Here is a 56205-nt window from a genome sequence, read left to right on the forward strand (position 1 = left end):
GCTCGCGATCGCCGCGGTCGTGCTGTTCAACGCGTTCGCCCCGACCCGGTCGGCGTTCGGCGCGAAGATCACGAACGACACGGACACCGCCGGGACCGCGCCGTACTTCACGTGCTCCGCAGCCGTCGGTGCCGACACCGCGAACGCCGTGTTCGCCTACCGCCTCGGCGAGGCATCGGGGTCATCGGTGGCGACCGACTGGTCCGGCAAGGGACAGAACGGCACCTACCAGGGGTCGATGGCGGCGGTCGCTCCGAGCCCGAACGCCTGCCCGCGGGACGCCGGGACGGCCTACCAGCTGAACGGTTCCACGAGCTTCGTCTCGACGCCGACGCGGTACACGAACCCCACCACCTTCAGTACCGAGGTCTGGTTCCGCATCACCGTCGCCGGCGGGATGCTCGTCGGCTTCGGCAGCAACCAGGTCACGACGTCCGGACAGCACGACCGCCAGGTGTACCTCAACACCGCAGGGCAGCTCGTCTTCGGTTCGTACAACGGCACCACGCAGGTCGTCACCTCGCCGAAGGCCTACACCGACGGCGCGTGGCACCACGTCGTCGCGACGATGTCCGCGTCCACGGGGATGAAGCTCTACGCCGACGGCGCGCTCGTCGCGTCGAACGCCGCCTACACGACGCCCGAGAACTACGCCGGGTACTGGCGCATCGGCTACGACACCGTCTCCGGGTGGCCCGGTCAGCCGTCGAACTTCTTCTTCACCGGGCAGATGCGGTACGCGGCCGTCTACAGCACCGTGCTCTCCGCGACGCAGGTCGCGAACCACGCCACCGCCGGACGCTGACGGGCGGGTCGCGTCGACGACGTGACCCAGCGCCGGCCGGGAGGCACGGTGCGGGCCCGCACCGCGCCTCACGTCCACCGGTGGTCGCTGCGCGGACCGGTGCCTTCGGTCAGGCGGCGACGACGTCCAGCGCGCGCCGAGCCGCCCGCACGACCTCGGCATCGGTGACGAAGTGGGCCGACCCGTCGTCGGAGCCACCCATCGGGACGCCGGCGTGGGCGCTGCCGACGGCCGGGCGCTTCGCGGAGAGGTGCACGGCGGCCACCCCCACCGACACGAGTGCGGCGACGTCCGCCGGGGTCACGCCGGCGCCGGCCATGACCTGCACGCCACCGGCGGCCTCGACCACACGGGCGATCGTCGAGGCACCGGCTGCAGCGGTCGGCGCGCCACCGGACGTCAGCACCCGGGTGAAGCCGAGCTCGGCGAGCGACGCCGCGGCGGCGACGGGGTCCGCCGCGTGGTCGATCGCGCGGTGCAGGGTGACCTCGGCAGTGGCGCTCACCGATCGTGCGGCGGCGACGAACCGGCGCAGGGCGTCGGTGTCGAGTGTCCGGTCGGGGCGCAGGGCACCGACGACGACACCGGCCGCACCGGAGCGGAGGACCGTGCGGACCTCGCGCTCCATGAGGTCGAGCTCGTCACGGTCGTGCACGAACCCGCCCGGCCGGCACCGCACGAGTGCGTGTGCCGGGATGCCGGTCTCGTGCACGGTCTCGACGAGGGCCTGCGACGGGGTGAGCCCGCCGAGTTCGAGGCCGACGCAGAGCTCGACGCGATCCGCGCCGTGGTCGCGGGCGACGAGAGCTCCCGCGGGCGAGGTGACCGCGATCTCGAGGGCGACGGGGGCGGTGGTCACGCGACGGCTCCGAGCGGTTCGTTCGACGACGGGATGATCCGGGCGCCGAGGTCGGGCGCCGACGGGAACTCCCGATCGTAGGGGAACATCGGGCGCTGGATCCTGTGGTGCCCGAGCCGCTCGAGGTCCTGGTCGACACCGCCGGGGGTGAGGGCGAGCATCCAGTCGGCGGCCATGTCGAAGAGCTCGGGTTCGAGGTACCCGATCTTGACGATGACGACGTCGGCGTCGCGCGGCGCGAGGTCGAGGTCGGTGAAGTCGTGCTCGTGGTGGTACGGCTTCCGGAGCTTCGTGAGGATCGCGAACACCGACCCGACCTGGAGCACGACCTCGGTCTCGGCGTCGCGGTCTCCGTGCTTGACCGCGTGCACCCGACCGGTCATGGTGATCGGTCCCGCGTGCACCGCGTCGACCGCAGCCCCGGCGGTGACGGTCACGGTCGCACCGACCCCGGCCTCCACGGCGGTCGCGACGGCCTCGGGGCCGGGGACGCTCGCGTAGATGACGGTCGGGCCGTCGGGCGAGGAGAACGCCGGGTTCGCGAGCACCTGCGTGAGTCCCCACGTCATGTCGCCGGAGCCGCCGGCGGTCGGGTTGTCGCCCGAGTCCGAGACGAAGTACGGTCGCGCGGCACCCGGCGCGAGCGCAGCGGCGAGGCACTCGTCGAACGAGCCGGTCGGCGCGACGAACACGAAGTCCTCGCGGACGTCCCAGAACGCGCGGGCGAGCCGCTCGGCACCGGCGGCGACGGTCTCGCGGTCCCAACCGGTGACCACCGTGACGGCGCGGTCGCGGGGCTGGTCCGCCCAGGCGTAGCCGACCCAGATCGCGGCGTCGAGGACACCCGGGGTGGCCTCGACCTCCGGCACCTGCGCGTACAGCGAGGCCGCTGGTTCGATGCGCGTCGAGGTCTGCTCGCCGGGGAGCAGGACGGGGATCGGTACCCAGGCCTTCACGGGACGCTGCTCGCCGACCGGCCGGGTGGTGAGCACGTCGACGAGGTTGCGGACGGCCCGCTCCTTGGTCTCGAGGGCGTCCTCGTGCGGGGCCATGCGGTAGCAGGTGACGAGGTCGACCTGGTGCGCGAGCTCCGCGGTGACGTTGCCGTGCAGGTCCATCGAGGCCGACACGACGACGTCCGGTCCGACGACCGCGCGGATGCGTCCGAGCAGGTCCGTCTCGGCGTCGTCGAGTCCCTCGACCACCATCGCGCCGTGGATGTCGTACCAGAGACCGTCCACCGGACCGATCGCGGCCAACCGGGAGGTGATCTCGGACGCGAGCGACTCGTACGAGTCGCGGTCGACCATGCCGCCGGGCAGGGCGTGACCGATCAGCGCGCCGCGGAAGTCGGCCCGTTCGGCGTACGACGCGAGGAACGGGTACCGCGCGACGACCTCGTCGCCGCGGTCCGGGTGGAACGCCGGTGCGTGCGTCCGGGTGGGGGTGAACGTCGAGGTCTCGATGGCGAGCCCCGCGATCGCGATCACCGGGCGACGGACGGCGGACGCAGCGGGCGCTGCTGGCACGGACTCAGACACGGACGTTCCTCTTCCTGACGGTGGACTGGGGGATGGGCGTCGAGAGCTCCTCGAGCGAGGCGGTGAGGCCCCGCTGCAGCGCGAACTGACCGGCCCCGACGAGCCCCGCGTCGGCGCCGAGCGACACCGGTTCGATCACGAGGTGCTGCGTCATGAGCGGGTGGCAGCTCTCGTACAGCTGGCTCCGGACGGCGGCGATGAACGGGTCGAGCGTCGACAGGATGCCGCCGAGGTAGACCGCGTCCGGGTTGAAGAAGTTGACGTTGGCCGCGAGCACCTCGCCGAGGTACCGCCCGGCGAGCCGCACGGCCCGGGTCGCCTCGGGGTGCGCGTCCGAAGCGAGCCGCACCACGTCGGCCGTGGACTCGACCGCGACCCCGGCGTTCGACAGGATGCGGACGAGCGCGGCACCGGACGCCACCGTCTCGAGGCAGCCGGTGTTCCCGCACGAGCACGGGGTGTCCCCGGCCGCGTCGATGCGCACGTGCGTGATGTCGCCCGCGGACCCGGTCGACCCGCGGTAGAGCCGACCGTCGATGACGATCCCGGCGCCGATCGCCGAGCCGGCCTTGATCGTGATGGTCTGCCGGCGGGACGGGTCCTGCACGCTCTGCTCGCCCGCGGCCATGCAGTTCGCGTCGTTGTCGACGATCGCCGGCAGTCCGAACCGTTCGGTGAGCCAGGACGCCACCGGGAAGCCGTTCCACCCCGGCATGCGGCTCGGCAGGTCGACCACGCCGGCCTCGACGTCGACCGGCCCGGGAAGGCTCAGCCCGACGCCTCGGAGGCCCGCGCGACCCTGCTCGTCGGCGAGGCGCTCGAGCATCCCGGCCAACCGCTGCAGGCCGGCGCTCGGACCGTCGGCGAGCGCGAACGGGACGTTCGCGACCGACTCGAGCGCGCCTCCCGGCCGGACCACGCCGATGCGGGCGTGACCGCCGCCGACGTCCGCGGCGACCGCGTACTCGTCGGCCCCGCCGATCCGGAGCACCTTGCGGGGGCGCCCGCCGGTCGAGACGTCGGTGCCCTCCTCGGCGAGGAGCCCGTGTGCGAGCAGCTGCGCGACCACGTGCGAGACGGTCGACGGGGCGGCCGAGAGCAGTGCCGCGATCTCGGTGCGGCTCGAGGCCTGACCCGAGGCGACGAGCTCCAGGACGCGGGCGCTGAGGTCGGCCACGACTTTCTCCAATCCGGCGGAAAGCGGTCGATGACCGCCCGTGGCACCGAGCCTAAGCGGCAGATCGACCGGTCCACCCTTTCGCCCGAACCGCAGAAACGAACTATTTACATCGGATTGTTTGTTTTTCCAACGGCTTTGGTCATTGACTGTCCCCGTGCCGACCGGCACGCGTGCTCCACACCCCGACACTTCCCACGCACCAGGAGACACACATGACCAAGCCCCGTCGCTGGGCGCTCCTCACCGGAGCCGCGATCGCCGTGAGCGCGCTGCTCGCCGGCTGCTCCGGGGGCGGCAACGCCTCGTCCGGCAGCAGCAACGCCGACGAGATCAACTACGCACTGCCGGCGAACTTCACGCCGAACTGGATCCTCCCGATCGGCACGGCCGCGCACCTCAACACGAACAACGGCTCGATCGCGCAGTCGCTGTACGAGCCGCTCGTCGCCTACGACGGGTCGACGGGCAAGATCACCTGGAACAAGGCCGGCTCCGTCGCCACCGACGCGGCGTTCGCGAAGGACGGAAAGAGCGTCACGATGACCCTCGGCGATCGCCACTGGTCGGACGGCAAGCCGATCACCAGCCGCGACGTGCAGTTCTGGTTCAACCTCATCAAGGCGAACAAGGACCAGTGGGGCTCGTACTCGAAGGGCAAGGCGCCCGACAACTGGACGTCGTTCACGGCGGACGACGACACCCACTTCACGATCACGTTCGACAAGGCGTACAACTCGGACTGGATGCTCGCGAACCAGCTGAGCCACATCATCCCGCTGCCGCAGCACGCCTGGGACAAGACGAGCGCGGGCGGCTCGGTGGGCAACGCGGACGAGACGACCGAGGGCGCGAAGCAGGTCTGGAAGTACCTCAACACCGCCGCGGGCAAGATCTCGGACTACGCGAGCGACGACCTGTGGAAGACCATCTCCGGCCCGTACGGTGTCAGCGCGTTCTCGACGGCCGGCAAGGTCACCCTGACGGCGAACAAGCAGTACGACGGTGGTGAGAAGCCCTCCATCACGACCGTGAACCTGCTCCCGTTCACGTCCGCCGACGCCGAGGTCAACGCCGTCCGTTCGGGCGGGGTCGACTACGGGTACATCAACGCCACGGACATGGACCAGAAGGCGTCGTTCGAGGCCAAGGGCTACGAGGTGCAGCCCTGGACCGGCTGGGCGATCACCTACATGCCGTACAACTTCAACAACCCGACGATGGGCGCCGTCTTCAAGCAGCTGTACGCCCGCCAGGCCGTGCAGATGTCGATCGACCAGACCTCGCTGTCGAAGGTCGTGTTCAACGGCACCGCCACCTCGACCTACGGGCCGATCCCGCAGGCGCAGGAGTCCGACTACGTGTCGAGCGTCCAGAAGGACAACCCGTACCCGTTCAGCACCTCGAAGGCCAAGGCGCTCCTGACCAGCCACGGCTGGGAGGAGCAGGGCGGCACGATGGTCTGCACCGACCCGGGCACGTCCGACAACCAGTGCGGCGAGGGTGTCGACAAGGGCACGAAGTTCACGATGAACGTGCTCTCGCAGTCCGGTTCGACCGTTACCGACAACATGATGAGCGCGATCCAGTCCTCGCTCGCGAAGACCGGCATCGGCTTCACGATCAAGACCGCGCCGGTGTCGAGCGTCCTGTCGCAGACCCCGACCTGCACGAGCGACGAGGCCAGCTGCGACTGGGACCTCTCCTTCTTCGGCACGGCGGGCAGCTGGTACTTCCCGGCCTACCCGACCGGTGAGTCGCTCTTCCAGACCGGTGGCTCGGCGAACTTCGGGTCGTACTCGAACAAGGAGGTCGACCAGCTCATCGACGCGACCACCACCTCGACCGACTCGACCGCCGTGCAGGACTACAGCGCGGCCGTCGCGAAGGACCTCCCGGTCATCTGGCTCCCGGAGCCCGACTACCAGATCTCGGTCGTCAAGAAGGGCCTGACCGGGTTCGACCAGGACTCCCTCGCGAACTTCCACCCGGCGCAGTGGAAGTGGAGCAAGTAACACCCAGGACAGCCGGGAGGCGCGGTGCGCGTCCGACGCGCACCGCGCCTCCCTCCCGGCTCACGTCTCCAATCCGACCATCGGAAGCCGCATGACCACCGCTCTCTACCTGCTCCGGCGCGTGCTGCAAGCACTCGCCGTGGTCCTCATCGTCACGATCGTCGTGTTCTGCCTGCTGCACGCCCTGCCGGGCGGACCCGCCCGCGGCGTCCTCGGCGTCTCCGCGACGCCGGCGCAGATCGCCGCCTTCAACCAGTCGCAGGGGCTCGACCAGCCGCTGCCCGTGCAGTACCTCCGGTTCCTCGGACGTCTGCTCACCGGCGACGTCGGCACGTCGTACACGCTCAACGAGCCGGTCGCGCAGCTCATCGCCGAGCGCCTGCCGAAGACCCTCGTGCTCACCGGCATGTCCGCCGTCCTCGGGCTCGTGATCGCCATCCCCGTCGGCATGTGGCAGGCCGTCCGCCGCAACGGAGCGGTCGACTACGCGGCCACCGCGCTCGCGTTCGTGTTCTACTCGACGCCCGCGTTCTTCCTCGGCCTCGTGCTCATCATCGTGTTCAGCCAGCAGCTGCCGTGGCTGCCGTCGCAGGCGCCGAGCGGCAACACCCTCGCCGAGGTCTTCCAGGACCCGGCCGGTCTCGTGCTCCCCGTCGTGACCGGCGCCCTCGCCATGATCGCCGTGTTCAGCCGGTACATGCGGGCGTCGACGCTCGAGAACCTGCAGGAGGACTACGTCCGCACCGCCCGCGCCGGGGGAGCCTCGACGGCGACGATCCTCCGGCGGCACGTGTTCCGGAACTCGCTCACCCCCGTGGTCGCGATGCTCGGCTACTACCTGCCCGTGCTGTTCGGCGGCGCACTCGTGACCGAGCAGCTGTTCAACTACCCCGGCATGGGGCTGCTGTTCTGGAACGCGGCGCAGACCTCGGACTACCCGACGCTGCTCGGCTGCGTCCTCGTCATCTCGATCGCGACCGTGGTGGGCACGTTGCTCGCCGACGTCGCGCAGACCCTCATCGACCCGCGAACGAAGGCGAGCCGCGCATGAGCGCCGTCCAACTGGCCCCGGAAGCACCGGGTGCACCCGTCGTCGTCGGCGCGACCGGCTGGCGGCTCGCGGTGCGACGCTTCCGGCGCAACACCCTCGCGGTGATCGGCCTCGTCGTCATCGTCGTGGTCGTGCTGTTCTGCTTCGTCGGCCCGTTCCTGTACCCGACCGACCAGACCCACACGCAGCTGGACCAGGTGAACCTCGCCCCGAGCGCCGCGCACCTCCTCGGCACCGACGCCGTCGGCCACGACGTCCTCGGTCGGCTCATGTTCGGCGGCAAGGTTTCGCTCACGGTCGGCATCGCCGCGGGCATCCTCGCGACGGTCGTCGGCACGCTCTGGGGCTCGGTCGCCGGGTACGTCGGCGGGTGGGTCGACGCCGTGATGATGCGCGTCGTCGACGCCGGCATCGCCATCCCCGCGCTGTTCATCCTGCTCGTCATCTCGGCGATCACGACCCCCGGTGTCTGGGGGCTCGTCGTGATCCTCGGACTCGTGTCGTGGCTCGTGCCCTCCCGGCTCATCCGCGCCGAGACGCTGACGCTGAAGAACCGCGACTACGTGCTCACCCTGCGCGCCATCGGTGGCTCGCACGCCCGGGCCATCGGGCGGCACCTGCTGCCGAACTCGGTGTCCACGATCGTCGTCGCGGCCACGTTCCAGGTCGCCGACGCGATCCTCCTCGTGGCGTACGTCTCCTACCTCGGACTCGGCGTCCAGGCGCCCGCGACCGACTGGGGTGGCATGCTCTCCGCCGGGCTGACCTCGGCCTACTCCGGACGCTGGTGGCTCATCGTGCCGCCGGGACTCGCCGTGATCCTCGTCGTCTGCGCGTTCAACGCCGTGGGCGACGGGCTCCGGGACGCCTTCGACGTGAGGGGCCGCTGATGTCCGTCCTGACCACCACCGACCTCGGGGTCACCTTCTCGACCGAGTCCGGCACCGTCGACGCCGTCCGCGATGTCACCCTGCACGTGGAAGCGGGGGAGACGCTCGCGCTCGTCGGGGAGTCCGGCTCCGGCAAGTCCACCGTGGCACTCGCCGCGATGGGGCTGCTCTCCGGCAACGCGACCGCGACCGGCAGCGCCGTCGTCGACGGGCACGAGGTCGTCGGCGCCCCGGAGTCCGCACTCCGTCCGCTCCGCGGCTCGACCGTCTCGATGGTCTTCCAGGAGCCCGCGACCGCGCTCGACCCGCTCACCCGGGTCGGCGCGCAGATCGCCGAGGTCATCCGGAACCACGAGGACGTGTCCGCCGCGGACGCCGCAGCCCGCGCGGTCGAGCTGCTCGACCGCGTCGGCATCCCGTCGCCCGCGTCCCGCGCGAAGGCGTACCCGTTCGAACTGTCCGGGGGGCAGCGGCAGCGCGTCGTCATCGCGATGGCGATCGCGAACGCACCGAAACTCCTCATCGCCGACGAACCCACGACCGCCCTCGACGTCACCGTGCAGGCCGAGATCCTCGAGCTCCTGCGCGGACTCGCCGCCGACGCCGGCACGGGCGTGCTCCTCGTGACGCACAACATGGGCGTCGTCGCGGACTTCGCGGACCGCGTCGCGGTCATGCTGCAGGGCGAGGTCGTCGAGACCGGGGGCGTCGAGGACGTCCTGCTCCGCCCGCAGCACGACTACACGAAGCGGCTGCTCGCGGCCGTGCCGCGACTCACGGTCGCCACGGGCAATCGGCCGGCGGTGTCCGACGCTGCCGTGGCGGCCGGGAGGCACGACGCACCCCCGGTGGTCGACCTGCGGGACGTCTCGGTGACGTTCGGGCGCGGGGCGCGCGCCGTGCAGGCCCTCCGTGGGATCGACGTCGCCGTCCACGCCGGCGAGACCGTCGGGCTCGTCGGCGAGTCCGGCTCGGGCAAGTCCACGGCAGCACGGGTCGCGCTGGGCCTGCAGAAGCCGACCTCGGGCAGCGTGCACCTCTTCGGCACGGACCTCGCCCGGGCCCGCGGACGCGACCGCCGCACACTCCGGTCGGGGATCGGCGTCGTGCTGCAGGACCCGGTGGCCTCGCTCGACGCGCGGATGTCCGTCGCCGAGTGCATCGCCGAGCCGCTCGCCGTGCACCGTCGCGGGATGTCCTCGGCGGACAAGCGGCGCCGCGTCGACGAGGTCCTCGACGCCGTCCGGCTGCCCCGGACCCTCGCATCCCGGGCGCCCCGGGAGCTCTCCGGCGGACAGCGCCAGCGGGTGTCCCTCGCCCGGGCCCTCGTGCTGTCGCCGCGCCTCCTCGTCGCCGACGAACCGACGAGTGCGCTCGACGTCAGCGTGCAGGAGACCGTGCTCGACGTGCTCCGGGAGCTCCAGGGCGACCTCGGCTTCGCGTGCCTGTTCGTCTCCCACGACCTCGCCGTCGTGCAGCAGTTCGCGGAGCGCGTCGTCGTGATGCGCCAGGGCGTCGTCGAGGAGCAGGGCGCGACCGGTGCCACCCTCGTGCACCCGGAGACCGACTACACCCGCCGACTCCTCGCGGCGGTCCCCGTGCCCGACCCGGTCGTGCAACGCCGGCGTCGGGCCGAACGGCTCACCGGTCTCGGTACGGTGACCGCATGAGCGCCGACGTCATCGCCGGCATCGACGTCGGCGGGACGAACACCAAGGTGCTGCTGACCACAGCGGACCTGCAGGTCGTCGACCGCGTCGACCTCCCGACACCGGCGCACGCCGGTGGGGCAGCCATCGTCGCGACCGGCGTCCGCGCCGTGACGGAGCTGCTCGACCGGCACCGGGCCTCCCTGGCGGGTGTCGGAGTCGGCGCAGCCGGCGTCGTCGACGCCGGGACCGGCACGGTCCTCGTGACCGGCAACTCGTTCACCGGCTGGGCCGGGTACGGCGTGACCGCGGCCGTGTCCGAGGCCCTCGGTGTGCCCGCGACCCTCGACAACGACGTGAACGCGTTCCTCCTCGGCGAGGTCGCGACCGGTGCCGTCGCGGGGGAGCCCGACGTGCTCGGCATGACGCTCGGCACCGGGGTCGGCGGGGCGCTCGTGCTCGGCGGGACCCTCTTCGCCGGGCCGCGCGGTGCCGCGGGCGAGATCGGGCACGTGCCGGGCTTCGGCGACGCCGTCTGCACGTGCGGACAGGTCGGACACCTGGAGACGCTCGCCGGGGCCCGCGGGATCGCCGACCGCTACGCCGAACGCTCCGGCCACCGGCTCTCTGCCCGAGAGGTCGCCGACGCCGCCCGCGCGGGTGACACCGACGCCGCCGCCGTGTTCGAGCGTGCCGGGTGGGGCCTCGCGCGTGCAGCCCTGCTCACGGCGGGGATCCTCGACGTGACGACCGTCGTGATCGGCGGGGGCATCGCCCGCTCGTGGGACCTCCTCGAACCGGCGGTCAGCGCCGCCATCGCTGCCGAACCGCCCGTGAGCGGCGCCCCGATCCGGCTCGCGCAGTCGACGCTGGGGGCCGACGCCGTGGCGCTCGGGGCGGCAGCGCAGGCGCGGGACCTCGTGCTCGGGGGTGCGCCGGTCGTCTGACCCGGCGACGGCCGACCGCGCCCGCCGCGCGGCTCCCGATGCGCGCGGCCGTCCGCACGCTGGACCGGTACCGAGCGGGGCGCGGGCATCGTGGGCGCATGAGCCAGTACGACAAGCGCGACCCGAACACCCTCTACCTCGCACCGCCGTACCCGGAGCAGGAGCAGTCGCTGCCGGGCGCCGCCTGGAAGATGGACCCGGAGCCCGACCACGGCGAGCAGAGCTACGTCGGGAAGGAGCGTCTGAAGGGGTACCGCGGCATCGTCACCGGCGCCGACTCGGGCATCGGCCGCGCCGCCGCGATCGCGCTCTCCCGCGAAGGCGCCGACCTCGTGCTCTCCTACCTGCCCGACGAGCAGGAGGACGCCGAGCAGGTGCGGGACCTCCTCGAGGGTGAGGGGCGCCGCGCAGTGCTCTTCCCCGGCGACATCTCCGACGAGCAGTACTGCCAGGACCTCGTGCGGCAGGCCGTCGACGAGTTCGGGGGCCTCGACACCCTCGTCATGGTCGCCGGTCGGATGGACAGCAACGACGACATCCTGACGCTCAGCACCGAGCACTTCGACTCGACCTTCAAGACGAACATCTACTCGCTGTTCTGGCTGACCAAGGCCGCGGTGCCGCACCTCGAGCCCGGGTCGACGATCGTCACCACCGGCTCGATCCAGGCGAGCACGCCGTCGCCGGACAAGATCGACTACGCGATCTCGAAGAGCGCCGTGAAGACCTTCACCGAGGCCGTCGCGCAGCAGCTCGCGCCGAAGGGCATCCGGGTGAACTCCGTCGCTCCCGGACCGGTCTGGACGCCCCTGCAGCCGGGGTCGGACGACGCGCAGACCGTGGCGCACTTCGGTGAGTCGTCACCGTTCGGCCGTCCCGGGCAGCCCGCCGAGCTCGGTGCCGCGTACGTGCACCTCGTCAGCCCGGAGTCGAGCTACCAGTCCGGCTCGACGATCACGGTCGCGGGCGGGACGCCCGCCTTCTAGACGCGCCGACGAGACGGACGGGAGCAGCGATGGCAGGCGTGACACACGTGGTACTGGTGACGTGGAACGGGACCGAGGGACTGGCCGCACAGGCAGATGCCCTCGCGCGGGAGCACCTGCCACGCATCGACGGCGTGGAGTCCGTGCGCTCGGGCCCGAGTGTCAGCACCGAGGGCCACGAGGGCGGCTTCGACTGGATGCTCGTCGTGCGGTTCCGCGACCGGGCGGCGCTCGACGGCTACCTGCCGCACCCGGAACACCAGCCCGTGTCCGCCCACATCCGAGCGGGCAGCGAGCGCGTCGTCGTGTTCGACGTCGAGGACTGATCGACGGGTGCCCGACGGCACCCTCACCGCTCCCGATCGCGCTCCCGTGGACGACTGACCGGGCCGAAGAAGTCGGCGTACACGGGCTCGTGCGGCAGGTTCTCCACGAGCCGCCGGTGCACGAGTGCCTCGATGTCGGCCGGGTGGAGCATGCCGCGGCGGTGCCACTCGTGGCGTTCGTCGGCAGGCTCGCCGCACACGTCTCGGTCGTCGGACGGCTCGAGTGGACCCATTCCCCTCCACCTGTACATCAGCGTTGGAACACGACACGACGCAGCCCGGTCCGTGCGCCGCGCGTCCCGTGGCCAGACCAGGCCGGTGATGGCGAGAACACGATGTGACCGACCGATCCGGTGCATGCATGCCTAGGCTGGTGGCGTGGCCGACACGACCGGAACGACCGTCCTGCTCACCGCCTTCGAACCGTTCGGCGGCGCCGCGACGAACCCCTCCTGGGACGCGGTGTCGGCGCTCGCCGAACGGTGGGACGGCCCGGCGCGGCTCGTGACCGAACAGCTCCCGGTGGTGTTCGCCGAGGTGCGGCAGCGCCTCGCGGCGGCGATCCTCGAGCACCGGCCCGCCGTGGTCATCGCGACGGGGCTGGCCGAGGGTCGGACGGCGGTCACGCCGGAGCGGGTCGCGATCAACGTGCAGGACGCCCGGATCCCCGACAACGCCGGAGCGCAGCCCGTGGACGAGCCGATCGATCCGAACGGGCGACCGGCGTACTTCACGTCGCTGCCGATCAAGCGGATCGTCGCCGAGGTCCGAGCGCTCGGTGTCCCCGCGGCGGTGTCGAACACGGCGGGGACCTTCACGTGCAACCAGGCGTTCTACGAGCTCATGTCCCTCGCCGACCGAGAGGGGCTGCGCGCCGGGTTCGTGCACGTCCCGGCCACCACGGGCTTCGGTGACGGCACGGCGCCCACCCTCCCGCTCGAGGACGTCGTCCGCGCGCTCGAGGTCGTCGTCCGCGAGGCGCTCCGTGGCGGTCCGGACCTGGTCGAGCAGGGCGGCGCGGAACACTGATCCGGGCACCGACGTCCCGGTCGCTGAACGGTCTCTGATGGATCGTCACGGGAATCGGGGGCTGGGGTGTCCCCGACCTGCGACCATGGTCGGATGACCGCCGACGCCCCGCTGCTGCGCCCTCGAGGCCGCTCGTCCGCCGACCGCGACGTCGTCGGCATCCTCGAGCCCGCCCGGTACCCGCTCGCATCGGTGCTGCTCGCCGTGGTCGCGGTCCTCGTGATCACCGGGGTCGGATTCACGCTGGGGACGGTCGACCTCGGGCTGTCGAAGGCGTTGAACACACTCCACACCGGACCCGTCGGCGCGTTCGCCGACGCCGTCTACCACGTCATCAGCCCCGCACCGGCGATCGCGATCACGTTCGTCGTGGTCGGCGTGATCTGGTGGCGGACGCGGGACCTCCGGCCGGCGCTGGCCTTCGGCGGCACGATCGCGATCACGTGGATCCCCTCGGCCGTCGTGAAGGAGATCGTGCACCGCGCGCGGCCCGACGTCGCCGTGCTGCCGCACCCGTTCCCGGTGCAGCCGGACCCGGGCTACCCGAGCGGGCACACGGTGTACATGACGGCGTTCGTGATCGCCCTCATCTGGCTGCTGCGGGAGAACCGGTGGCACCGTGTGGCGCTCGTCGCCGGGACCGTGGCCATCGTCGTGGTGTTCTTCGCGGTCTCGATCGATGCGGTGCACTACCCGACGGACGCCGCGGCCTCGATCCTCTGGTCGCTCGCGGTGGCGCCGGGCGTCCGGGTGGTGTGGGTCGACTGGCTCATGCCGCGCATCCCGTTCCTGCGCGGTCCGCGCGCCCGCTCCGCGGCCTGACGCGGCCGTCCGGCCGGTTCGGCTGCCGTGCCGGTCCGGCTGCCGCTATCGAACGACCGCACCGTCGTCGTGCGACAGCGGCCATGTCGCTGCTTGCGTGCGCGCTGTACCGCCCCGTGCAACGAGCGACGAGGCAGTTGTCGTGCGACATCCACGGTGTCGTTCCGCAACGGCGACCGGCCCCGCCCCGGGACCCGCGCGCGTCAGTCCTCGATGGGGAGCAGACGCCGGGCGCCCGCGCCGTCCGCGCCCATCGCGTCGCCGGGGTTCATCACCAGGCAGGCGTTCAGCGAGACGCACCCGCAGCCGATGCACTGCGTCATCTCCTCCTGCAGTCGCTCGAGTTCGAGCTGGCGGGCACGGAGTCGAGCGCGCCACCGCTCGTTCAGCCGCGCCCAGTCCCGCAGTGAGGGCATCCGGTCGCTCGGCAGGGTCTCGAACTGCTCGGCGACCTCGCTGAGCGGGATCCCGAGCCGCTTCGCCACCTGGATGATCGCGATCCGACGTTCGACGTGTCGCGGGTAGAGCCGCGTGCCGCCCGTCGTGCGCTCCGGGTGGATCAGGCCCTTGCGTTCGTAGAAGTGCAGTGCCGATGCCGCGACACCGGTCCGTCGGACGACCTCCCCGATCGAGAGCAGGTCGGTCGGTCTCGGGGTGAGGATCTCCACCATGGTCGAGATCGTACGCGCGGAGTGATTCGCATCGCACTTGACAGTGCATATGATACGCAATATGTTGGACATCACGAAGCCGACGCAGGGTCGGTTGGATCCCGAAGGACACGACCATGACCGTTCTCTCGCAGCAGGACATCGCCCGCCCCGTCTCCTCGAACTGGCCCGCGCCGACCGACAACCCCGTCCTCGACGCGGTGCTCTCCGGGTTCGAGCGGCTCGGTGCCGCCCTGCCCCACGCCCTCGCGGTGCCCGTGATGCTCGCCCACGAAGCGCTCTGCGCACTCGCTCAGCGCCGCTGACCGCACACCGCGCACGACGGCGTCACGGCGTCACCGGACGAGCGTGCGACCCCGGAGCCGCTCCCGGGTCAGCGCCGGCAGCGTGATCCCGGTGTCCTGCTCGAGCACGTGCGTGCCAGGTGGCACTTCGAGGTCGACCGCGTCCAGCAGGTCGTCGTCGAGCGCCACCTCCGACGCCTGGAGGAACGCGTCCAGGTGCGACGACGTCCGCGGACCGATGACCACGCTCGACACGTCCGGGTGGGTCAGCGCGAACCCGACGGAGAGCTCGAAGAGCGTCAGCCCGGCCTCGTCGGCGATCCGTCCCAGGCGGTCCACGACCGCGAGCTTGCGGCGGTTCCCCGGCGATGCGACGGCGTAGGCGCCGGGGTCGGCGGCCGCCCGCGGGGACACCGGTTGCGACGCGCCCGCCCGGTACGCCCCCGCGAGCCACCCGCCGGCCAGCGGAGCACCGGCGAACACCCCGAGTCCGAACCGCCGCGCCACGGGCAGGACCGTCCGTTCCGCGGTCCGGGCGAGCAACGAGTAGGGGACGTGCGTGGCCGTCGCGCTCTTGCTGCCGGAGCGCAGCCACTGCGCCTCGACGAGCTCCTCGGCGGGGAACCCCGGGATCCCGAACGCGCGGATCCGTCCGAGTGCCACGAGGTCCGCGAGCGCGTCGAGCGTCTCGTCGAGCGACGTCGCCGGGTCCGGACGTGCGGGCTGGTACAGGTCGATGACGTCGACGCCCAGGCGGTCCAGGCTCCGTTCCACCGCGCGGAACATCCACCGGCGTCCGTTGCCGCGGTGCGCGGGGTCCGCATCGACCGGGTCCCCGAACCGTACGGACACGAAGACGTCGTCACGCCGACCCGCGAGGGCCACCCCGACCGCCGCTTCCGCGAGACCCGCGCCGTGCGCGTCCGAGACGTCCACCGCGGTCACGCCGCGGTCGAGGGCCTCGTGCACGAGTGCGGCCGCTGCGTCGAGGTCACGCGCCGCGACCCCGGCCAGCGCCCGGGTCCCGAGCGTCAACGCGCTCACGGGAGCCCCCGTCCGCCCGGTCCGTCGCTGTTCCATGCGCGACACGATAGGTGGCCGTGCGTGCACCGCGGCCGCCGGTGACGCAGCGTTACCGCACGTCGGCCGGGAGGCCCGTGGCGGGGCCGACCCGCGCCTCCCGGCCGACAGGCGGTACCCTCGGAGGCGCAAGCAGAACACGCAGTGTGTATCTACCGGCCGTGGGCCGCCCCGCACGGGGCCCACGGACAGCGGCGGCACCCGATGGGCCCGCCCCCTGTCCGGCCGGGCCGAGAAGGCACACCCCATGCTCCAGGCACGACCCACCTCCCTGATCGGCCACGCCGGTCGCTGGTACTTCCCGATCGCGTTCATCGCGCGACTGCCCTTCGCGATGATGGTCGTCGGCGTCCTGACGCTCGTCGTCGCCGCCCGCGACTCGGTGGCGCTCGGCGGGATCAACTCCGCGTCCGTCGGCATCGGCTCCGCGATCTTCGGACCGATGGTCGGCGCCGCTGCCGACCGGTTCGGGCAGCGCCGCGTGCTCGTCCCGGTCGGCATCGTGAACGGGGTGCTCCTCGGGGCGCTGCCCTTCGTGGTGTCGAGCGCCGCGCCCGACCTCGCCGTCCTCGCGATGTCGTTCCTCATCGGCGCGTCGGCGCCGCAGGTCGCGCCGATGTCCCGGAGCCGGTTGGTGGCGATCATCCGGCAGCGGATGGCGAAGGACCGGCACGAGAAGGTCCTCAGCGGCACGATGGCGTACGAGTCCGCCGCCGACGAGACGGTGTTCATCATCGGCCCGTTCCTCGTCGGCGTCCTCGCGAGCGCGATCGCGCCGTGGGTCGCCGTCGCGGGGGCGTCGGTCCTGACCTTCGTGTTCGTGACCGCGTTCGCGCTGCACCCGACCGGCAAGCTCGTCGTCGCGGCGTCCGGCACCGTCGCGCAGGCGCCGGCGCGCGAGCTGCTGCGGCCGCGTCTCGTCGTCGTGGTGCTCGGGATCCTCGGCATCGGGCTGTTCTTCGGCGCGACGCTGACCTCGCTGACGGCGTTCATGGAGGCGCACGGCGGAGCCTCCCGCGCGGGCCTCCTCTACGGTGTGATGGGCATCGGGTCAGCCGGGCTCGCCCTCGGGTCAGCGGCGTTCCCGCGGCGGTTCGGACTCGGGTGGCGGTGGCTCGTGTTCGGCGTGGTCCTGCTCGCCGGTGCGGTGGCGTTCTCGCTGGCGGACTCCGTGCTCGGGGTGGCGATCGTGCTCGGCGTCATGGGGATCGGCATCGGCCCGACGCTCGTGACGCAGTACTCGCTCGGGTCGGACCGCTCCCCGGTCGGACGCTCGGCGACGACCATGACGATCCTGGGATCGGCCGTGATCGTCGGGCAGTCGCTCGCATCGGCGGTCACGGGCGAGGTCGCCGAGCGCGCCGGAGCTGCGGGTGCGATGGTGCTGCCCGCGGTGGCGGCGGCGGTCGTCGTGTTCGCGGCAGTGGGGAACCTCGTGCTCTCGCGGTCCGCGCGCCGGGCCTGACGGACGGGCGTCCACGGAGGTCCGCCTACTCGGTGTCGTCGTGCAGCAGCGCGTCGTGCCGGTAGTCGCCCGACCGGAGTCCGGCGCGCGCGATCATGTGCGTCGAGACGGGCACCAGCGCGAGCTGGAACACCATGATCGGCAGGACGAGCCACAGCGCCGTCCACGTCCACACCGCGACGACGACCGCCGCGAGTGCGAACGCCAGCCCGAGGACCTGCGGTTTCGCCATGGCGTGGAGCCGGACGAGCGGGTCGGGGAACCGGACGATGCCGACCGCGGCACCGAGCGACAGCACGGACCCGAGGAGCAGCAGGGCGACGGCGATCCAGGCGCGGACACCGGCGCCGTCGACGAAGGCCTCGATGAGCTCGATCACTTACGGCTCCTCCTCGATCGCGTGCTCCGGTGTGGTGACGTCGGACCCCTCGTCGGACGGGTCGGACGAGGGTGTGACCGCGCGCGCGACCGCGATCGTGGCGAACACGCTCGTCGCCGCGATGACCACGAGCACGGGGACCGCGGTGAGGTCTCGCCGGAGCACCATCGCAGCGGCGATGACCAGCAGGACGGTCGTCAGCACCATGTCCGAGCCGATCATCCGGTCGAGGATCGTCGGCCCGCGGACGATCCGACCGACCGCCAGCGCGAGGGTCACCCCGAGCAGCAGCAGGACGAGCGCGATGCACACCGCCATGACGACCACCGCGGCGCTCACCGGACCACCTCGGGCAGGGGTTCGGACAGCTCCGAGACGTCCTGCTGCGAACCGAGCGCGCGGATGACCATCGCCTCGATCCGGAGCGCGGTCCGGCGTTCGGCCTCGACCTGCTCGACCCGCTCGGTGTCGAGCACGTGCAGCAGGACCCGGCGGCGCCGGAGATCGACGTCGGCGACGTACGACCCGGGCACGAGCGAGATCGCGATGGTCGCGAGGGTGAAGGTCATCTCGGACGTCGTGTGCAGTTGGACGAGCACGATCGAGCTGCGCCGCACCCCGCGGGGTCGGAACGCAGCCCAGGCGACCCGGAACGACGCCGCGACGACGAAGCCGCTCCAGACGAGGAGGAACCAGAGCGCGGACGGGACGGAGAACCGCGCCGACAGCGGGACCGGTGGCAGCGGCAGCAGCTGGGTGACGAGGAGCGCCACCACCAGACCGCAGAGCAGCGTGAGCGGGGTCCACGACCCCCACAACAGCGCCCACAGCACGGTCAGCCCGGCGACGAGCGGGACGTCGTATCGCCACGCGACGGCGATCCGCCGCGCGTTCGTGATGCGTCGGGTGTCGCTCACCGGTCACCCCCGAGCACGGCCTGCACGTAGCGGTCCGGGGACTCGAGCGACTCCGCCGCTCGCGTCGCGTAGCCGTAGAGCGGCCCGGCGACGACGGTGAGGGCGACCGACCCGAGGACGGCGACGGTCGTCACGCCGACGAGCATGCGGGGCAGGCGCGGGTGTCCCGGCGCCTCGCCTGCGGTGGCCGTCGAGCCGGTCGCCGGCCTGGAGGCGCTGCTCACGTGCGGTGCGTCGGTGACCGTCACCGAGCCTCCAGGGTGGTACGCCTCGCCGGTCTCCTCGGACACCGTCAGGGGCGCCGGCTCCGGCGCCCGCAGGTGCGCGTGCGGTTCGGCCGTCGCAGCGTGCGGGGCAGCTGCCTCGGCGGCCGGCTTCGGCCGCCAGAAGGCGGCGTCCCAGACGCGCATGAGCGCGTACAGGGTCAGGAGGCTCGTCACGACCCCCGCAGCGATGGTGGCGTACGCGAAGGGGGAGCCGTCCTCGGCCGCGGCGCGGAACAGGCCGAGCTTGCCGATGAACCCGGAGAACGGCGGGATGCCACCGAGGTTGAACGCCGGCACGAGGTACAGGGCGGCGAGCAACGGCGCGGCCTTGAGGAGCCCGCCGAGGGACCGTGTCGAGGTCGTCCCGCCGACGCGTTCCATCAGCCCGGAGACCAGGAACAGCGTGGTCTGCACGACGATGTGGTGGACCGTGTAGAACACCGCGGCGGCCGTGCCGACGACCGACCCGAGGCCGATGCCCATCACCATGAAGCCGATGTGGCTGATGAGCGTGAAGGACAGCAGCCGCTTCACGTCCGTCTGCGACACCGCGCCGAGCACCCCGACGACCATGGTGAGGATCGCCACCACGAGGAGCACCGTGTTGAGCTGCGGTCTCGGGAAGATGATCGTCTCGAGCCGGATGATCGCGTAGATGCCGACCTTCGTGAGGAGTCCGGCGAAGACCGCGGTGACCGGCGCCGGGGCGGTCGGGTACGAGTCGGGCAGCCAGAACGCCAGCGGGAACACGGCGGCCTTGATGCCGAACCCGATGAGCAGCATGGTGTGGAGCAGGAGCTGCACGTGCTCCGGCAGTTCGGCGACGCGCTCCGAGATCTGGGCGATGTTCACCGTGCCGGTCGCGCCGTACACGAGTCCGATGGCGGCGAGGAAGATCGCGGACGCGATGAGGCTCGTCACGATGTACGTGGTACCGGCGCGGACCCGCTGCTCACTGCCGCCGACCGTGATGAGCACGTACGAGGCCACGAGCAGCATCTCGAACGCCACGTAGAGGTTGAAGAGGTCGCCGGCGATGAACGAGTCGAGCACACCCGCGGCGAGCACGAGGTACGTCGGGTAGAAGATCGTGACGGGGGCGTCCGCGTCGTCGTCCGCCAGCCCCTGCCCGATCGAGAAGAGCAGGACGAGCAGGAGCACGCTCGCGCTCACGGTGAGGAGCAGCGCGCTCAGCCGGTCGACCACGAGCGAGATGCCGTACGGGGCCTGCCACCCGCCGACCTGCACCACGATCGTGCCGTGCCGGTCGACGAGCACCATGAGCGTCGCGGCGACCACCACGGCGACCACGAGCACGCCGACCGTGATCGCCCGCTGCGTCTTCTGGTGACGGACGAGGCCGAGCGCCGCCGCCGCACCGAGCAGCGGGACGAGCACGAGGAGGGGGACGAGCCAGGTCATCGGGTGTGCTCCTCCTGCTGTGCGGCCTCGGGGTCGGTGTCGAGCTCGGGGTCGTCGTCGCCGGGGTCGCCGTCGGTGTCGTCGTCCCGCGCCCGACCGATCGCGACGTCGGCCTCGTCGACCTCGACCTCGTCCGCGCGGGACAGCTTCCACGAGCGGTGGATCAGGGCGAGGAGGAAGGCGCTCACGGCGAAGGTGATGACGATCGCGGTGAGGGCGAACGCCTGCGGGAGCGGGTCGGTGATGCCCTCGGCGGACTTCCCGATCGGCGGCTTGCCGGCCGCGCCGGACATCACGAGCAGGAGCAGGTTGAGGGCGTTGCCGAGGAGCAGGAACCCGAGCAGCATGCGCGTGAGGGAGCGCTCGAGCAGCAGGTAGACGCCGCACGAGAACAACACCGCCATGGCGATGACGAGGACCAGGGTGACGGTCACGTGGCGCTCCCTTCCGGGGTGACGGCCGCGGCGTCGCGCGCGGGGTCGGACTCCGTCGAGTCGGCGATCGGCGCGCGGGAGTCCTCGAGGCGCTGGCGGTCGACCTCGGCCCCGAGGCTGCGGAGGACGTCGAGCACGAGGCCGACGACCACGAGGTAGACGCCGATGTCGAAGAACGTCGCCGTGACGAACTCGACGTGTCCGAGGACGGGCACGGTGGCCTCGACGAACTCCGAGTACAGGGCCTCCCGCCCGAAGAACAGCGGGACGAGCGCCGTGACGGCCGCGGTCGCGACACCCAGTCCGAGCAGGCGACCCGCGCGCACCGGAGCGGCCGCCCCGAGCTCGGCCGGCCCGCCGGCGAGGTACCGGGCGGCGAGCGCGATGCCGGCGACGAGTCCGCCGGCGAACCCGCCACCGGCCGCGTTGTGCCCGGCGAACAGCAGGTACACGGACAGCACGACGAGGCCGTGGAAGAGGAGCCGGACGACCACGTCGAGGAGCGCCGAGCGGCCGGTCGGGATCGCCGCGCTCGTCGGCAGCCAGGCGCGGGGTTCGCCGTCGGGGCGGTGCTTGTCGCTCGTGATGCTCGACGGGAGGTCCCGGAGCCGCGGCAGCGTGTCCTCCCGCGAGTTCACGAAGATCAGGCTCGCGACACCCGTGGCGGCGGCGACGACGACGGTCAGCTCGCCGAGGGTGTCCCAGCCACGGAGGTCGACGAGCGCGACGTTCACCACGTTGAGGCCGTGCCCGAACGAGCTCGTCAGCGCCGGCAGGTCGGGCCACAGCGGCTCGGCCGTCCGGGACGACGCGGCGACGACGACCACGACCGCGAGGGTGAGTCCGGCCAGCCCGGCGAAGAGCGCCCGCACGATCCGGAAGCGGGAGGGGTTGGCCGTCGCGATCCGCGGGGGCAGACGACGCAGGACGAGGACGAACGCGATGAGCGTCACCGTCTCGACCACGAGCTGCGTGAGCGCGAGGTCGACCGCGCCGTGCAGCACGAACAGGACCGACATGCCGTACCCGGTGACCCCGACGAGCACCGCTGCGGCGAAACGGGTCTTCGCGGTGAGCACGGCGACCGCGGCGATGCCCATCACGACGACGACGGGGACCTGCCCCCACGAGTTCGCGAACCGGACCGAGAACGCCCACGGTCCGCCGAGGACGAGGTTCAGGATCGCCCCGGCGACGAACACCGAGAGGATGACCGTCAGGTAGTAGGGCAGGGAACCGCGCTGGAGTGCGGCGGTGAGCCCGACGGCCGCCCGGTCGAGTCCGCGCATCACCTGGCGGTACGTGCCGGCAGCGCTCGGGGCCCCGGCGAGTCGGTGCTGCAGCGCCTCGACCGGCCGGCGCCCGAGGAACAGCAGGGCACCGCCGACGAGCGTGACCGCGGAGATGCCGAGTGCCGGCTCCAACCCGTGCCAGAGTGCGAGGTGCGGCACCGGGGCGGCGCCGATCGAGGCGGCGCTCGCCGCCGGCTCGATCCCCTTCGCCACGAGCGGGGTAACGAGGCCGAGCACGAGCCCGGCGATGCCGAGGACCGAGGGCACGGCACCGAGGCCGTGCAGTCCGTGCGGCTCCGTCTGCGCCACACCGGACTTGTGGGCGAAGGCACCCCACAGGAACCGCAGCGAGTAGGCGACCGTGAGCACCGAGCCGAGCGTTACCCCGACGAGCGCGAACCACGCCCACCCCGCGTCCGTCCCGGAGTGCAGGGCCTCGACGAAGCCCGTGAGCACCCCCTCCTTCGCGACGAAGCCGACGGTCGGCGGGAGGCCGGCCATCGAGGCGAGCGCGAGGACCGTGACGACCACGAGCCAGGGCATCCGGCGCCCGAGCCCGCTCAGACGGGTGAGGTCGCGCGTACCGGCCGCGTGGTCGACGGCCCCGACGACGAGGAACAGGGTCGACTTGAACGTCGCGTGCGCCACGAGCAGCGCGACCCCACCGAGGGCGATCGCCGGCTCGCCCCACCCGACGGCGAGGACGAGGAACCCGAGCTGGGCGACGGTGCCGTACGCGAGCAGCAGCTTGAGGTCGGTCTGCCGGAGTGCGCGGTAGCCGCCGACCACCATGCCGAGGACACCGAGCACCGTGACGGTCTCGCGCCATCCGTCGACGAGCGCGAACGCCGGGGCGAGCCGTGCGACGAGGTAGATGCCGGCCTTCACCATCGCGGCGGCGTGGAGGTACGCGCTCACCGGGGTCGGTGCGGCCATGGCGGCGGGGAGCCAGAAGTGGAAGGGGACGATCGCGGACTTCGTCAGGGCGCCGAGCAGGACGAGTGCCACCGCGACCGGCACGAGCGCGCCGCCGGAGGCCGCGATCGTCGGGCCGTGAGTGACGATCGCGCTCAGCGAGGTCGTGCCGGCACGGACGGAGAGGAGCACGAGTCCCGCGAGCATCGCGAGGCCGCCCGCCGTGGTCACGATGAGCGCCTGCATCGCGGCGGCCCGGCTCGCCCGCTTCACGGCGTCGTGGCCGATGAGCAGGTAGGAGAAGACCGTCGTGGCCTCCCACAGGATGAAGAGCACGATGACGTCGTCGGCGACGACGAGCCCGTACATCGACCCGGCGAACGCGGTCAGCACGCCCGCGAAGCGCCCGAGACCGACCTCGCGCTCCTCGAAGTACGCGGCGCAGTAGACGAGCACGAGGGCGCCGACCACGGTCACGACGAGCGCGAGCACCCACGACAGGGCGTCGACCCGCAGGCCGATCGCGAGGTCGAGCTGCGGGACCCAGGTGAAGCGCTCCCGGACGCCGGCGCCGAGCGCCTCGGACGTCTGCGCGATCGTCAGGACCGCGGCGGCCGCAGGGGCCAGCGCGGCGACGAGGAACACCCGGCGGCCGAGCCGGGGTGCGAGTGCCGGGACGACGAGGGCGAGTGCCGCGAACGCGACGAGGACGGTGACCATGGGGCACCTCCTCGGGGTCGGGCTGCAGTCCGGCTCACTGGATGCTCACAGCTTACGAAGCGTCGGGTGGGCAGAACCTGTGTGCCCGGACAGCGTGCGCGGTCCCGCGCGCCGGTCACGGCTCCACTCTGCTCGCGTGCCGACCGGGTCGTCCGGTCAGCGCCCGTGCGCCCTCGCCGGGATCTGCGTCGCGAGCTTGCCCCCGGACACGTCGACGAGCGTCCCGGTGATGTACGACGCCGCGTCGCTCGCGAGGAACACGAGGAGGTCGGCCACGTCGTCCGGCGTCTCCCACCGCCGGAGCGAGAGCGTGTCGAGCAACCGGTCCTGCTGCTCGGGCGGCATCTCGGCGAACCCGTTCATGGCCGTCGGCACCATCCCCGGCGCGTACGCGTTCACGGTGATGCCCCACGGCCCGAGCTCCGACGCGAGGACCCGGGTGAACTGCACCACCGCGGCCTTCGACGCCGCGTAGGCAGCGCTCCCGACGCTCGGCACGATCGCCGCGAACGACGCGGCGTTGACGATCCGACCGCGGCCGGCGGCACGCATGACCGGCGAGACCGCCCGGCTCACGAGGAAGGTCCCGCCGACGTTCACGTCCATGCAGCGCCGCCACGCGTCCCAGTCGAGGTCGGCGACCAGTCCCTCGACGTTGATGCCCGCGTTGTTGACGAGCACGTCGATCGTCCCGTGTCGCTCCACGACGGTGTCGACGGCCGTCCGCACGGAGTCCGGGGCGGTGACGTCGCACACCACCCGGTCGACGTCGGGACCGGGGCCCGCGGCCGCGTCGAACGCGAGGTCGAGCGCGACCACGCGGCACCCCTCGGCGGCGAAGCGTGCGGCGATCACGGCACCGATGCCGCGCGCGGCTCCGGTCACGACCACCACACGGTCGGTCAGGTCGAGGTGCATCGTCGCTCCCGTCGTCGGTCCCCAATAGGCATACTATTCACCCATGACGGATGCACGGGTGCTCTGGATCACCGGCGGTGGGAGCGGCATGGGCGCCGCAGTGGCGGTGCAGGCCGCGACCGACGGGTGGACGGTGGTGCTGAGCGGTCGTCGGGCCGACCGGCTGGGCGCCGTCGCCGAGCAGGTCCGCGCAGCCGGCGGCAGCGCCGACGTCCTGCCGCTCGACACCGCCGACGCCGAGGCGGTCGCGACCGCTCGGGACGTGCTGCTCACCCGGCACGGCCGGCTCGACGGACTCGTCCTCGCCGCCGGCCTGAACGCCCCCGAGCGTCGGTGGGACGACCAGTCGATGGCCGACTTCCGGGCGATCGTCGACACGAACCTCACCGGCGTGGTCGCCGTCGTGGACGCCGCGCTCCCGTCGCTCCGGGTGGCCGGTGGCACGGTGGTCGTGGTGTCCTCGTACGCCGGGTGGTCCTTCCAACCCGGTGCGGGCGTCGCGTACTCGGCGTCGAAGACCGCGCTCGCCTCCGTCGTGCGGACGCTCAACCAGCAGGGCGCCGAGCACGGCGTCCGCGCGACGCACCTCTGCCCGGGTGACGTCGCCACGGACTTCCTCGACCGCCGGCCGGTCGTCCCCGACGCCGCCGCCCGTGCCGTCATGCTCCAGCCCGAGGACGTCGCCCGGGCGGTGTCCTTCGTGCTCGAGGCCCCGCCGCACGTCCGCGTCGACGAGCTCGTCATCAGCCCGGTCGCGCAGCGGTGATCTACGACCGGGTCCTCGACGAGCTCGGGGCGGCGGTCGTGCACGGCACCTTCGGCACCGATCCGGTGAGCATCGACGACCTCGTGGTCCGTACCGGTGCGAGCCGCAGCATCGTCCGCGAGGCCGTGCGCGTCCTCGCCGGCGTCGGCCTCCTCCGGGCGAGGCGGCGTGTCGGCGTCGTGGCGCTCCCCGCGGTCGAGTGGGACGTGCTCGACCCCCGCGTGGTCGGGTGGCGACTCAGCGGCCCGGACCGGCAGGTGGCCCTCGACGAACTCCGGGCGCTCCGCCGCGCCGTGGAACCGGCAGCGGCAGCGGCAGCGGCGTCCGCGACCGGTGACGACGACGGCCTGGAGGCACTGCTCGCCTCCGCCGACCGTCTCGCCGCCGCCACGGGTCCCGACGACGCTGCCACGTTCCTCCAGGCCGACCGCGACCTGCACCGACGCGTGCTGGACCGGTCCGGCAACGCGCTCTTCCGCCGTCTGCACGGCGTCGTCGAGCGCGCGCTCGACGAGCGCGCCGGGATCCGTCCCGACGCGCACGACGTCGGCCTGCACGGCGCGCTCGCGCGCGCCGTCGCGGACGGCGACACGACCGCGGCGCGGGCCGCGATGCAGGAGATCGTCGACCGGACCTGACCCCGCGGCCGGTGCGATGCTGGCCGTACCACCAACGCGAAGGAGCGTCATGGAGTTCACCGAGCTCGTCCCCGACCCGTCCGCCGTCGAGCGGATCGCCACCGGGAGCACCTGGGCCGAGGGGCCGTGCTGGGTCCCCGCGACCAGGACCCTGCGGTGGTCGGACATCCCCGGCGACCGCATCCTGCAGTGGCACGCGGACACCGGCGACGTCGACACGTACGCCGAGGCCGTCGAGTTCACGAACGGCCGGTTCCTCGACCGCGACGGCTCGGTCGTGCAGTGCTCCCACGGCCTCCGGCGGGTCGAGCGCGACCGTGACGGCGAGGTGACCGCGATCGCCGACGGCTGGGACGGCGGCCGGCTCAACTCCCCGAACGACGTCGTGGTCGCGTCCGACGGGGCGGTGTGGTTCACGGACCCCGCGTACGGCATCACCCAGCCGCGAGAGGGGCACCCCGGCGTCCGGGAGTACGGCGACCACTGGGTGTTCCGGTGCGGCCCGGACGGCGAGGCCCTGCGACCGGTCGTCACCGACGCCGACGAGCCGAACGGCCTCGCGTTCTCGCCGGACGAGCGGGTGCTGTACGTCGCGAGCTCCTCGGGCGAGCTGCCGGTGATCCGCGCGTACGACGTGGACGTCGACGACGTCGGCGTGCGCGTGAAGAACGGGCGCGAGTTCGCACGGCTCGGCGCGGACGAGGGCATCCCGGACGGCATCCGCGTGGACGTGCACGGGAACGTCTGGTCCTCGTCGCACCGGGGCATCGTCGTGTTCGACCCGACGGGCGAGCGGCTCGGGGCGGTCCCGGTGCCCGAGGTGGTCTCGAACCTCTGCTTCGGCGGCGACGACGGCACCGAGCTGTTCTGCACGGCGACCACGTCGGTGTACCGCATCCGCACCGGCACGCGGGACGCCGTGTCCCGATGACCGGCTCTTCCTCCCACTGAAACTGCTGTGTAGAATATCATTGCAGGTGTCAGTCGAACGAGGGAGCCAGCGTGTCGAAGCGTGTCGCGATCATCGGGACCCGCGGGTACCCGTCCTACTACGGCGGGTTCGAGACCGCCGTCCGGCACGTGGCGCCGGCCCTCGCCGACGCGGGGTGGGACGTGACCGTCTACGGCCGACCGGGCCAGGAGCGCGTCGACGACCCGACGCTCGACCCGCGCATCACCCGCCGCACCACCCGTGGGCTCGAGTCGCGGTCGCTCTCCACGCTGACCTACGGGTTGACCGCGGTGCTCGACGCGATCCGCCGACGCCCGGACGTCGTCCTCGTCATGAACTGCGCGAACGGGTACTGGTTGCCGTTGCTGAGGCTGGCCGGCATCCCCACGGTGGTGAACGTCGACGGCATCGAGTGGGAGCGCGCGAAGTGGGGGCGGCTCGCGAAGGCGGTCTTCAAGACGGGTGCCCGGATGACCGCGTGGACCGCCGACCGTCTCGTCTTCGACGCCGATGCCATCGGTGCGTACTGGCGCCGGGTGTTCGGGCGCGACGGCGTGGTGATCCCCTACGGCGGCACCGAGGCGCCCGCGCTGTCCCTGCACCCCGAGGACGCGCACCTCGCGGAGACCCCGTTCGCGCTCGTCGTCGCCCGGTTCGTGCCCGAGAACACCGTGCCCGAGTTCCTCGTCGCTGCCGAACGCATCGCCCAGCACCGCCCGGTCGTCATCGTCGGCTCCACCGGGTACGGCGGCGAGCTCGACGAGCACGCCCGTCTGCTCGCCGACGTGCACCCGAACGTGCACTGGCTCGGCCACGTCGCGGACGACGAGCGGCTCTTCGCACTCTGGCAGCACGCCGGCGCCTACTTCCACGGGCACAGCGTCGGTGGGACGAACCCGGCGCTCGTCCAGGCGATGCACCTCGCCGCCCCCACGGTGGCTCGTGACACGGTCTACAACCGCGAGGTGCTCGCCCGCACCGATGCCGTGTTCGTCGAGCCCGATCCGGATGCGATCGCGGACGCCGTCCTCGGGTTGCTCGACGATCCGGCCGAGCAAGAGCGTCTCGGATGTGCGGTGCGCGAGCGCGCGCTCGACCGGTACGACTGGCGTGACGTCTGCGAGGCGTACGAGCGGGTGCTGGCGGACCAGGTCGTCGACGCGCAGCACGGGGCGTACGCCGTATCCTGAGCCGGCCATGCAGTGCGACTACTTCGACCGCGGGGTGTGCCGATCGTGCACGCTCATGGGCCAGCCCTACGCCGACCAGGTCCTCGACAAGGAGATCCGGACGCGCGAGCTGCTCCGCGACGCGGTCGAGGCGGCGGGTGGGCCGAGCGCGGTGCAGTGGCTCCCGGCGATCACCAGCCCCGAGTCCGGCTACCGGAACAAGGCGAAGATGGTCGTGGGGGGTTCGGTGCAGCGCCCCACGGTCGGCATCCTCGACCACCGGCAGCGCGGCGTCGACCTGCGGCACTGCGGCATCTGCACGCCGGGCATCCAGCGGGCGCTGCCGATCCTCGCGCAGTTCATCGAGGACGCCCGGTTGATCCCGTACGACGTCGCCGCCCGCCGCGGTGAGCTCAAGTTCGTGCTCGTCACGGAGTCGCCCGACGGTGCGCTCATGGTCCGGTTCGTGCTGCGCTCCGAGGGGCAGCTGCCCCGGCTCCGCGAGCACCTCGGCGCGCTCCGGTCAGTGCTGCCGGAAGCCGTGGTCGTCACGGCGAACCTGCTCCCCGAGCACAAGGCCGTCACCGAGGGTGACCAGGAGATCGTGCTGACCGAGCAGGAGACCCTGCCGATGCGGATGGGCGCCGTCACCATGCACCTCCGCCCGCAGAGCTTCTTCCAGACGAACACCACGGTCGCCGCCCAGCTCTACGCCCAGGCATCGGCGTGGATCGACGAGGTCGGCCCGACGTCGATGTGGGACCTCTACTGCGGCGTCGGCGGGTTCGCCCTGCACGCAGCCCGGCCCGGGCGTGCGGTGACGGGCATCGAGAGCAGCCGCGAGGCCGTCCGGTCCGCGGCGCAGTCCGCTCGGGAGGCCGGACTGGCAGACGTCCGGTTCGCCGCCGACGACGCCACCGAGCACGCCCTCCGCGCGAGACCGGAGACCATCCCGGACCTCGTCGTCGTGAACCCACCGCGGCGCGGGATCGGCGCGACGTTGTCCGACTGGCTCGAGCGCTCGACCGTCGACCACGTCGTGTACTCGAGCTGCAACCCGGTCACCCTCGCGAAGGACCTGGCGCGGATGCCGTCGTACCGACTCGAGCGCGTCCGGGTGCTCGACATGTTCCCGCAGACCGGCCACCTCGAAGCGGTGACCCTGCTCTCGCGGCGGTGATCCGAGCCTCCAGGCCGGTTTTCCCAGGGAATTGCCAAGCGAACGTACCGGGGTACATGGTCATCTGCGGTACGTCGGCGATCGTCGCGTACAGGAAGACGCACGGGGGACACGGCACCAACGGGTAGAACCGTTTGTCTCGGTTTGATAACGGTTCGGAGTTACCTATGGTGGCCCACCGAGGTGCCACCGGCGCGAGACCACTGCCCCCGGTGGCGCACCCCACAACGTGACCGCGGACGGTCGGGGTGGGCAGTGGACAGCCGGGTCTCCCGGCGCGTGACCCCGGTGGAGCAATCACATGAAGAAGCTTTCCCGTACCCGCACCATCGTCGGTGGCCTCGCCTTCGCAGGCATCGCCGCGACGGGTGTCGGCCTCGCGGCGGCGCCCGCGAACGCAGCGTCCGGTTCGACCTGGGACGCGCTCGCACAGTGCGAGTCCGGCGGCAACTGGGCGATCAACACCGGCAACGGCTACTACGGTGGCCTCCAGTTCACCCTGGGCACCTGGCAGGCCAACGGCGGCTCGGGCAACCCGGCCTCCGCGAGCCGTTCGGCGCAGATCGCCGTCGCCGAGCGTGTCCTCGCATCCCAGGGCTGGGGTGCATGGCCCGCGTGCTCCGCGAAGCTCGGCCTGAGCGGCACCACCGGTGCGGCACCGCAGGCGGCAGCGCCGGCACCCGCTCCGCAGCAGAGCACCGCGCAGGCGGCGCCGCAGCAGGCAGCCCCCCAGCAGGCTGCTCCGCAGCAGGCGGCCCCGCAGCAGGCAGCGCCGAAGGCCACGGCCCCGGCGGCGTCGAGCAAGCCGGCCCCGGTGAAGACCAGCGGCAAGACCTACAAGATCGCCTCGGGTGACACGCTCGACAAGATCGCGACGAAGCTCGACCTCCAGGGCGGCTGGAAGCAGCTCTGGGCGGCGAACACGTCGACCATCGACGACCCGAACCTCATCTACGCGGGTCAGACCCTGCAGCTCCCGGCCTGATCGCCGTGACTGCGTGACGAACCCCCTCGGCTGCGGCCGAGGGGGTTCGTCGCGCGGTCGGCGTCGCTCCTGCGGGTCGGCTCGTCGCTCCTGCGGGTCGGGCCGTCGCTACTGCGGGTTCGCCCGGAGCCAGGTCGGCACGTCGTCCGACCGCAGGGCCTGGGACAGCGACTGCACGGCGAGCGTGTTCACCGCGACGTAGGACTGGCCGTCCGGCGAGGTGCCCCCGCCGGCGGTCGGCATCGTGAAGGTGACGAGGTCGGACGAGCGGACGTCCCGCAGTGACCAGCCGAGGCCGACCAGGGTGCGGAAGTCGAGTCCGGCGTCGACCGAGAGGTACTCGCTCGTCGCCGACACGAAGTCCTGGATGCGCCCGGGGTTCGTGATCGTCCCCTTCGACAGCACGCCGTCCACGACACCACGCATGAACGCCTGCTGGTTGCGGACCCGGGTGTGGTCGGCGTCGGCGAACGCGTACCGTTCGCGGACGAACGTCAGCGCCGCGTCGCCGTCGAGGTGGTTCGGACCCGCGGTGAAGGAGTGGCCACGGGTCTCGAACGCCTTCGGCGACTGCACCGTGACGCCTCCGAGTGCGTCCGTCATGCCGCGGAACCCGGCGAAGTCGATCTCCGCGACGTGGTCGATCCGGCTGTCGAGCAACTGCTCCACGGTCTCGACGACGAGCGGGACGCCGCCCCAGCTGTACGCGGCGTTGATCTTGGCCTCACCGTGGCCGGGGACGTGCACCCAGGAGTCACGCATGATCGACATGAGGTACACCGCCCGGCGGTCGGCGGGGACGTGCACGAGCATCAGGGTGTCCGAGCGGCCGCCGGCTGCGCGGTCTCCGTCGGGGTCGAGCGCGGCCCGCGAGTCCGAGCCGATCAGGAGGATGTTCTGTGCGCCGGTGGGTGCCGGCCGGTCCCCGGTCGGGAAGGCGTCCGGGATCGTCGTCGCCCCGCTGTCGAAGGAGCGGGCGAGGCCGCCGATGAAGACGCCGGCGACCACGGCGACGACCGCGGCGATCCCCACGAGCGATCCGAGCGTCGCGACGAGCGCGACGAGGAACGGTCGCCGCCTCCGCGGGGCACGAGCAGCGGCGTGGGAGACGGGGCGGGCGGCACGGCGTTCGGACACGCGGACTCCTGGGGTCGGGTCGGCCCTGATGCCGACCCTCCAAGAGTAACGCACATCACATTTCAGATGCTAGGTGTTCGTCCGGCCGATGATCGCCACGAGCGCTTCGCGGAGACGTCCGTCCTCCGGGAGCACCTCGCGTTCGATGTGCCTGGCGGTGTCCCATGCCGCCCGTCCGGCCTCGGTCACCGTGACGACCCGTCGCCGACGGTCGTCCGGGTGCGGACTGCGCTCGACGAGGCCGTCCCGCTCGAGGCGCTCGAGGGTCCTCGACATCGTCTGGGGCTGCACCCGCGCGACACGGGCGATCGTGTCCGCCCCGGTCGGCCCGGTCCTGATGAGGATGTCGATCGCGATGAGCCCGGCGTGGGGGAGCCCGATCTCGCGGAGTCGCTCGTCCCAGTCGCGCTCGACGCGTCGTGCCGCGGCTGCCAACAGTCGGCCGAGTGGCCATGCGGCGGCGTGCTCCTCCATGACAGCAGTCTACGGAGCGCGGTCGGACGGACATGATCAGCATGCTGATCATCCGTGTACGCTCGCACCCGTGTCCCGCTTCCTCCGCATCGTGCTCCCCGCCGTCGTCATCGTCGTCTGGCTCGCCGTGGCCTCCGTGGGCGGGCCGTACTTCGGCAAGATCGCCGACGTCTCGACGAACGACCAGACCTCGTTCCTCCCGGCCTCGGCGGACGCCACGAAGGTGCAGGAGCGCGCTGCCGAGTTCCGGCAGGCATCGGGGGCGCCGGCGATCGTCGTGCTCGAACGCGACGGTGGGCTGACCGGGTCGGACCGCACCGCCGCCGCCGCGCTCGCCGACACGCTCGGAGACCGGGACGACGTGCAGGGCGTCAGCCCCGTCATCCCGAGCGAGGACGGTGACGCCCTCGAGATCGTCGCGACGCTCACGCAGGGCGCCGAGACCGGTGACGCCGTCCAGGCGATCCGCGCAGAGGTGGACGACGCCCTCCCGTCCGGGCTGCGCGGCCACGTCACCGGACCGGCCGGGTTCACCGCCGACCTGACCGAGGCGTTCGCGGGCATCGACGGCCTCCTGCTCGGCGTGGCGCTCGCCGCCGTCTTCGTCATCCTGATCGTGGTGTACCGCTCGCCGCTCCTGCCCGTGCTCGTCCTCGGCACGGCGTCGTTCGCGCTCTGCGCCTCGATCCTGGTGGTCTACTGGCTCGCGAAGGCCGACGTCGTGACGGTCAACGGCCAGGTGCAGGGCATCCTCTCGATCCTGGTCATCGGCGCCGCGACGGACTACGCACTGCTGTACACGGCGCGGTACCGCGAGGCACTGCGCGACCACCGAACGGGGTGGGGTGCGACGAAGGCCGCACTGCGCGGCAGTCTCGAACCGATCCTCGCGTCGGGCGGCACGGTGATCGTCGGCGTCCTGTGCCTGCTCTTCTCGGACCTCAACTCGAACAAGGCGCTCGGTCCGGTGGCGGCCATCGGCATCGCGTTCAGCCTGCTCGCTGCGCTCACGCTCCTCCCTGCGCTGCTCCTGGCCTTCCGGCGCGCAGCCTTCTGGCCGCTCCGTCCGGGGTACGGCAGCGCCCACCCCGTCGTCACGGGTCCGGACGCGAAGGGGCTGTGGGCATCGGTCGGGAGGCTCGTGGCGCGTCGCTCGCGGATCGTCTGGGTCGTGTGCACGGTCGGGCTCCTCGCCATGGGGGTCGGCCTGTTCGGCCTGCGTGCCGACGGCGTGCCGCAGAGCGACCTCGTGATCGGGGCGTCGCAGGCCCGCGACGGCCAGGACGTCCTCGCCGACCACTTCCCTGGCGGCTCGGGCAGTCCGGCGCAGGTCATCGGGAGCGCGACGCGGCAGGACGAGCTGGTGCGGGCGATCACCGACGTCGACGGGGTCGACGGCGTGACCGCGGCGGCGAAGGACTCCCCGTCCGGCACCGTGCCCGTGAGCGGTACGGGCGGCACCGGCGGTACGGCGGCTGGTGGCCCCGGTGGCGACTCCGTCGAGCCGACGGTCTCGCGCGGTGACGTCCTGCTCGAGGCCACGCTCGCCGACCCGGCGGACTCCGCGGCCGCCGAGCAGACCGTCCGCGACCTCCGGACCGCGGTCGAGCGGGTCGACCCCGACGCGATCGTCGGCGGCGTGACGGCGACCGCCCTCGACACGAACGACACGGGCATCCGTGACCGGTCGGTCATCATCCCGGTCGTCCTCGTCGTGATCCTCCTCATCCTCATGCTCCTCCTGCGGAGCATCGTGGCGCCGCTCGTCCTCATCGGCAGCGTGATCGTGTCGTTCGCGGCCGCGCTCGGCGTCGGCGCGCTCGTCTTCGACCACGTGTTCCACTTCCCCGGGGCCGACCCGAGCGTGGTGCTGTACTCGTTCGTGTTCCTCGTGGCGCTCGGCGTCGACTACAACATCTTCCTGATGACGCGGGTGCGGGAGGAGGCCCTGCGGCACGGTCCGCGCGAGGGGGTGCTGCGCGGTCTCGGCGTCACCGGGGGTGTGATCACCTCCGCCGGGATCGTCCTCGCAGCGACCTTCGCGGCCCTCGGCGTCATCCCGATCCTGTTCCTGGCGCAGATCGCGTTCGTCGTCGCGTTCGGGGTGCTGCTCGACACCGTGGTGGTCCGGTCCCTGCTCGTCCCGGCCCTGACGTACGAGCTCGGCCGTCGGGCGTGGTGGCCGTCGCGCCTCTCACGCCCTGCCCATCACATGTGACACGCTGGGCACATGCCAGTGCCCTCGACCCAGCCCGCCGCCGAGCGGAAACTCCTCCGCGACACCGTGCAGGACAAGATCCGCGACGCGATCATGGACGGCACCCTCGAACCCGGCGAGCGGCTGAACGACGACGACCTCATCGCCTGGCTCGGCGTCTCCCGCACCCCCATCCGCGAAGCCCTGGCCGAGCTCTCCCGCTCCGGCCTCATCGAGATGGCGCCGAACCGGTACACGCGGGTGGCTGCGCCGACGAAGGACGAGCTCCTCGACGCGTACCGCACCCTCGGCGTGATCTACGGGGGCGTCGTGCGGCTCGCGGTCCCGCGCTTCACGGAGGCGCAGCGCAAGAAGGTCGTGAAGATGCTCGACGACGTGGTCACGCGGTCGACGAAGGGCAATCAGGACGAGGTCGCCCGAGAAGGCGCCGACATCTACGCGATGTGGGTCGAGGCGTGCGGCAACGCCTCCCTCGCGGCCCTCTGCCGGTCCACGACCGACGGGCTGGCCTTCAAGCTGCGCGTGCCCGAGCTCGCTGAGATGATCCCCGTCGACACGGTCGTCCCCGAACTCGAGCGGCTCAAGGCGGCAGTGCTGGCGAAGGACCCGATCGCGGCCGAGCTCGCGATGGAGGCCGTGCACCTGCTGCCCTCGCGCGAGCAGTAGCGAGGCCGCGGACGCGACCGCTCGGCGGACGGGAGGCGCGGTGCGGGCCCGCACCGCGCCTCCCGTCCGCCTCGTGGTGACGGCCGTCCGGAGCGACCTGCCAGGCGTTCTCATGGCAGGTCCGAGCACTGCGGTTACCCTTTCCGGGTGAGCGATGCACCCGACGAGACGACCCGCCGCGCCCGCCGCGGCTCCGTGCCGCCCCGCCACGGGCGGCAGAAGCGGCGGCTGAGCGCCGTCTTCCCGGCGATCGCGGGTGTCGTCACGATGGCCGTCGCGCTCAGCGGCGCGTACGCGTTCTACACGTACGACCAGCTGGCGGGCAGCGTCACGATCGTCAACGCGATCACCGGCAAGAAGGACACGAAGAACGACGTCGACGGCGAAGCGCAGAACATCCTGCTCGTCGGTGACGACCACCGTCCGGACAACGCGACACCGGAGCAGATGGCCGAGCTCAGCACGACCAGCGACGGCGGCGCGACCAACACGGACACGATGATCGTGCTCCACATCAACGCCGACGGCTCGCAGGCGACGATGATCTCCTTCCCCCGCGACTCGTACGTCGACATCCCGGGCGTCGGCAAGGGCAAGCTCAACAGCGCCTTCTACTACGGCACCCTCAACGGCGGGGGCGACACCGGCGGTGCGAAGCTGCTGATCAAGACGATCCAGGACCTCAGCGGGCTGCAGATCGACCACTACGTCCGTGTCTCCCTGCTCGGCTTCTACCAGGTCGTCAAGGAACTCGGACCGGTCGACGTCTGCCTGAACAACGCGGTCAACGACCCGTACTCCGGCGTGAACCTGCCGAAGGGCAAGAGTTCGCTCGACGCCAAGCAGGCACTCTCGTTCGTCCGCCAGCGCCACGGCCTGCCGAACGGTGACCTCGACCGCAACGTCCGCCAGCAGTACTTCCTGTCCCAGGAGGCCCGGAAGGTCCTGTCCGCCGGGACGCTGCTCAACCCGGTCAAGCTCGGCAACATCCTCAAGGCGGTCGGCGGTTCGATCCAGACCGACACCGACCTGGTGTCGCTCGCGGCGCAGATGCGTGATCTCCGGCCCGGGAACATCCAGTCGGCGACGATCCCGACGCTCGGCACGCCGACGATCACCGTCAACGGCTCCGCGCTCTCGATCGTCCAGGTCGACGAGGTCGGTCTGCCCGCCTTCGTGCAGGGTCTCGTCGGTCAGCCGGAGGCCTACACCAAGGCCACGAGCGCCTCGCCCGCGAGCACGACGGTCACCGTGCTGAACGGCAGCGGGGTCACCGGGGCAGCGGCGGCCGCGAGCCAGAACCTCACCGCGCGGGGCTTCCAGGTCGGGACGCCCGGCTCCTCGGAGACGACCAAGGCCACGCAGGTCCAGTACCCGGCGGGCATGGAGGCCCAGGCGAAGGCCGTCGCGGCGGTCACCCCGGGGGCGGTCGCCGTCCGGACGAGCGACGTCACGGGTGTGACGCTCGTGCTCGGCTCCGACGGCAAGACCGTCTCCGCGCCGGCTCAGCCAGGATCGTCGGCCTCGACGCCGGCCGCCGGCGGGTCCTCGTCCGGCGGGTCGTCGTCCGGTGGGTCCTCCGCGAAGCCGAGCGGTGAGCCCTCGCCCAAGTCGACCGACGTGCACAACTACGGCAAGGCGAACGTCTGCATCAACTGATGCTGGTCACCGGGGTCACGCCGTGGTCGCGTGGCTCCGGATCGCCGCGATCGCGGTGTCCAGGCCGACGGCGAGTGGACGCACGTCACGGTGGACCTGCGCGAGCAGCAGCCCGCCCTGGAGCGCGACCATCACCCCGGTTGCGAGCGCCGTGGGGTCGGCGGTCGGACCGATCGCGCCGCGCTCCTGCATCGCCGTGATCCCGCGCTCGAAGACCGCCTCCCAGCGGGTGAAGCCGGCCGAGACCAGGTTGCGTGCCGCGGCGTCGCGCTCGGCGACCTCGGTGCCGAGCGAACCGAGCGGGCACCCGCCGACACAGCCACCCGTGTGGGCCTCGTCCACCATGCGGTCCCGCCAGCGCGACCACGCGTCCCAGCTCGAGAGTCCGGCGTGGTCGGAGCCCTGGTGCGCAAGGACCGAGTCGGCCTGCAGCTCGATCACGTCCCGGACGAGCCCGTCCTTGTCGGGGAAGTAGTGGTAGAGCTGCGACCGACCGACCCCGGCAGCGGCACCGATGTCGTCGAGGGTGGTCCTGGCGACGCCACGGGTCAGCATGAGTTCGGCTGCGGCCTGCACGATCCGGGAACGGGTGCGCAGTCCCTTGGCGGTGCGGCGGCGAACAGTAGCGGGATCCGGTGGAGGTGCGGTCACACCCAGAGTGTACTTGTGAGTCCATTTTGCATCATGCAAAATATCGGATATGAACGACGAACTCCTCGCCAAGCGCTCCCAGGAGCGCGACCTCATGCTCGCCGTCGCTGCCGGTGACCGTCGCGCGTTCACGGCACTGCACGAACGCTTCCGCCCACTCGTCGAGCGCTACGTGCGTCACCAGCTCAACGACCCCGGTCAGGTGGAGGAGGTCGTGCAGGACGTCTTCCTCGAGATCTGGCTGATCTCCGAGCGGTACGACCCCCGGCACTCGGTCATCGCCTGGGTCCGGACGATCGCCCAGCGGCGGGCCATCGACCGCGTGCGGAAGAGTCGCGCCGACCGTGACCGCGACCTCCGCATCGGGGCTCGCGACCACGAGGCCATCGACCACTCCGCCACGGAGCGGGCCGAGAGCGTCCTCGACCGTGCGGCCCTGCGCCGCAGCATCGCCGGTCTCCCCGCGAGGCAGCGCGAGGCAGTCGTGCTCCGGCACCTCGTGGGACTGTCCGGACCGGAGCTGGCCACCGAGCTCGGTGTCCCGGTGGGGACCGCCAAGACGCGGGCCCGTGACGGCGTCATCGCACTCCGGCGGGTCATGGTCCCGGAACCCGCGTGATCGGTAGGTTCGACGGGTGAGCAGCGCCGAGCGTCCGATCACCCTGATGACCTACAACGTCAAGAACCCCGACCCCGCACACGACTGGCCCGCTCGCCTGCCGGTGCTGCTCGAGATCGTGCGGCGCCACGACCCGGACGTCCTGTGCGTCCAGGAGGCGTTCGACCACCAGATGGACGACCTCCGCGCCGGTCTGTCGGAGCACGGCGACGTCGGTCAGGGACGCGAGGGCGGCACCGCGGGCGAGCACGCCGCCGTGTTCTTCCGGCGCGACCGGCTCCGTCCGGTCGAGCACGGTTCGTTCTGGCTGTCGGACACCCCTGACGAGCCAGCGTCGAACACCTGGGGGAGCGTCTTCCCTCGCATCGTCAACCACGCGCGCTTCGTGGACGTCGACGCTGGCGCGTTCACGATCGTGACCACCCACCTCGACCACGAGGAGGGGCCGCACGGCGACGAGGTCCGGGCGCGGAGCGCTGCGCTGATCGCGGAGCGGACGGCCGCCGTCGACGGACCGGTCGTGATCGCAGGGGACTGCAACGAACCCGCAGGCACCGGCCGCGCGTCACGGGTGCTCGCCGAGGCGGGCTTCACGGACGCGTGGGACGTCGCCGGGGACCCGCGGGACCGGACTGCGACGTTCAACGACTGGGAGCCGCCGGTGGCGTCGGGTGACCGCATCGACTGGGTCTGGACACGGGGTGTGCGCGCCGTCGACCGGATCGTGATCGACCACGACGGCCCGGAGACGTGGTCCGCGAGCGACCACTTCCCGGTGGTCGCGACGATCCGGGTGTGATCGTCAGCAGCCGTCCGTCGCGTTGACCGGCATCGGGGACCCGAGGACGGTCACGGTGGTGTCGTCGGTCAGGGCGGAGACGCCGTTCCGACCGGAGTCATCCGTGCTGGCGGCGTCGTCGTCCGTTCGGGCACGCGCACGGCGGTCGTCACTCGATCGGTCGTCCGTGCGCTGCTCGGTGTCGTCCCAGCCGCGCTGCAGGAGCACCTGCCAGGCCGACGGAGCGTCCGAGTCGTCCGAACCGAAGGACATCCGGTCCTCCGGCGCCGTCCGCTCGATCCGCCGCTCGATGTCGTCGCCGACCTGCACGCCGTGCGGGCCGGACAGCTCCACCATCGACCCGCTGCGAGAACGGACCTCGTCGCGGAGGACGCGGATCTCGACGGCGTTGCCGAGCCCGGCCGGGGTGGACAGCGCGGCGACGCGGATCGCACCGCCCCAGGTGTAGGTCGTGCCGGCCGGGAAGCACGCTCCACCGTCGCCCTCGGCTGTCTGGGTGCGCGACGGCGTCCCGAGGAGCCGGTTCAGCAGGCTGACGGTCGAGCGGGCGTCGCGCATCGAGACGTCGACGACGGTTCGGTGGTCGCGCTCGAGGACGAGCGACTCCGCACGGAGCTCGATGGCATCGACGCGCTTGAGCTTGCCGTTCGACACGGACGGCGTCGCCGAGGACGTCTGCACCGACTCCGCCGCCCCGGCGGGTGCGCCGGTCGCGAGCACGGTCGCCGAGGCGGCCAGCACGGCGACGCCGAGCGCGAGGAGGGGGCGGGAGGTCACCACACGACCGTACGGCCTCGGACCTCGGTGGACGACGGGTGTTACCGAATCGGTTCCGGGCCGTCACCTCCCCGTGACATTCGCGACGGCCGTCGGGGGACAGTGCGCTGGACGACGGCGGACCCGTACCTGCGTACCGTACGGCCCATGACGGACCAGTACACGATGCAGGACCCGACCGCGATGTACGCGGACAAGAAGCCCGACGAGCAGTACCTCCCCGGCGCCGGCACCGACGAGGAGATGGCGCAGAACGTGCCGGCCGACCACGGCGAGGACACCTACCGCGGCTCCGGTCGTCTCGAGGGCCGGAAGGCGCTCGTCACCGGCGGGGACTCCGGCATAGGCGCCGCGGTCGCGATCGCCTACGCCCGCGAGGGCGCCGACGTCGCGATCTCCTACCTGCCCGAGGAGGAGGAGGACGCGCAGCGCATCGTCGGTCTCATCGAGGCCGCCGGGCGCTCGGCCGTGGCACTCCCCGGGGACATCACGTCCAAGGAGTGGTGCGAGGAACTCGTGGCGAAGGCGGTGGAGGGCCTCGGCGGGCTCGACATCGTCGTGAACAACGCCGGTAAGCAGCAGAACGTCGACTCGATCACGGACATCGAGGACGAGGAGTTCGACGAGACCTTCAAGACCAACGTCTACGCGACCTTCCGCATCACGAAGGCGGCCGTGCCGCACCTCGCCCCCGGCTCGACGATCATCAACACCACGTCGATCCAGGCCTACGCGCCGTCGCCGCACCTCGTGCACTACGCCGCGACCAAGGCGACCGTGAACAACCTCGCCAAGGGTCTGGCTGCACAGCTCGCGCCGAAGGGCATCCGCGTGAACGCCGTCGCCCCAGGGCCGATCTGGACGCCGCTGCAGCCCGCCGGCGGGCAGAAGCCCGAGGACCTCCCGAGTGCGGGGGAGCAGACCTACCTCGGCCGCTGGGGTCAGCCGGCCGAGCTCGCGCCGGCGTACGTGTTCCTCGCCAGCGGTGAGTCGTCGTACGTCGTGGGGGAGACGCTGCACGTGGACGGCGGCATGCCGACGCCGTAGCGCTGACCACGAGGCGGACGGGAGGCGCGGTGCCGGCCGGCACCGCGCCTCCCGTCCGTCAGGCCGCTACGCGGTCCTCGTCGGTGACGGACGGACCGACCGCAGCCCGCACGTCCGTCGTGCTGAGCCGGTGCCGTTGCCACGCGTCGAGCGCGAACGCGGTCGAGCGGGCGGCCCGCAGGTCCGCGCCGTCGATCGAGTCGAGTGGCGCGTGCAGCGCGACGTACAGCTCCGTGAGGTCGTCGTGTGCTCCCAACCGGACCGTCGGGACCCCCGCGCACCGGGCGACGTGCTCGGCCGTCCGGTCGACCGTGACGACCAGTCGGGAGTCGAGGAGACGCCGTGCGGTGACGTCGGTCGACAGGTCGTGGGCGACGAGGTCCACCGGCACCGTGGAGATCCGTCGGACCGCGCGGACGAGGTCGTGCGACCGGTCGGCGTCACGTGGGTCGAGGCGGAACACCGAGATCGTCGGCGCATCCTGCTCACCGGCGACCGCGGTGACGGCGGCCGCGAGGTCGTCGACGTCGAGGGCCAGGTCGACCGCAGCGCTGACCGAGACCGCGATGCCCCCGGGCGTGCTCGGGACGGCGTCGACGTCCGCCGCGTGATCGAGCCACAGGAACTCGAGCGCGCCGGCAGCGATGCGTCCGCCGGTCGCCGGCCCGGATTCGTCCGACACCACCAACCGGTCACTCCCTGCGAGCCGGACGCGGTCGCGGAGCGTCAGTGGCAGGACGGTGTCGAAGGTGTCGGGGAGCAGTGCCCGCCACGACTCGAGGAGCACCGAGCGGCCGAACGCGGAGCGCTCGGGAGCGATGTCGGCGATGATGCGGCGTCGTGCGGCCATGGTCGTGCCTCCCTGGGTGGGCGTCGATCGGGCTCGACGCTCACCCCAGGATCGCAGCCGATCATCAAGAATGCAACATATTCACTGACCCGAACGCGGCGTGCGCAGGAGCAGCCACACGAAGTACGGCGTCCCGACCAGCGCGGTCAGGATGCCCGCGCCGAGCTGCGCCGGAGCGATGACCGTCCGGCCGAGCAGGTCCCCGAGGCACACGAGCACCGCCCCGACCAGCACCGCCACCGGCACGACCCGGGCGTGCGCTCGTCCGACCACCGAACGCGCGGCGTGCGGGGCGACCAGCCCGACGAACCCGATCGTCCCGACCGCCGCGATCGCCGTCGCGGTGAGCAGCACCGAGAGTGCCAGGAAGCCGAGCCGCGTCCGGCCGAGTCGGACGCCGAGCAACCGGGGTGAGTCCTCGTCGAGCGAGACGAGGTCGAGCTCGCGGTGCGCCGGCACCACGAGCACCAGGGCCGCGACGAGCACGACGACGACCGGCAAGGAGTCCTGCCACGTCCGGCCGTACGTCGAACCCGACAGCCAGGTCAGCGCCTTGTTCGCGTTGAACGGGTCGGTGACCACGATGAGCAGGCTGATGAGCGCCGTGAGCCCGGCCGACACCCCGACACCGACGAGCACGAGGCGGTTCTGCCGGAAGCCACCGCGGGCAGCGAGACCGAACACCACGAGCGCAGCCAGCGCGGCACCGACGAACGCAGCCCCGGCCACGCCCCACGTCGACGCCGCGGGGACCGCCGTCACGGCGAGCACGGCACCGAGTCCGGCTCCGCTCGAGACGCCGAGCACCCCGGGGTCGGCGAGCGGGTTGCGGGTGACACCCTGCACGAGCGTCCCGGCGAGTGCCAGTGCGGCACCGGCGAGGAGGGCAGCGGCGACCCGGGGGACCCGGGTGTCGAGGATGAACGCGATCGCCTGGTTCGCCCGGCCGGTCAGCCAGTTCGAGACGTCCCCGAGCAGGAGCATCGCGTCCCCGAGCAGCACCGATGCGACGACCACGCCGACGAGCGCGGCCGCGAGGGCGGCGACGGTCAGGGCGACCGCGAGCCGACCCGGGATCCGCGACACTTCGAGTGGCGTGGTCTGCCCGGTGTCGCGCATCCGGAGCGCCATGACGACGAGGAACACCGCGCCGAGGACGCTCGTGACCACGCCCGTGGGGACGGTCACGGCCCGGTCGCCCGACACGACGGCGCGGAGGAGGACGTCCGAGGCGAGCACGACACCGGCTCCGACGAGGCCCGAGACGGTCAGGAGCGCCCAGGATCGGTGCAGTGTGGGGAAGGTCCTCGCGACCGGGCGGACGAGCGCCGGTGCGCACAGTCCGACGAAGCCGATCGGACCGGCGATCGTCACCGCCGCGGCGGAGAGCAGCACCGCGAGGACGACCGCGACGATCCGGGTGCTCCGGACCGGGACCCCGAGTCCGCGGGCTGCGTCGTCACCGAGCGCCAGGGCGTCCACCCGGTGCGAGAGGAGGAGGAACCCGACGACCCCGACGGCGACCACCGGGAGCATCGGCAGGATCGTGTCGTACCCGTTCTGCGCGATGCCGCCCTGGTTCCAGCTGTAGAGCCCACGGGTCTGCTGCGGGAACAGCAGGACGAGCGCCTGCGTGACGGACCCCAGACCGAGGGCGAGCGCCGTGCCGGCCAGGACGAGCCGCAGGGTCCCGCTGCCGAGACCGGACAGTGCGAGCACCAGGGCGGCGGCCGCGAGCCCCCCGAGGAACGCGACGCCGGACTGCGCGACGACCGGGAGCCCGATGCCCGAGACCGACACGATGCCGAGCGCGAGGTACGCGCCGGCGTTCACGGCGAGGGTGTCCGGCGCGGCGAGGACGTTCCGGGTCACCGCCTGCAGTGCCGCTCCGGCGACGCCGAGTGCGAAGCCGACCACCAGACCGGCGACCGCGCGGGGGAAGCGCGAGGCGACGACGACCGATGCGTCGGCGCCGTCCGCCCGGCCGGTGAGGGCCCTCCAGACGTCGGCGACCCCGATGTTCGCGGTGCCCTGGGTGGTGTCGACGGCGGCGAGCACCGCGACGAGGACGATCCCGGCGACGAGGAGCAGGACGCCGAGCGCGGGCCGGGCGACGCCCGAGGGGCGCCTCCCGGCCCGCGTGGGCGCGGTGGTGCCGGTCACCGCTACTTCGTGAGCGCGGCGACTGCGGCGTCGACGTAGGCGTCCATCGCTCCGGGTCCGCCGAACATCCAGATGCCGTCGTCGAGTCGGTGCACGGTGCCCTGCTCGACGAAGGGCAGCGACTTCCAGACGCTGTTCGACGCGAGGGTCGTGCCGAAGACGTCGTCCTCGCTCGCGGCCTTGTTGTCGATGTAGAGGAACTGCGTGTCGGCGGGGAGCTTCGTCAGCCCCTCGACGTCGGTCGAGCCGAGGCCGTACGCCGCGTCACCCTCGATGCCCGTGCCGGACCAGGCGTCCGTGAGCCCCAGCTCGGCGTTGACCTGGCCGATGAGCGACCCCTTCGTGTACGGGCGGATCGTGACCTGGTTCGACAGGACGTACCCGTCCGCGAAGGCCACCTTCGTGCCGGCCTTGCCCGCTTCGGCGATCTCCTGCTTGCCGTCCGCGATCTTCTCCTCCAGGGCCTTCCACACGGAGTCGGCCTTCGCCGTCGTGCCGGTGGCCTCCGCGATGAGGTCGAGCGTGTCCTTGATGGTGTCGAGCTGGGCGCCGGACTTCGCCGAGGCGATGACGATCGTCGGCGCGATCTTGCGGAGCTGCGCGACGACCGAGTCCTTGAGGTCGGTCGTGGCGACGATGAGGTCCGGCGCGATCGAGGCGATCGTGTCCGTGCTCGGCTCACCGCGGGTACCGATGTCCTCCGGATCGCCGGTCAGCGGGACCTTCGAGTCCCACTGGCTGTAGCCCTTCACGTCCGCGACGCCGGCGGGCGCCACCCCGAGGGTCTCGAGGTCCTCGACGACGTTCCACTCGGTGCCGACGACCTTCTTCGCGGGGCCGTCGAGTGTCACCTTCGTGCCCTGGGCGTCGGTGACCGTGATCTTCGCGGCGGAGGGGTTCGCGTCGGAGGCCTCCTGCGTCGAGCCGCAGGCGGTGAGGGACAGCGCTGCGGCGGCGGCGATGGCGGTGGCGGTGAGGAGTCGTCGCTTCATGGCGGCTCGGGGTTCTTCCTGTTCGGTGGGATGGAGCTGTCGGGCGGACGCGTGCTGCGCCCGTCGTCAGCGTGCTGGTGCAGGGGTGGTCCGGGAGTGGTGTCGGCCGACCGCGCGGGTCCGGAGGGCACCGGTGGTGGGGTCGTGGTCGACGTCGATGCGGATGCCGTACACGTCCGAGAGTCGCTCGGCGTCGAGGACGTCCTCCGGGGTGCCGTCCGCCACGACGACGCCCCCACGGAGGAGCACCAGACGGTCCGCGACGGCGGCCGCCTGGTCGAGGTCGTGCAGCACGACGCCGACGGCGGTCCCGTGGACGTCCGCGAGGTCGCGGACCAGGTCGAGCAGCTCCACCTGGTAGCGCAGGTCGAGGTACGTCGTCGGCTCGTCGAGCAGGAGGACGCTGGTCTGCTGCGCCAGGCAGCTCGCCAGCCAGACCCGCTGGAGCTGTCCGCCGGACAGTTCATCGGCGGGTCGCTCGGCGAGGCTCGTCAGACCTGTCACGCCGAGCGCGTGGGCGACGACGACCGGCCCGTCCGGGTCCTGTCCGCCGAAGCGACCGCGGTGCGGGTGCCGTCCGAAGGTCACCAGGTCGCGGACCCGGAGGCCACCGGGGACCGGGCGGCCCTGGGTCAGCAGGGCGACCTGGCGGGCGAACGCCTTCGGCGTCAGGGCGAGGCCGTCGACGACGTCGGTCTCGTCCGCCGTGCCCGTTCGCGCCGGCCCGGAGGCACGGCTCGCGCCGTGCGCGTCGGTCGCGCCGCGCAGGTGCACGGCCCCGGAGCGCACGGGCTGCAGTCGCGCGATCGAGCGCAGGAGCGTGGACTTGCCGGACCCGTTCGGGCCGACGAGGGCGGTCACCGTCCCGGCGGTGAGCTCGAGCGAGGCGGCGTGGACGACGTCCTCGCCGTGGTACCCCACGGTGACGTCGTGTGCGTGCAGATCGACCACGCAGGTAAGGGTAGCCTCACCTACTTAGGTTTACCTAACGTGTCGCGGGATTCCTCGTCGACACGGGTCAGCAGGGTGCGTCGCAGCTCCGCGCCAGGCGCTCCAGGAGCTCGCGGGCCGACAGCGCCGCGGCGAGCTCGACCTCGACCGGGTTGATGCCGATCGCCCGTTCGAACGCACGACGCCGTGCCTGGTCCGCGATCGGGACCTCCGGCCGCTGCGGGAGTTCGGCGATCGCACGCGCGGCGGCGTCGAAGGCACCCACCGGGCGACCGAGCTGCTCCCACATCGTCCGGACGTCGTGCGCGACCTGCTCGGCGTCGCCACCGAACTCGAAGCCGGCGGACGCCATGGTCGCGAGGCCGTGCGCGATCGAGTCGTTCGGGATCATGTCGGCATCGTCACACGAGCGGCCGCGAGCGGGCTGAGCGGGCCGCATGTCCCCCGGAATGCCGACACCCGGACCGGGGATTCTGGTGTCCCCCGCCATCGACCAGGATGGAAGGAGCACCCGTCCCGGGTGTGGCACGCGCCCCACGAGGGCGCCCCGGACAGGACGTCCGGCGATCGGAGGGCACGATGCTCGAGAACACCAGCGCTGACACGCACGCGGCAGCCGCTGCGGCCGCCACCCTGCACCTGCGGATCACGATCGTCGGAGCGACGGTCGACCTCCTGCGCGACGTGCCGTTCCACGAGGCGCGACCCGAGCAGGTCGCGGAGCGGATGGGGATCACGCTCGCCGAGCTCGAACTGCACTTCCCGTCGTGGGACGGTCTCGTCCTCGCCGCCGTCGACCGCTGGAACGGCGGCCGCATGGAAGAGGTCGCGGCCGAGGTCGGCGACGCCGCGACGGTGGACCTCCTCCGCGCGATCGTCGCGTCGAACGCCGAGGACCCGGCCCTCATGCGGCTGCTCGTCGCCCTGTTGTCGGTCGCCGGCAACCCGGCGCACCCGATGGCCTCCTACCTCCGCTCGCGCTACCAGCTGTTCTTCTCGCGGATCAAGCGCGGCCTCGAGCGGGACGTCGCCGTCGGCCGGGCGCCGCACACGATGGAGCCCCGCCGCGGTGCCGAGCAGCTCATCGCCCTCTACGAGGGTCTGCAGCTCCAGGCGCTCCTGCGTGCGGACATGGACCTCGTCCAGGCGTTCGACCGAGCCGTGGCACGCCTCGAAGCCGGTTGGATGGAGCGGTACCAGCCACGCGCCCAGGTGCAGCACGCCACGTGGAGTGACCCGGGCAGCTGGGAGATCTGACCGGTCGGGCGGAGGCTGGCCGGGATGCGCGGAACCGTGCGGGGACGGAGACCGGCCGGGGTACTCGGTGGAGACCCCAACCGGAAGGAGCCGTCGTGGCGAACCCCAACCCGATCGAGATCCAGAAGTACCTGAGCGGCATCGAGTACCCGGCGTCGAAGGACGACATCGTCGCGACCGCCGAGCGCGAGGGTGCCTCGGGCGATGCGCTCGAGGCACTGAAGAACATCCCGGACGGCGACTACGACGCACCCACCGCGGTGTCGAGCGCCGTCACCGACGCCAGCTGAGCGGCGGTCCGGCGCGACCGGCCGCGCGACTCCCCAGCTCGGCCGGTCCCGGAGCGCGGAGCACCGGCGTGGCCGGTTGCGGACCGCGGGTCACCGACGTCGCCGGTTGCGGACCGCGCGTCACCAGCGGGGCCGGCTGCCGTCCCCGGGGTCGTAGCCCGAGTCGCGGATGACGCGGAGCGCCGTGGTGTCGCTGTGGACCGAGTGCACGACGACCTTCCGCGCACGACGCAGGGCCCGGCGGGCGCCCGGCGTCGCGAAGAGTCCGCCGAGCACGAGACCGGCCCCGATCGCGAGCGCGACGGTCACGGCGGACACGAAGTCGAGCGCCGAGGTCGACGACCCGGACATCACGTTGAGCAGGGCGTTGGACACCGCGACACCGGGGAGCAGTGCGCCGCAGAACGCCGGGACGGCGATCGCCCCGACGGCGGTGCGCATCCGCGCCGCGGCGATCGTCGCGAGCACGCCGAGCAGCACGGACGCGAGGAACGTCGCGCCGAGCAGGGGCAGCCCGAGGTGGCGCATCGCCCACAGCGACGCTCCGGCCGAGACCGAGAACACCACTGCGACCGGGATCACCCGGGCGCTGGCCTGCTGCACGAAGCAGTTCGCCGCGGCGGACACGACCGTGAGGGACAGTGATGCCCACAGCGGCAGCGGGTCGAGCACGATGCCGGACGGGTCGACCTCGATCCGGAGCCAGTGCGTGAGTGCGATGCCCGCCGGGACCCCGACGACGATCGCGGCGATGACGAGCAGGATCGAGAAGGCCCGCGCGACCGCCATCGCCCGGAAGCCCGAGATCGCGTCCTGCGCCCAGGTCACGAGCGAGACGTGCGGCAGCAGGAGCACCACGAGCGCCGCCACCATGGTCGCGGCGCCGGCCGGACCGAGGATGCCCGCCGCGATCGCCAGGGTGCCGAGTGCGGACGCCACCGCTCCCTGCGCGCCGGAGACGAAGAACTGCGGGAAGCCCCGACCGGTCAGCCACCGGCCGGACACGATGATCCCCATCATCAGGACGAACGCCCCGAGGCCGGCTCGCCACCCACCGCCGGCCTGCATCGCGATCGAGGTGCCGAGGACCGCGAGCCCGACGTCGGCCAGCCAGTTCGGCCACCGGGGCGGCATCCGGAGCACGGCGACGAGGGCGCTCACGGCGGAGGTCATGTCGCGCGAACCGTGCACGAGGTCGTCCACGATCTGGTTCGCCCACGCGAGACGTCCGAGGTCCGAGCCGTCGATCGTCACGGTGCGGAACTTCACGAGCGCGGGGCCGTCGGTCGGTGCGTACTGGATCGTCACCGAGCTGCCGGTGAGGTCCAGGTCGAGCGGTGCGAGGTTCCACTTCGTCGACACCGCGACCACGGCCGTCTCGACGCTCCGCGTGTCGGCGCCGGAGGCGAGCATGACCTCGGCCAGGTCGAGGCAGAAGTCCACGATCTGCACCGGCGAGTACTGCTCGCGGGGTCGGACGTCGGGGGTGACGTCCTCGTAGATCGTGCCACGCAGCCGAGCGCGGGCGTCGCGGAGATCGTGCTGCGCGACCTTCCGGACGCGGGGCCGCGGAGGGCGGCCGGGTCGCGGCGCGCCGGGGAGGAACTGCTCGGCCATCCCGCCATGGTGCCAGGCGCGGTCCGCCGAGTCCGGACGCGCGCTGAACGCGGCCCTGCCGTCGGCTGGGACGGTCAGCGCCGTCGACGCACGCTGAGGCGGCCGAGGGCGAAGGCCGCGACGACCGCGCCGACCAGGACGAGGACCGGCCCGACGACCTGCTGCCACGAGTGGGTCACCGGGTGGAAGACCGCTCCGGCGAGCGGGGCGTACGCGAACCAGCCGAACGAGGCGGTCGGTGCGGAGAGCCAGACCACCACGCCCGCGACCAAGACTGCAGCGCCCGCCCACAGGGCGAGCCAGGTCGGGGTGGCGAGGAACCGGGGCACGTCGCCCAGCGTACGGGGCGGACGGACGGGAGGCCCGTGGCGGGGTCGCCACGGGCCTCCCGTCCGTCACGCAGTGACGACTACTGCTCGAACGTCGCGTGCAGCTCGATGTCGACGCCGGTGAGGGCCTTCGAGACGGGGCAGGTCGCCTTGGCCTCGTCGGCGGCCTTGAGGAAGGCTGCCTCGTCGATGCCGGAGACCTCGCCACTGACGGTGAGGACGATCCCGGTGAGCTTGAAGCCGCCGGCCGAGTCCGGGCCGAGCGAGACGTCGGCCTTGACGTCGAGGGCCTCGACGGTGCCGCCGGCCTCGCCGAGGATCGCCGAGAACTGCATCGCGTAGCAGGAGGAGTGGGCTGCGGCGATGAGCTCCTCGGGGCTGGTGGTGCCACCGGCCTCGTCCGCGGCGCGCTTCGGGAAGGACACGTCGTAGGTGCCGACCTTCGAGCTCGAGAGTTCGACCTGACCGGAACCGTCGTTGAGGCCGCCGTTCCAGGCTGTGCGTGCGGTGCGCGTGGGCATTCCCGCTCCTTTCGTGTGGGGAGGCTCCCTGCGGAGCCCTCGACTCCGGTTCGGAGCCAAGGCCGAGTCAATCGGAGAACGACCGTTCTCGCAACCCGCTCACGGGGAAGACGCAGGTCTGCCCTACGATCGGGCGCACGGGGGACAGCCGGACGTCCCGGACGCGCGTGACCGAGCACGGGCCGGTCGACGTGCTCCGGCGCCCGGACGCCGCCTGGGTGCGGTTCTGGACGGAGGGCTGGCGGTACCACGGCCGTGCGGTCGTCGTCACCCTCGGGCGCTGAGGCCCCGGGTACCGCGACGATCCGGTAACGGGCCTGGTCCGGACCGGCCCGTCGAGGCTACCGTGAGGTCGCGGGGCAGTGGTTGCCCCGCAGTGGGGAGCAGAGCATGGCGACGAACCCGGAGTACACCGAGGCGGTCCGACCGCGGAGCTCGGGCAACGGGACCCCTGACGGTGGCATGGCGGTGGGGATCCCCTACGCGGCCCCGGAGCGCGGCCTCGTCAGCGGTGGGTCCGAGCCGGTCTCGCGGTCCGGGCTGGTCTGGCGCATCGTCGCCTCGATCGTCCTCGCCGCGGTCGGCATCAACGCGCTCGTCGTGGTCGGCCGCATCCTGGCCGGGCCCGAGGACGTGTGGGCCGGCGCGATCGGCATGGCGCTCATCGCGGTGCTCGCACTCGCGTACCCGGTCGTCAACGTGGTGCGTTGGGCGCGCGCAGCGCGTCCTCGCCGCTGACGCCGGACGGGAGGCCCGTGGCGTCTCCGCCCCGGGCCTCCCGTCGTCCGGTCCGTCCTCAGCGCGCGATCGCGTAGCCCTGGGCGCCCCGAGGATTTGCTGCCGCCCCCACGACACCGGTCGACGGGTCGCGCGTGACGCAGCACAGCCGACCCAGCGCCCAGTCGCCCGCTCGGGTGACGACGTGGCCACGGGCCTCCAGCGCGCCGATGACGTCGTCGCCGAGCCGGTCCTCGACCACGAGGCCCGCGGGTTCCCACGTCCGTGGCCAGAACGACCCGGGGAACGACGTCGTGTGCAGCATCGGCGCGTCGATCGCCTGCTGGGGCGAGTAGCCGCCGACGATCCACCGCAGCAGGAAGAGCAGCTGCCACTGGTCCTGCTGGTCGCCCCCGGGCGACCCGAGTGCCGCGATCGGGTGGCCGTCCCGGAGCACGAGGGTCGGCGTGAGGGTGGTCCGGGGCCGCTGCCCGGGGGTCAGGGTGGACGCGGTGCCCTCCTCGAGCCAGGTCATCTGCAGCCGCGTGCCGAGGCAGAACCCGAGCTCGGGGATCGTCGGTGACGACTGGAGCCACCCGCCGGAGGGCGTCGCACTGACGATGTTCCCCCAGCGGTCGACGACGTCGATGTGGACCGTGTCCCCCCGTGTCTCGCCGGTCGGAGCGACGAACGGTTCGCCGCGGTCCTCCACGGGCACCGCCTGCTCGGCGTCGCGGGTGACGCGGACGGTCGGTTCTCCGGCGCTCCCGCCCGCATCGGCGTCGTACTCGGTCCGGAGGGGCGGCGCGACGGGCGCGACACTGGGGACGGTCCCCGGACGCAGTTCCGCCGACGCCCGCTCACCGATCAGGGCACGACGCTCGTCGGTGTACGCGTCCGAGAGCAGGACCTCGAGGGGCACGTCCCCGTCGCCGTAGAACAGGTCGCGGTCGGCGAGGGCGAGCTTCTGCGCCTCGACGATCGTGTGGACGCCGACCTCGGTCGACGGGTCGAGCAGTGCGTCGTCGAACGGTTCGAGCAGCCGCAGTGTCTCGAGGAGCGCCGGACCCTGACCCCACGGTCCGGTCTTCGCGATCGTGCACCCCCGGAACTCCGCCGTGGTCGCGGGCTCGTACGTCGCCCGGAAGGCCTGGAGGTCGGACGCGCGGATCACGCCGGCGTGGTCGGTGCCCGACGAGTGTCGGTGCGGCTCCCGGACGAAGCGGTCGATCGCCTGCGCGACGAAGCCCTCCGCCCACTCCGTGCGGGCCGCGTCGATGCGGGCGGTGCGCCCGGCGTGCGCACCGCCGGCGGCGACGAGCCGATCGAGGACCGAAGCGAGTTCCTCGTTGCGCACCAGGTCCCCGGGGACCGGCACCGCGCCTCCCGGCAGCCACTGCGCGGCCGACGTGGGCCAGTGCTCGCGGAACAGGTCCTGCACCGCCGTGATCGTCCGCACCACACCGGCGGTGACCGGGTGACCGTCCCGGGCGTACCCGATCGCCGGGGCCAGGACGTCCGCGAGGTCCCAGGTCCCACGATCACGGAGCAGCAGGAGCCAGGCGTCCACCGCTCCGGGCACCGCGGCCGCGAGGGCGCCGGCGCCGGGGACGAGGTCGAGGCCTTCCTCGGTGAAGTGCTCAGGCGTCGCGCCGGCCGGCGCCGGTCCCTGCCCGCAGAGCACGACCGGTGTCGGGTCGTCGGCCGTCGCGAACACCGCCGTGAGGTCACCGCCCGGGCCGTTGAGGTGCGGCTCGACGACCTGCAGCACGAAGGCTCCGGCCACCGCGGCGTCGAACGCGTTGCCGCCCCGTTCGAGGACCGACTGGGCGGTGGCGGTCGCGATCCAGTGCGTGGACGCGACCGCTCCGAACGTGCCGGCGAGGTCCGGACGGGTCGGTGTCGTCGTGGGCGGGACGAAGGAGGGGTTCGGGGTCGGCATGCTCCCATCCTGCTCCGTCCGCCCCGTGCCCCCGGAACTGGGGTTGTCCTCAGGAGCGCGGAACACCGAGCATCATCCGGTGACCTGTGCAGGGCGGGTCGCAGTCCGTGCAGGGGCACGGCGCACCGACCAGCAGGGGAACCATGACCAGCAACCCGTCCATCACCGCGCGTCCGCCTCGGGCCTTCCGGGCCCGCGCTTCCCGCCTGGCGGCGGGCCTCGCAGCGCTCGCCGTCGTCGCCGGAGGCATCGTCGGCACCGCTGCGCCGGCCTCCGCGTCCGCCGTCTGGACGGGCAGCGTCCCCGCGGGCACGGTGCTCAACCCGGGCGACTCCGTCACCTCGCCGAACGGACAGTTCCGCCTGATCCTGCAGGGCGACGGCAACCTCGTCGAGTACGGCATCGGCAACGCCGTGCTGTGGGCGTCGGGGACCTCGAACAAGCCCGGGGCGACCGTGAAGATCGGCCGGGACCGCTCCGTCGACCTCATGTACAACGGCAAGCGCGTCACCCGGTGGGCCCTGGCGGGCAAGAAGTCCTCGACGTCGTTCGTCGTGCGCGGCGACGGGACGATGGCGTTGCTCGCCGGGACCGAGTCGGTCGTCAACTGGAAGAGCTACCAGGACCGCGTCACGGCCGGGAACGTGGTCCTCGGCGGCACGACGCTCCGTTCGGACGCGAGCGGCACCCGCACCCTCGAGATGAAGACCGACGGCAACCTCGTGCAGCGCATCTCGGGCAAGGCGGTCTGGCAGTCGGGGACGGGCGGGAACCCCGGCTCCTGGGCCGCGGTGCAGAACGACGGCAACCTGGTCGTCTACAAGCCCGGCAAGACGGCGATCTGGCACACCGGGACGTACCGGTCCGGCGGCGGTTCGCTCCTCGTGCAGGTCGACGGCAACGTGGTGCTGTACGGCAAGAAGGACACGCGGACCTGGTCGACCAAGCCCGTCACGGGTCTGCTCTGGCCGGTCCTCAGCACGAAGCTCTCCGGCCGGTACGGCGACGACCGCGGCGCGAACCACGTCCCGCGCTACCACCAGGGCACCGACGCGCCGGTCCCCGTCGGCACTCCCGTGTACGCGTCGGGGACCGGTACCGTCACGAGCACCGTCGCGAACAACGCGAGCTACGGCAACTACGTCGTGGTGACGTACGGCAACGTGACCGTGCTCACGGCCCACCTGAGCAAGATCCAGGTGAAGAAGGGGCAGATCATCTCCCGTGGCATCGAGCTCGGGAAGTCGGGCAACACCGGGCAGTCGACGGGGCCGCACGTGCACGTCGAGACCCGGCGCGGCGGCACCCTCATCGATCCGCTGTCGGCCCTGCACTTCCGCTGACGCGGTCGGGGGCGGGTGGGGTCCGGCCTCGCCGGGGCGGTCGTCCGGCGAACCGGCGCCCCGCGTGTCAGCCCACGGCGGACTGGTACTCCAGTTCCACGCGGCGCGCGCCGTAGGCTTGGACGATGCTCCGGACCCTCGCCCTCGTCGCGATCGGTGTCGTCGCCGGACTCCTCTCCGGGCTGTTCGGCGTCGGCGGCGGCGTCGTGGTCGTCCCGGCACTGATGGCCGTGCTCGGCATGGACCAGCGCCGCGCCTCCGCCACCTCGCTCGTGGCGATCGCCCCCGCAGCCGTCGTCGGTGCGGTCACCTACGGCGTGCAGGGCGAGGTGCACTGGCTCGCAGCGCTGACCCTGGCGGTCGGCAGCGTGGTCGGGGCGCCGATCGGTGCCCGGTTGCTCCGGACGATCCCGCTCCGCGCGCTGCCGTGGATCTTCGTGGGCTTCATCGCGGTGGTGCTCGTGTCGCTCTTCTCGACGGTCCCGACCCGCGGCGGCGACGTGCACTTCGGCGTCGTGGAGGCCCTGGTGCTGCTCCTGCTCGGACTGCTGTCCGGCGTGCTGTCCGGGCTCGTGGGCGTCGGCGGCGGGGTCGTCATCGTGCCGGGGCTCGAGGTCGCCCTCGGCGCCGGTGACCTGCTCGCGAAGGGCACGTCGCTCCTGACGATGGTCCCGACGTCGGTGTCCGGCACGGTCGCGAACCTGCGCCGGCGTGCGGTGGACGTACGGGTCGGCCTGACGGTCGGGATCACGGCCGCGGTCTGCTCGCCGGCGGGTGCCTGGCTCGCCCGGCTGGTGGACCCGCAGGTCGGCACGTGGCTGTTCGCGGCGTTCCTCGTGGTGGTCGCGGTCATCGTGCTGAGCCGCGGTCGCCGGAGCCGGCGGGCAGCGGAGGCGACCGTCGGGGAGGTCGCGTGACGGGCCTCCAGGCCGGCGGCTCGGCGGAGGACGTGATCACGGCCCTCGCGCGCACCACCGGCGACGTCGCCGCGGCCCGCAGGGTCGCGCGGCGGTTCGCCGCGCTGGACGAGGGTGAGCGCTCGGCGTTGCTCTGGAGCGAGGACCCGGGTGCGCGGCTGGTCGCGGTGCTGCTGCTCGTGCAGGCGATGCGGGAGCGTCCGGACGACGAGCTGACCGACGAGTACCTCGCCGCGGCGAAGGCCGAGCGCTTCGACGACCCGGTCCTCGTGGACCTCGCGGCGGAGGAACTCGTCGGCGCGCCCCTCGTCGCCGGCGGGTCGACGGGACAGCTCTTCGCGCTCGCGAAGTCCGACGTGGCGATCGTGCGCCGGATCGCGGTGGTCGCGACGCTGGCGTTCGTGAAGCAGGGCGACGCGGAGGTCGCGCTCGGGATCGTCGGCCGGCTCGTGAGCGAGCGCGGCGAGACCGTGCAGTCCGCGGTCGGGTGGGTGTTGCGGGAGGTCGGGAAGCGCGCGTCCGAACCGGCGCTCGTGGCGTTCCTCGAGCGGCAGGGTCGTTGGCTCTCGCCCGCGGCGCGTACGACGGCGACCGAGCACCTGCCGCCGGCAGACCGGGACCGCTTGCGCGGGTGACGCCCTGGAGGCGCGGCTCGCCTCCGCCTCGCCGGTCCCGTCATCGCGGGTGCGCGGGGCACGCGACTAGCCTGCTGCGCATGCCCACGGACGTGCCCCGCATCGACGCCGACCTCGTCCGACGACTCGTGGCGACGCAGTTCCCCGAGTGGGCTGGCCTGCCCGTCAGCGAGGTCGCGCACCAGGGCTGGGACAACCGGACCTTCCGGCTCGGCGACGGCCTGAGCGTCCGGCTCCCGAGCGCTGCCGGGTACGTGCCCGCGGTCGAGAAGGAGCAGCGGGTCCTGCCGTACCTCGCCGCTCGCCTCGACGTCCCCGTGCCGGAGCCCGTGGCGCTCGGTTCGCCCGACCCCGACTACCCGTTCCCGTGGTCGGTGCGACGGTGGCTCCCGGGGCGGGTGTCGGCCGACGTGCCGGACCCGGACCGCGGGCAGATCGCCGGCGACGTCGCCGCTGCGCTCGTGCAGTTGCGCGGCGTCCCCGTCGGGCCCGGACCGGCTGCGGGCACGCACTCGTTCCACCGGGGCGCGCACCCGTCGCGCTACGCCGCCGAGGTGGTCGCCGCGCTCGACACGCTCGGGTCCAGGGTCGACCGCGCCGCGTGCGAGGCGGTCTGGGACGCGGCGGCCCGTTCGACCTGGAGCAGCCCGCCCGTGTGGTTCCACGGCGACGTCGCTCCCGGGAACCTCCTCGTGGACGAAGCCGGCCGACTCAGCGCCGTGATCGACTTCGGGACGTGCGGCGTCGGGGACCCAGCGTGCGACCTCGTGCTGGCGTGGACGTTCCTCGACCCCGATGCTCGCCAGGTGTTCCACGGCGCGGTCGGCCTCGACGCGGACACCTGGGCACGGGCTCGCGGATGGGCACTGTGGAAGTCGCTCATCATGCTCGCCGGGAGCGCCGGACCGGGCGACGCCGACGAACACCGTGCGGTCCTCGACGCCGTGCTCGCCGACCCGGTCACGACACCGAGCGCGGTCTGACGGGGTCCGCGCCCTGGCTCCGACGCGGTCAGCTCCGTGGGTCGGGCTCCGGTGCGAGCGCCGCGCGCAGCACGACGTCGAGCGCCGCTGTCTGCCGCTCG

The 56205-nt window shown here is 72.4% G+C and carries 58 protein-coding genes (1 of these 58 only partly in view); 31 read left to right on the forward strand and 27 right to left on the reverse strand.

Annotated features, from left to right (window positions below; translation table 11 throughout):
• Window positions 1-805: LamG domain-containing protein (locus tag NS184_RS04425; RefSeq protein WP_152998055.1), on the forward strand; the 805-nt coding region annotated here is incomplete at its 5' end.
• 109 nt (window positions 806-914) lie between these two features.
• Here the strand turns inward: NS184_RS04425 and NS184_RS04430 are convergent.
• Genes NS184_RS04430 through NS184_RS04440 form a run of 3 tightly spaced genes read right to left on the reverse strand, consistent with a single transcriptional unit; the run spans window position 915 to window position 4382 of the window.
• Window positions 915-1664 (reverse strand): copper homeostasis protein CutC, encoded by a 750-nt coding sequence (locus NS184_RS04430; protein ID WP_058724929.1) that lies wholly within the window; start codon window positions 1662-1664, stop codon window positions 915-917.
• The gene (locus NS184_RS04435) at window positions 1661-3205 is read right to left on the reverse strand and encodes a M81 family metallopeptidase (RefSeq protein ID WP_058724930.1); all 1545 of its coding nucleotides are present in this window, start codon (window positions 3203-3205) and stop codon (window positions 1661-1663) included. Before NS184_RS04435 ends, NS184_RS04430 begins: the two co-directional genes overlap by 4 nt.
• Entirely contained in the window at window positions 3198-4382 is a 1185-nt protein-coding gene (locus NS184_RS04440; protein WP_083513449.1) for an ROK family protein, read from the reverse strand. Before NS184_RS04440 ends, NS184_RS04435 begins: the two co-directional genes overlap by 8 nt.
• Before the next feature lie 215 nt (window positions 4383-4597).
• Between NS184_RS04440 and NS184_RS04445 the strand changes: the two genes are divergently transcribed.
• From NS184_RS04445 to NS184_RS04475, 7 genes are all read left to right on the forward strand, one after another.
• Window positions 4598-6397, forward strand: a complete 1800-nt coding sequence (locus NS184_RS04445) for a peptide ABC transporter substrate-binding protein (RefSeq protein ID WP_058724932.1) — start codon at window positions 4598-4600, stop codon at window positions 6395-6397.
• A 91-nt stretch (window positions 6398-6488) separates the two neighbouring features.
• On the forward strand, window positions 6489-7448 hold the full coding sequence (locus NS184_RS04450) for an ABC transporter permease (RefSeq protein WP_058724933.1): 960 nt from the start codon (window positions 6489-6491) through the stop codon (window positions 7446-7448).
• A complete protein-coding gene (locus NS184_RS04455; protein WP_058724934.1) occupies window positions 7445-8338 on the forward strand; it encodes an ABC transporter permease in 894 nt (297 codons plus the stop codon). Before NS184_RS04450 ends, NS184_RS04455 begins: the two co-directional genes overlap by 4 nt.
• Window positions 8338-10008 carry a dipeptide ABC transporter ATP-binding protein gene (locus NS184_RS04460; RefSeq protein ID WP_058724935.1) on the forward strand — a complete coding sequence of 557 codons (1671 nt, stop codon included), beginning with the start codon at window positions 8338-8340 and terminating at the stop codon, window positions 10006-10008. The genes NS184_RS04455 and NS184_RS04460 overlap by 1 nt, the downstream gene beginning before the upstream one ends.
• Window positions 10005-10934, forward strand: a complete 930-nt coding sequence (locus tag NS184_RS04465) for an ROK family protein (RefSeq protein ID WP_058724936.1) — start codon at window positions 10005-10007, stop codon at window positions 10932-10934. The genes NS184_RS04460 and NS184_RS04465 overlap by 4 nt, the downstream gene beginning before the upstream one ends.
• Window positions 10935-11032: 98 nt before the next feature.
• Window positions 11033-11920: an SDR family oxidoreductase gene (locus tag NS184_RS04470; RefSeq protein WP_058724937.1), complete on the forward strand. Its 888-nt coding sequence runs from the start codon at window positions 11033-11035 to the stop codon at window positions 11918-11920.
• Between the two features lie 29 nt (window positions 11921-11949).
• A complete protein-coding gene (locus NS184_RS04475; RefSeq protein WP_083513450.1) occupies window positions 11950-12246 on the forward strand; it encodes a Dabb family protein in 297 nt (98 codons plus the stop codon).
• 23 nt (window positions 12247-12269) lie between these two features.
• Here the strand turns inward: NS184_RS04475 and NS184_RS04480 are convergent, their stop codons facing one another.
• Window positions 12270-12479: a hypothetical protein gene (locus tag NS184_RS04480; RefSeq protein WP_058724939.1), complete on the reverse strand. Its 210-nt coding sequence runs from the start codon at window positions 12477-12479 to the stop codon at window positions 12270-12272.
• A 145-nt stretch (window positions 12480-12624) separates the two neighbouring features.
• Here NS184_RS04480 and pcp point away from each other — a divergent pair, with 145 nt between their 5' ends.
• Together pcp and NS184_RS04490 are read left to right on the forward strand one after the other, a co-directional pair.
• Window positions 12625-13275, forward strand: a complete 651-nt coding sequence (gene pcp, locus NS184_RS04485; protein ID WP_058724940.1) for a pyroglutamyl-peptidase I — start codon at window positions 12625-12627, stop codon at window positions 13273-13275.
• A 93-nt stretch (window positions 13276-13368) separates the two neighbouring features.
• Entirely contained in the window at window positions 13369-14097 is a 729-nt protein-coding gene (locus NS184_RS04490; protein ID WP_058724941.1) for a phosphatase PAP2 family protein, read from the forward strand.
• 203 nt (window positions 14098-14300) lie between these two features.
• Here NS184_RS04490 and soxR read toward each other — a convergent pair whose 3' ends face one another.
• Window positions 14301-14768, reverse strand: a complete 468-nt coding sequence (gene soxR / locus NS184_RS04495; RefSeq protein ID WP_058724942.1) for a redox-sensitive transcriptional activator SoxR — start codon at window positions 14766-14768, stop codon at window positions 14301-14303.
• Window positions 14769-14884: 116 nt separating this feature from the next.
• Here soxR and NS184_RS04500 point away from each other — a divergent pair, with 116 nt between their 5' ends.
• Complete coding sequence (locus NS184_RS04500; RefSeq protein ID WP_058724943.1) at window positions 14885-15073, forward strand: hypothetical protein; 189 nt, start codon at window positions 14885-14887, stop codon at window positions 15071-15073.
• 30 nt (window positions 15074-15103) lie between these two features.
• Here the strand turns inward: NS184_RS04500 and NS184_RS04505 are convergent, their stop codons facing one another.
• Window positions 15104-16132, reverse strand: coding sequence for an aldo/keto reductase (locus NS184_RS04505; RefSeq protein ID WP_058724944.1), 1029 nt, complete (start codon window positions 16130-16132; stop codon window positions 15104-15106).
• A 247-nt stretch (window positions 16133-16379) separates the two neighbouring features.
• On the opposite strand from NS184_RS04505, the gene NS184_RS04510 reads away from it, so the two are divergent.
• On the forward strand, window positions 16380-17597 hold the full coding sequence (locus NS184_RS04510; protein ID WP_058724945.1) for an MFS transporter: 1218 nt from the start codon (window positions 16380-16382) through the stop codon (window positions 17595-17597).
• A 25-nt stretch (window positions 17598-17622) separates the two neighbouring features.
• Here the strand turns inward: NS184_RS04510 and mnhG are convergent, their stop codons facing one another.
• The 7 genes from mnhG to NS184_RS04545 form a co-directional block, all read right to left on the reverse strand.
• Window positions 17623-17976, reverse strand: a complete 354-nt coding sequence (gene mnhG, locus NS184_RS04515; protein WP_058724946.1) for a monovalent cation/H(+) antiporter subunit G — start codon at window positions 17974-17976, stop codon at window positions 17623-17625.
• Window positions 17977-18315, reverse strand: coding sequence for a sodium:proton antiporter (locus tag NS184_RS04520; RefSeq protein WP_242862970.1), 339 nt, complete (start codon window positions 18313-18315; stop codon window positions 17977-17979).
• Complete coding sequence (locus NS184_RS04525) at window positions 18312-18893, reverse strand: Na+/H+ antiporter subunit E (protein ID WP_083513451.1); 582 nt, start codon at window positions 18891-18893, stop codon at window positions 18312-18314. The genes NS184_RS04520 and NS184_RS04525 overlap by 4 nt, the downstream gene beginning before the upstream one ends.
• A complete protein-coding gene (locus NS184_RS04530; protein ID WP_058724947.1) occupies window positions 18890-20581 on the reverse strand; it encodes a Na+/H+ antiporter subunit D in 1692 nt (563 codons plus the stop codon). Before NS184_RS04530 ends, NS184_RS04525 begins: the two co-directional genes overlap by 4 nt.
• On the reverse strand, window positions 20578-21015 hold the full coding sequence (locus NS184_RS04535) for a Na(+)/H(+) antiporter subunit C (protein ID WP_058724948.1): 438 nt from the start codon (window positions 21013-21015) through the stop codon (window positions 20578-20580). The genes NS184_RS04530 and NS184_RS04535 overlap by 4 nt, the downstream gene beginning before the upstream one ends.
• The gene (locus tag NS184_RS04540) at window positions 21012-23942 is read right to left on the reverse strand and encodes a Na+/H+ antiporter subunit A (protein ID WP_058724949.1); all 2931 of its coding nucleotides are present in this window, start codon (window positions 23940-23942) and stop codon (window positions 21012-21014) included. Before NS184_RS04540 ends, NS184_RS04535 begins: the two co-directional genes overlap by 4 nt.
• A gap of 156 nt (window positions 23943-24098) precedes the next feature.
• Entirely contained in the window at window positions 24099-24860 is a 762-nt protein-coding gene (locus tag NS184_RS04545) for an SDR family NAD(P)-dependent oxidoreductase (RefSeq protein ID WP_058724950.1), read from the reverse strand.
• A 43-nt stretch (window positions 24861-24903) separates the two neighbouring features.
• Between NS184_RS04545 and NS184_RS04550 the strand changes: the two genes are divergently transcribed.
• From NS184_RS04550 to NS184_RS04575, 6 genes are all read left to right on the forward strand, one after another.
• Entirely contained in the window at window positions 24904-25626 is a 723-nt protein-coding gene (locus tag NS184_RS04550; protein WP_058724951.1) for an SDR family oxidoreductase, read from the forward strand.
• Window positions 25623-26264 carry a FadR/GntR family transcriptional regulator gene (locus NS184_RS04555; protein ID WP_058724952.1) on the forward strand — a complete coding sequence of 214 codons (642 nt, stop codon included), beginning with the start codon at window positions 25623-25625 and terminating at the stop codon, window positions 26262-26264. Before NS184_RS04550 ends, NS184_RS04555 begins: the two co-directional genes overlap by 4 nt.
• A gap of 49 nt (window positions 26265-26313) precedes the next feature.
• A complete protein-coding gene (locus NS184_RS04560) occupies window positions 26314-27195 on the forward strand; it encodes an SMP-30/gluconolactonase/LRE family protein (protein WP_058724953.1) in 882 nt (293 codons plus the stop codon).
• 71 nt (window positions 27196-27266) lie between these two features.
• Complete coding sequence (locus tag NS184_RS04565; RefSeq protein WP_058724954.1) at window positions 27267-28406, forward strand: glycosyltransferase; 1140 nt, start codon at window positions 27267-27269, stop codon at window positions 28404-28406.
• 7 nt (window positions 28407-28413) lie between these two features.
• Entirely contained in the window at window positions 28414-29565 is a 1152-nt protein-coding gene (rlmC, locus tag NS184_RS04570; RefSeq protein WP_058724955.1) for a 23S rRNA (uracil(747)-C(5))-methyltransferase RlmC, read from the forward strand.
• Between the two features lie 301 nt (window positions 29566-29866).
• Window positions 29867-30550, forward strand: a complete 684-nt coding sequence (locus tag NS184_RS04575; protein ID WP_058724956.1) for a transglycosylase family protein — start codon at window positions 29867-29869, stop codon at window positions 30548-30550.
• 108 nt (window positions 30551-30658) lie between these two features.
• Here the strand turns inward: NS184_RS04575 and NS184_RS04580 are convergent, their stop codons facing one another.
• Together NS184_RS04580 and NS184_RS04585 are read right to left on the reverse strand one after the other, a co-directional pair.
• Window positions 30659-31687 carry an LCP family protein gene (locus NS184_RS04580; protein WP_058724957.1) on the reverse strand — a complete coding sequence of 343 codons (1029 nt, stop codon included), beginning with the start codon at window positions 31685-31687 and terminating at the stop codon, window positions 30659-30661.
• A 69-nt stretch (window positions 31688-31756) separates the two neighbouring features.
• Entirely contained in the window at window positions 31757-32161 is a 405-nt protein-coding gene (locus NS184_RS04585; protein WP_058724958.1) for a MarR family winged helix-turn-helix transcriptional regulator, read from the reverse strand.
• A 70-nt stretch (window positions 32162-32231) separates the two neighbouring features.
• Here NS184_RS04585 and NS184_RS04590 point away from each other — a divergent pair, with 70 nt between their 5' ends.
• From NS184_RS04590 to NS184_RS04600, 3 genes are all read left to right on the forward strand, one after another.
• Window positions 32232-34379, forward strand: coding sequence for an MMPL family transporter (locus tag NS184_RS04590; protein WP_058724959.1), 2148 nt, complete (start codon window positions 32232-32234; stop codon window positions 34377-34379).
• A gap of 12 nt (window positions 34380-34391) precedes the next feature.
• Window positions 34392-35045, forward strand: a complete 654-nt coding sequence (locus NS184_RS04595) for a GntR family transcriptional regulator (protein WP_083513453.1) — start codon at window positions 34392-34394, stop codon at window positions 35043-35045.
• A 147-nt stretch (window positions 35046-35192) separates the two neighbouring features.
• Window positions 35193-36704 carry an LCP family protein gene (locus NS184_RS04600; protein WP_058724961.1) on the forward strand — a complete coding sequence of 504 codons (1512 nt, stop codon included), beginning with the start codon at window positions 35193-35195 and terminating at the stop codon, window positions 36702-36704.
• 15 nt (window positions 36705-36719) lie between these two features.
• Here the strand turns inward: NS184_RS04600 and NS184_RS04605 are convergent, their stop codons facing one another.
• Window positions 36720-37355, reverse strand: coding sequence for a TetR/AcrR family transcriptional regulator (locus NS184_RS04605; protein ID WP_058724962.1), 636 nt, complete (start codon window positions 37353-37355; stop codon window positions 36720-36722).
• 49 nt (window positions 37356-37404) lie between these two features.
• On the opposite strand from NS184_RS04605, the gene NS184_RS04610 reads away from it, so the two are divergent.
• Window positions 37405-37974: a sigma-70 family RNA polymerase sigma factor gene (locus NS184_RS04610; protein ID WP_058724963.1), complete on the forward strand. Its 570-nt coding sequence runs from the start codon at window positions 37405-37407 to the stop codon at window positions 37972-37974.
• 16 nt (window positions 37975-37990) lie between these two features.
• The gene (locus tag NS184_RS04615) at window positions 37991-38773 is read left to right on the forward strand and encodes an endonuclease/exonuclease/phosphatase family protein (protein ID WP_058724964.1); all 783 of its coding nucleotides are present in this window, start codon (window positions 37991-37993) and stop codon (window positions 38771-38773) included.
• A gap of 3 nt (window positions 38774-38776) precedes the next feature.
• Here NS184_RS04615 and NS184_RS04620 read toward each other — a convergent pair whose 3' ends face one another.
• On the reverse strand, window positions 38777-39550 hold the full coding sequence (locus tag NS184_RS04620) for a hypothetical protein (protein ID WP_152998056.1): 774 nt from the start codon (window positions 39548-39550) through the stop codon (window positions 38777-38779).
• A 147-nt stretch (window positions 39551-39697) separates the two neighbouring features.
• Here NS184_RS04620 and NS184_RS04625 point away from each other — a divergent pair, with 147 nt between their 5' ends.
• On the forward strand, window positions 39698-40597 hold the full coding sequence (locus NS184_RS04625) for an SDR family oxidoreductase (protein ID WP_058724966.1): 900 nt from the start codon (window positions 39698-39700) through the stop codon (window positions 40595-40597).
• Between the two features lie 58 nt (window positions 40598-40655).
• Here NS184_RS04625 and NS184_RS04630 read toward each other — a convergent pair whose 3' ends face one another.
• From NS184_RS04630 to NS184_RS04650, 5 genes are all read right to left on the reverse strand, one after another.
• Window positions 40656-41447, reverse strand: coding sequence for a hypothetical protein (locus NS184_RS04630; RefSeq protein WP_058724967.1), 792 nt, complete (start codon window positions 41445-41447; stop codon window positions 40656-40658).
• Window positions 41448-41528: 81 nt separating this feature from the next.
• Window positions 41529-43610 carry an iron ABC transporter permease gene (locus tag NS184_RS04635; protein WP_058724968.1) on the reverse strand — a complete coding sequence of 694 codons (2082 nt, stop codon included), beginning with the start codon at window positions 43608-43610 and terminating at the stop codon, window positions 41529-41531.
• A 2-nt stretch (window positions 43611-43612) separates the two neighbouring features.
• Window positions 43613-44602, reverse strand: a complete 990-nt coding sequence (locus NS184_RS04640) for an ABC transporter substrate-binding protein (protein ID WP_058724969.1) — start codon at window positions 44600-44602, stop codon at window positions 43613-43615.
• Window positions 44603-44668: 66 nt separating this feature from the next.
• Window positions 44669-45553 carry an ABC transporter ATP-binding protein gene (locus NS184_RS04645; RefSeq protein WP_058724970.1) on the reverse strand — a complete coding sequence of 295 codons (885 nt, stop codon included), beginning with the start codon at window positions 45551-45553 and terminating at the stop codon, window positions 44669-44671.
• Window positions 45554-45620: 67 nt separating this feature from the next.
• On the reverse strand, window positions 45621-45944 hold the full coding sequence (locus tag NS184_RS04650; protein WP_058724971.1) for a hypothetical protein: 324 nt from the start codon (window positions 45942-45944) through the stop codon (window positions 45621-45623).
• A gap of 188 nt (window positions 45945-46132) precedes the next feature.
• Between NS184_RS04650 and NS184_RS04655 the strand changes: the two genes are divergently transcribed.
• Together NS184_RS04655 and NS184_RS04660 are read left to right on the forward strand one after the other, a co-directional pair.
• Window positions 46133-46810: a TetR/AcrR family transcriptional regulator gene (locus NS184_RS04655; RefSeq protein ID WP_058724972.1), complete on the forward strand. Its 678-nt coding sequence runs from the start codon at window positions 46133-46135 to the stop codon at window positions 46808-46810.
• A gap of 95 nt (window positions 46811-46905) precedes the next feature.
• The gene (locus tag NS184_RS04660; protein ID WP_058724973.1) at window positions 46906-47100 is read left to right on the forward strand and encodes a DUF2795 domain-containing protein; all 195 of its coding nucleotides are present in this window, start codon (window positions 46906-46908) and stop codon (window positions 47098-47100) included.
• Window positions 47101-47220: 120 nt separating this feature from the next.
• On the opposite strand, the gene NS184_RS04665 is transcribed toward NS184_RS04660, so the two are convergent.
• The 3 genes from NS184_RS04665 to NS184_RS04675 form a co-directional block, all read right to left on the reverse strand.
• Window positions 47221-48717 carry a threonine/serine ThrE exporter family protein gene (locus NS184_RS04665; protein ID WP_058724974.1) on the reverse strand — a complete coding sequence of 499 codons (1497 nt, stop codon included), beginning with the start codon at window positions 48715-48717 and terminating at the stop codon, window positions 47221-47223.
• A gap of 74 nt (window positions 48718-48791) precedes the next feature.
• Complete coding sequence (locus NS184_RS04670) at window positions 48792-49046, reverse strand: hypothetical protein (RefSeq protein WP_058724975.1); 255 nt, start codon at window positions 49044-49046, stop codon at window positions 48792-48794.
• An 80-nt stretch (window positions 49047-49126) separates the two neighbouring features.
• A complete protein-coding gene (locus NS184_RS04675; RefSeq protein ID WP_058724976.1) occupies window positions 49127-49567 on the reverse strand; it encodes an OsmC family peroxiredoxin in 441 nt (146 codons plus the stop codon).
• Between the two features lie 390 nt (window positions 49568-49957).
• On the opposite strand from NS184_RS04675, the gene NS184_RS04680 reads away from it, so the two are divergent.
• Window positions 49958-50305, forward strand: coding sequence for a hypothetical protein (locus tag NS184_RS04680; RefSeq protein ID WP_058724977.1), 348 nt, complete (start codon window positions 49958-49960; stop codon window positions 50303-50305).
• A 58-nt stretch (window positions 50306-50363) separates the two neighbouring features.
• Here the strand turns inward: NS184_RS04680 and NS184_RS04685 are convergent, their stop codons facing one another.
• Complete coding sequence (locus NS184_RS04685) at window positions 50364-52226, reverse strand: gamma-glutamyltransferase family protein (RefSeq protein ID WP_058724978.1); 1863 nt, start codon at window positions 52224-52226, stop codon at window positions 50364-50366.
• A 143-nt stretch (window positions 52227-52369) separates the two neighbouring features.
• Here NS184_RS04685 and NS184_RS18860 point away from each other — a divergent pair, with 143 nt between their 5' ends.
• From NS184_RS18860 to NS184_RS04705, 4 genes are all read left to right on the forward strand, one after another.
• Window positions 52370-53569: a peptidoglycan DD-metalloendopeptidase family protein gene (locus NS184_RS18860; RefSeq protein ID WP_058724979.1), complete on the forward strand. Its 1200-nt coding sequence runs from the start codon at window positions 52370-52372 to the stop codon at window positions 53567-53569.
• 125 nt (window positions 53570-53694) lie between these two features.
• Entirely contained in the window at window positions 53695-54486 is a 792-nt protein-coding gene (locus tag NS184_RS04695; RefSeq protein ID WP_058724980.1) for a sulfite exporter TauE/SafE family protein, read from the forward strand.
• Window positions 54483-55121, forward strand: coding sequence for a DNA alkylation repair protein (locus NS184_RS04700; RefSeq protein WP_058724981.1), 639 nt, complete (start codon window positions 54483-54485; stop codon window positions 55119-55121). The genes NS184_RS04695 and NS184_RS04700 overlap by 4 nt, the downstream gene beginning before the upstream one ends.
• Before the next feature lie 80 nt (window positions 55122-55201).
• Window positions 55202-56104: an aminoglycoside phosphotransferase family protein gene (locus NS184_RS04705; protein ID WP_058724982.1), complete on the forward strand. Its 903-nt coding sequence runs from the start codon at window positions 55202-55204 to the stop codon at window positions 56102-56104.
• 28 nt (window positions 56105-56132) lie between these two features.
• On the opposite strand, the gene NS184_RS04710 is transcribed toward NS184_RS04705, so the two are convergent.
• Window positions 56133-56205: the 3' portion of a TetR/AcrR family transcriptional regulator gene (locus NS184_RS04710; RefSeq protein WP_058724983.1), read on the reverse strand. The gene runs 530 nt beyond the window's last position; only the last 73 of its 603 coding nucleotides appear in the window; the start codon falls outside the window, past its right edge — the gene reads right to left on this strand; it ends in the stop codon at window positions 56133-56135.

It is taken from the genome of Curtobacterium luteum (genome assembly GCF_001475545.1).
Taxonomy (GTDB): domain Bacteria; phylum Actinomycetota; class Actinomycetes; order Actinomycetales; family Microbacteriaceae; genus Curtobacterium; species Curtobacterium luteum_A.

Bases quoted from the DNA above. Each gene is read 5' to 3' on its own strand.
- NS184_RS04610 (WP_058724963.1), top strand. From the start codon at position 37,405: ATGAACGACGAACTCCTCGCCAAGCGCTCCCAGGAGCGCGACCTCATG.
- NS184_RS04445 (WP_058724932.1), top strand. From the start codon at position 4,598: ATGACCAAGCCCCGTCGCTGGGCGCTCCTCACCGGAGCCGCGATCGCC.
- NS184_RS04550 (WP_058724951.1), top strand. From the start codon at position 24,904: ATGACGGATGCACGGGTGCTCTGGATCACCGGCGGTGGGAGCGGCATG.
- rlmC (WP_058724955.1), top strand. From the start codon at position 28,414: ATGCAGTGCGACTACTTCGACCGCGGGGTGTGCCGATCGTGCACGCTC.
- NS184_RS04470 (WP_058724937.1), top strand. From the start codon at position 11,033: ATGAGCCAGTACGACAAGCGCGACCCGAACACCCTCTACCTCGCACCG.
- NS184_RS04685 (WP_058724978.1), bottom strand. From the start codon at position 52,226: ATGCCGACCCCGAACCCCTCCTTCGTCCCGCCCACGACGACACCGACC.
- NS184_RS04675 (WP_058724976.1), bottom strand. From the start codon at position 49,567: ATGCCCACGCGCACCGCACGCACAGCCTGGAACGGCGGCCTCAACGAC.
- NS184_RS04530 (WP_058724947.1), bottom strand. From the start codon at position 20,581: ATGACCTGGCTCGTCCCCCTCCTCGTGCTCGTCCCGCTGCTCGGTGCG.
- NS184_RS04560 (WP_058724953.1), top strand. From the start codon at position 26,314: ATGGAGTTCACCGAGCTCGTCCCCGACCCGTCCGCCGTCGAGCGGATC.
- NS184_RS04480 (WP_058724939.1), bottom strand. From the start codon at position 12,479: ATGGGTCCACTCGAGCCGTCCGACGACCGAGACGTGTGCGGCGAGCCT.
- NS184_RS04625 (WP_058724966.1), top strand. From the start codon at position 39,698: ATGACGGACCAGTACACGATGCAGGACCCGACCGCGATGTACGCGGAC.
- NS184_RS04575 (WP_058724956.1), top strand. From the start codon at position 29,867: ATGAAGAAGCTTTCCCGTACCCGCACCATCGTCGGTGGCCTCGCCTTC.
- NS184_RS04695 (WP_058724980.1), top strand. From the start codon at position 53,695: ATGCTCCGGACCCTCGCCCTCGTCGCGATCGGTGTCGTCGCCGGACTC.
- NS184_RS04490 (WP_058724941.1), top strand. From the start codon at position 13,369: ATGACCGCCGACGCCCCGCTGCTGCGCCCTCGAGGCCGCTCGTCCGCC.
- soxR (WP_058724942.1), bottom strand. From the start codon at position 14,768: ATGGTGGAGATCCTCACCCCGAGACCGACCGACCTGCTCTCGATCGGG.
- NS184_RS18860 (WP_058724979.1), top strand. From the start codon at position 52,370: ATGACCAGCAACCCGTCCATCACCGCGCGTCCGCCTCGGGCCTTCCGG.
- NS184_RS04640 (WP_058724969.1), bottom strand. From the start codon at position 44,602: ATGAAGCGACGACTCCTCACCGCCACCGCCATCGCCGCCGCCGCAGCG.
- NS184_RS04460 (WP_058724935.1), top strand. From the start codon at position 8,338: ATGTCCGTCCTGACCACCACCGACCTCGGGGTCACCTTCTCGACCGAG.
- NS184_RS04505 (WP_058724944.1), bottom strand. From the start codon at position 16,132: ATGGAACAGCGACGGACCGGGCGGACGGGGGCTCCCGTGAGCGCGTTG.
- NS184_RS04540 (WP_058724949.1), bottom strand. From the start codon at position 23,942: ATGGTCACCGTCCTCGTCGCGTTCGCGGCACTCGCCCTCGTCGTCCCG.
- NS184_RS04665 (WP_058724974.1), bottom strand. From the start codon at position 48,717: ATGGCCGAGCAGTTCCTCCCCGGCGCGCCGCGACCCGGCCGCCCTCCG.
- NS184_RS04545 (WP_058724950.1), bottom strand. From the start codon at position 24,860: ATGCACCTCGACCTGACCGACCGTGTGGTGGTCGTGACCGGAGCCGCG.
- NS184_RS04475 (WP_083513450.1), top strand. From the start codon at position 11,950: ATGGCAGGCGTGACACACGTGGTACTGGTGACGTGGAACGGGACCGAG.
- NS184_RS04465 (WP_058724936.1), top strand. From the start codon at position 10,005: ATGAGCGCCGACGTCATCGCCGGCATCGACGTCGGCGGGACGAACACC.
- NS184_RS04500 (WP_058724943.1), top strand. From the start codon at position 14,885: ATGACCGTTCTCTCGCAGCAGGACATCGCCCGCCCCGTCTCCTCGAAC.
- NS184_RS04595 (WP_083513453.1), top strand. From the start codon at position 34,392: ATGCCAGTGCCCTCGACCCAGCCCGCCGCCGAGCGGAAACTCCTCCGC.
- NS184_RS04630 (WP_058724967.1), bottom strand. From the start codon at position 41,447: ATGGCCGCACGACGCCGCATCATCGCCGACATCGCTCCCGAGCGCTCC.
- NS184_RS04705 (WP_058724982.1), top strand. From the start codon at position 55,202: ATGCCCACGGACGTGCCCCGCATCGACGCCGACCTCGTCCGACGACTC.
- NS184_RS04650 (WP_058724971.1), bottom strand. From the start codon at position 45,944: ATGATCCCGAACGACTCGATCGCGCACGGCCTCGCGACCATGGCGTCC.
- NS184_RS04680 (WP_058724977.1), top strand. From the start codon at position 49,958: ATGGCGACGAACCCGGAGTACACCGAGGCGGTCCGACCGCGGAGCTCG.
- NS184_RS04655 (WP_058724972.1), top strand. From the start codon at position 46,133: ATGCTCGAGAACACCAGCGCTGACACGCACGCGGCAGCCGCTGCGGCC.
- NS184_RS04510 (WP_058724945.1), top strand. From the start codon at position 16,380: ATGCTCCAGGCACGACCCACCTCCCTGATCGGCCACGCCGGTCGCTGG.
- NS184_RS04455 (WP_058724934.1), top strand. From the start codon at position 7,445: ATGAGCGCCGTCCAACTGGCCCCGGAAGCACCGGGTGCACCCGTCGTC.
- NS184_RS04450 (WP_058724933.1), top strand. From the start codon at position 6,489: ATGACCACCGCTCTCTACCTGCTCCGGCGCGTGCTGCAAGCACTCGCC.
- NS184_RS04585 (WP_058724958.1), bottom strand. From the start codon at position 32,161: ATGGAGGAGCACGCCGCCGCATGGCCACTCGGCCGACTGTTGGCAGCC.